This window comes from Cryptocyanus atlanticus LEGE 06306, assembly GCF_056633155.1.
Map to the genome: position 1 here is coordinate 1 of NZ_JBSJOZ010000011.1, position 55,639 is coordinate 55,639.

Sequence of the window (55,639 nt, forward strand, 5' to 3'; positions counted from 1 at the left end):
AGCACTGCAGGAGCAGCCATCTGGGCGATTAGAATTGCTTCATAGGAGAAGCAACTTAGTTAGATAACGGTATATCGGGGCGTTCACGTCTTGGTGGATTGGTGGATGCCGCTGTGTCGATCTGACCCCCTGGATTACGCCACGATCCGAGCGTCTGCCCATCTGGTGAAATGCTCCGATCATTGCCTGTGTCATGGATGGGGGGGCATCGGTTGGATCGCCACCTGGATGAGACCAGGACAGGTCCGAACCGATGCCCCCTGTCCGCCCCCCTGGCTCTGTTCCTCCCCGATCGGCGCGCCCTGCAGAAGGCCGCAGCCGGATGATCGGTAAGACGGATGGGCGGACGGGGGCGGGGGAAGTACGCAAGTGAGCTCCACTGACGTCATGGGTGTCCGACCTGTCCGGAGGGGGGTCGGACAGGGCGGACACCTCAATCACCTCAGTCAGGTCCGTTCCCTTCCGAGGGGGCGGCGGGGTCGGACACCTCGGACACCTCGGAAGGATCGGCAAGATCGTCTGAATCCGCCGCCTCGCTGACGTCAGTGATCGGTGGTGGGCCTGCTGCTGGCTGGGGTGTTACCCCAAGCCCGTTGGTGTCAGGCTCGTCCACCACTCCCAGGTTGGTGGGCTCGCCCGCATCGATCAGCCGTTGAACGGCCTTCGATCCGTATCGGTTTTCTTGCCCTGTGGAGGTGGTGACCAACTGAACGTCGATCAGGCCCTTATCGGCAAGCTGTTCAAAGACTCGATGGTATAAGCGAGGATTCGAAGTGTCGAAGTTCGTCGGAAGGTAGGGCCTGATCTTGGCCGCGGACTGCATCTGCCGGGTGGCGCGATGCCGTTCCTCTAGCACGTGGTAAAGCGCATCCTGGCGAGGTTTCAGCTCCCGAATGGTGTTGAGGTCTCGCTCTTCCTCCTGAATGTCCTCGAAGTTGCCGTGGAACGTCCAGCCGGTGGCCCCGCCACGCTCGATCACCAGATCGATGGGGGCGTCGCCGCGACCCTTGCTCGCCAGCACGACGCGGGGGTCTGGGGAAGCTCCTCGTCGAGTTGGATACGGAAACAGACCAACCAGTTGGGAAGCGATCGCCGGCAGGGCGGAGGTGCCGCGGCTCGCCTGGGTAGGGTCCAGCCCTTTGAAGGTCTTCGAGGTGTGGTGGATGAGGACGACGGTGGCCCCATGGGGGGCGACCGCCTTCATCAGGGCCTCGAACGGCTGGGCGAACGTGGGGGAGTTCTCTGACAGGCGAAGCTTCCGGGTCAACGAGGCCGCTGAATCGAGAATGACCAGTCCGCCCTGATGACGGGAACACCACGCCTCAATGGATGAAATCCCAGTCTGATTCAGGCTGAAGGCATGGCCCGAGTGGTAAAACTCGGAGATCGTTCCATCGAGCACCACCGTGCTATCCGGCCGCTCCTGCATAAGGCCGAAACCCCGCAGCATCTGGGACCAGTCACTGAGGGGCTGGTCCGTGCCCACCAGCAGAACCGGCGTGCGCGGACCTGTGATTGATTGGCCCAGATAGGACGAGTCACCCCGAATCAGCGCCCCCAGTAATCCGATGATCCAGGCGGTCTTCCCGACCTTGGCAGCGCCGACTACCAAGTTGAGGCCCCCCTGGATCAGCACTCCTTCCAACAGCCAGTTGGTCTGGGTGACCGACAGCGCCTCGCCGCCCCTGTGCGGCCGAAGCTGGTGTTCAGCTGCCCTTTCCACTGCGTTGCAATGGATCTGGTACAGGAACTTTTCACTGGAAGGGAGGCCGAGCTGCTTGGCCTTGTTGCGAAGATGAACTAAGGGATGGAGGTCGTCGTCCGTCACGAGCTCATCGGCGTATTCGCCAAGCTGGGCCAACAGCCCGTTCGTAGTCACGGTCAACGGGTTCCTGGTGGAACTCGCTGAATCGGCCATGGCCACTGATGCCGCTGGAGGGGGTGCGCCCGCGGAGGCAGACGGGCTGCCCTCGACTGGAGCGCTCCCCGCACCGTTCAGGTTCGAGACGGTGGGTCTGTCGACATTCACGCTGTCGCAGCCCATCTCTGGGCCGTCGGGACCGGGCGGGGGTGATGGTTCGTCGACCTCGCAGCTGGCAAAGGACTCCGCCTTCCCCGAACCGCATCCGACCCCCTGTTCAGCTTGCGGCAGAGCGGCGGCGGGGCCGTTCTCAGCAGCGACACCCATGAGTCGAGCAGGAGAGTTAGCCAACGGTCCCCCCTTTCTGCTCTCTGGACCATGGTCATCGAGAATGTGGTAGTCGGCCTTGATGACCTCCCCCTCCTCGGAGAAATCCCGGGCAGCTAGCAGTCGGTGCTCCGGGTAGAGCCTGCCGGCCTGGGTCGGGGCCCGAAGGCCCCCTTCAATAGAATCCGAGGCGCGGACCAAGGCGGAGCATGAAGCGGAGGAGCCTGTGACAGGCCCGCTTTCTAGGTTGTCAGGGACGAGCCCGTTTTCATCGAAGGTCATGCCACACCTCCGGTTGCCTTGCCAGTGGCGTTGGTGTGGGCCAGAAGGGTTCTTTGACGTGTTATGGCGTGCTGGGCCATAACACGGTCCAGGGACCCAAGGTCATACTGGATCGGAGAATTCGAGCAGGTGCCGACCGACCGCCAGTCCTTGGCTGGCTTGAGAATTCCTCGCTGCCGCCAAGCCAGCAGTGTGTCGCGGGAAAGACCTGTGTAGCAACATGCGGCCTTAGTAGAGGCCCATTTTTTCGTGGTCATAAAAATTAAGAGGTGGAATATTAAAAAAGTCGTCACTTCCGAATATTTCGGGGGCAACTATGCGGACTTGTGTCCGCGCCCGTCGCGACGCTCGTGGTCGAACTGCAGCAGGTGGGGAGCAAAAACGTGTATTACTGACCTTGCCGCCATTTTTATTGAGGATTTGCTTAAATCCCGCCTTCGCCGCCTCCTGATCGGCGCGCACGCTGATCAGGAGGAAAGGGAGGCCCTAGCGCGTGAAATTTTTCTCCGTCCGGTGTCTGTCCTCCATGCCTACACCTACAACCTATCCGCTCTTCGGAGCGCCGTGCGCGGCCTCACTCCACTGGCTATCTCATTGACGGTTTTGCAGCCAGCGGAGCCGTGACGGGGGTGGCTTCGTCATGGGCTTTCTGGCGTGCCATCCCCCGCTCTCGCTGGACCGCGGTCAGTTCCGCGAGGTAGCGCCTGGCGTGAATCGATTCGCTGTGGCCCATGCTGGCCGCCTTCAGGGTCGTCGACCAGGTGGTGGTCTCGCGGGCTCGGATCGCCCAGGCATGGCGGAGGTCGTAGCACCTGCAGCGGCCCCTGAGCGCTCTGGGCTGGGGCTGCCCGGGTATGTGTCGGGGCTGGTGGTACCCAAACAGCCTGATGGGCAGCTCCCTGTCTTCTCGTCCGCTATTACGGAGCCAGTGGACGACTACACGACCGAGCTCGGTGTTGTTCCAGAACTGGAGGCCCCCGTCAGCGGAAATGGCCGTCTTGATCGGGTAGCGCCGCCGGATCTCCGCCAACATGGCCTTCGAATGGGGCAGGTCCCTCAACCGGTAACGATCCAGCCACTCCTCCGGCAAGGGCAAGGCGAAACGATGGCCGGTCTTGGTGGAGGAGCCACCCGATTCCTCGAAAACACTGATCTCGATGAAGGTGGGGTTTTCAGCACCCTGGCCTGGCAGGCGCTCAATGTGCCAGACCTCGTGGGGGCGAAGTCCATAGGTGGCGATCATCGCCATCACCCATCCCCGGAGGGGGTCCACCGGCTGCAATTGGTCCAGCCAGGACTGGACGTCACAGGTGCTAGGGATAAAGCGTGGTGCAGGGGCTTTCGTACGGCCTGCTGCAGACTTCAGGCCCTCGAGCTTGCGGCACAAGTCTGGGGTGGCAATGGCCACTCCCTTCTTGGCCAGGTACCTGACCATCTGGATGACACCGTAGAAACCGCTGGTGTTGTAGTTCCTAAGCATCAGGGGGGCCTTGGGGTCCGCCCGGTTGGCCTGGATCGAGGCAGGTGTATTCAGGCAGAACAGCTCGAGATGCTCGGTCCGCGCGATCTGTTCATCAGGGAAGGTACTGCCGAAAAATCCCTTGTTCGTGAAGCAGACGAAAGGGTTCCGATCCCTTGCTTTGGGTCCGCCAGGGGCGATGTCCGCCAGGATCAGCCGGCGGATTTCCCCCCAGGACTGTCCGGAGGTCGCCGAGGGCGTGCCAGATGAGCCTGAGAGCCGCTTCCAGTCAAGGCCACCTCCTCCGGCGCTCAGGCTTGTCTGGGCATTGAGAAGAAGCTGCGTCAGTGCTAACACCGACTCGTCATCGTCCGCGGTAAATCCCTTCGCCGTTCGGGTCTTCCCCCCGCGCTGGGTCTCATAAACAGTTAGGTGAGGGCTTTCGCTGCGCACCCGGAACCGGTAGGGGCACCCAGCGAGACGCAGCCGCTCTAGGGATTGGACCAGGACGCTGCGCGCTCGCATCGGGGTGGATAGATGACCGAACTGGGCCCCCTTCATTCTGCATGGTCCGGGCTGTCAGCGTTTGTCAGTACTGACAGAAAAGTTCGTCAACGAGCCCCCACGACCTGCAATGGGCCTCAACTTCCGTGAGCTTGGCCCTTTCTCAAACTCCTTGCTGTGCAAGGGATCTAAGCCGAAAAGCAGGGTGTAAGCTGGATGGGTCGCCTGAGATTCGAACTCAGGACCAATCGGTTAAAAGCCGAGTGCTCTACCGCTGAGCTAGCGACCCGCCCTCTCGGGCAGCCCTCACGGGCGCCCATGGAACGTATCACCCAGGGGTGACATCGTCCAAGGACGTCCACCCACCGCCGGCCACCATGACTGCCACTCCCTGGCCCGAGCCCACGATCGATCCCGAAGCCTGGGTGGCGCCGGGAGCCGTGGTGATCGGGGACGTGCGGCTGGCGGCCGGAGCCAGTCTCTGGCCCACCGCCGTCGCCCGGGGGGACGTCTGCTCCATTGCGGTGGGCGAGAACAGCAATGTCCAGGATGGGGCGGTGCTGCACGGTGATCCGGGTCAGCCAGTGTGGATCGGTGCCGAGGTGACCATCGGCCACCGGGCCGTGGTCCACGGGGCGACGCTGGAGGCCGGCTGTCTGATCGGCATCGGCGCCGTGGTGCTCAACGGCGTCACGGTCGGGGAGGGTGCGTTGGTGGCGGCCGGGGCCGTGGTCACCCGGGACGTGCCGGCACGCACCCTGGTGGCGGGCATTCCGGCCAAGGCCAGGCGCCAGCTCAGCGATGCGGAAGCGGCGGCCCAGCGCCTCCATGCCCGTCGCTACCGCGCCCTGGCGGAGGCCCATGCCGGCCGCTCGGGCGGTGCCGGCTGATTGCTGCGAAGTGGATCAACCCTCACCCTGGAGTATCCGCGCAGGGGGGGGAGTCCGTAGAGTCATGGGAAGACTGACCTGCCCCTGATGGACGCTCGGCTGCTGCTCGTTACCGCTCCGATCCTGCTGGCCGTGGCCTGGGCCGTGTTCAATATCGGCCGGGCCGCCGTCGGTCAGCTGCAACTGATGCTCAAGCGCTCCCGCGCCTGATGATTCGGGTCATCGGCGCCGGCCTCGCCGGCACCGAGGCCGCCTGGCAGATCGCCTCGGCGGGCCTACCGGTGCGTCTGGTGGAGATGCGGCCCCTGCGGCGCTCGCCGGCCCACCACAGCGCTGAATTCGCGGAGCTGGTGTGCAGCAACAGCTTCGGTGCCCTCTCCAGTGACCGGGCCGCCGGCCTGCTCCAGGAGGAGCTGCGACGGCTCGGATCCATCGTGATCGGCACCGCCGATCGCCATGCGGTGCCGGCCGGCGGTGCCCTTGCCGTGGACCGGGGCCGCTTCAGCGCCGCCCTCACCGCCGCCCTGGAGCGCCACCCGCTGATCACCGTGGAGCGGAGCGAGCAGTGCTGCCTCCCCGGCCCCGAGGAGATCGGCGTACTGGCCACCGGGCCGCTCACCAGCGATGCCCTGGCCGACGACCTGCGCGCCTTCACCGGCCGGGCCGACTGCCACTTCTTCGATGCCGCCAGCCCGATCGTGGAGGGGGAGGGCCTGGATCTCTCGGTGGCCTTCCGCGGCTCGCGCTACGACAAGGGCGACGCCGATTACATCAACTGCCCGATGGGCGAGGCGCAGTATCGGGTCTTCCGCCAGGCCCTGCTGGAGGCCGAGCAGGCCGAGCTCAAGGACTTCGAGACCCAGAGCGCCAGCTTCTTCGAGGGCTGCCTGCCGATCGAGGAGCTGGCCCGCCGCGGCGAAGACACGATGCGCTACGGGCCGCTCAAGCCGATCGGGCTCTGGGATCCCCGCTGGGGCGACCTGCACGACCGGGAGGTGCGCCGCACCCGGCGGGCCCATGCGGTGGTGCAGCTGCGCCAGGAGGACCGCGACGGCCGGCTCTGGAACCTGGTGGGCTTCCAGACCAACCTGAAATGGGGTGAGCAGAAGCGGGTGTTCCAGCTGATCCCAGGCCTGGAGAACGCGAGCTTCGTGCGCTTCGGCGTGATGCACCGCAACACCTTTCTGGAGGCCCCCCAGCTGCTGGAGAGCACCCTGCAGTTCCGGCAGCGCCCCACCCTGCTCGCCGCCGGCCAGATCACCGGCACCGAGGGCTACGCGGCGGCTGTGGCCGGTGGCTGGCTGGCCGGCACCAACGCGGCCCGGCTGGCCCGGGGCCTGGAGCCCCTGCGGCTGCCGCCCACCACCATGGCCGGGGCGCTGCTCCACTTCATCGCCACGGCGCCCAGCGGCAAGTTCCAGCCGATGCCGCCCAACTTCGCCCTGATGCCGGACTTGCCCGAGCGCATCCGCGACAAGCGCCGCCGCTATGGCGCCTACCGCGATCGCTCCCTGGCGGATCTGGAGCCCTTCTGCGGCATCTCAGCCGGATCGCCCGGCAGCTGCCGCGAGCGCCTGATTGAGCCTGTCTATGCCGAATCCCGGACCTAGCCTGCCGCAACAGCTGGTCTTCCATCCCCAGCAGTCCCCTCGACCCTGTCGCGCCTCGGCCTCGGCCTCGGCCTGACCGCCGCCAGCACCGCTGTACTGGTCCTGACCACGGCCCCCCTGACCCTGGCCTGCACGGGGGGAGCCCTCACCGCCACCGATGGGGGTGTGGCGGTGGGGCGCACGCTGGAATTCGGCAAACCGCTCGATTCACAGATCGCCGTGTGGCCGGCGGGCAGCAGCTTCACTGGCTCCAGTAACCGGGGCAAGGGCCTCAGCTATCGCTCCCGCTACGGATTCGTGGGGGCCACCGCGGCCCAGTACACCCCCGAAGCCCGGGCACGGCAGGCCCGCACCCTGATTCCAACCCAGCTGGGCACCTGGCTGCTGGCCAACTTCGCCACCGTGGAGGAGGTGAAGGCCGGCCTGGGCGGCGTGGATCTGACGGCCCAGGTGATCAGCCTGCTGGGGGCGGTGCCCGATGTGCATTTCAAGGTGCAGGATGCCAGCGGCAGAAGCATCGTGATCGAGCCGCGGGAGGGCCGCCTGCTGGTGCACGACAACCCCGCCCGGGTGCTCACCAACGCGCCCACCTTCCCCTGGCACCTCACTAACCTCACCAACTACCTCACCGTCAGCAGCGCCTACGCGCCCGCTTCCACGATCGGGGCCCCCGGTGCGGGCCAGCTCAAGCTCACCCCCTTCGGCATGGGTGCCGGCAGCATGGGCCTGCCAGGAGATTTCAGCCCGCCCTCGCGCTTCGTGCGGATGGTGTTCTTCACCCAGAACGCCTCGAAGAGCCCCACCACCATGGCGGCAGTGGGCCAGCTCTTCCACATCCTCAAGACCTTCGACATCCCGCTTGGCGTGGCCAGGCCGCCGGCCGGCAGGGCCGAGGTGACCCCCGACTACACCACCTGGACCAGCGTCTCCAACCTCCGGGATCTCACCTTCAACTGGAAGACCTTCGGCGATCAGCGGGTGCGGACCCTCGGTCTGCGCCAGGCCCTCAGCGCCGCAGGCGGCCAGTTGAAGCTGCTGCCGATGGGGCCCCAGCAGCCCGATGCGGTGAGCCCCACCCTGGAGGTGCGGCTCAACTGAGCACTCCCGCGACCAAACGCCACGGCTGGTCACGGTCCTAGGGTCGCCCCCTGTTGCGAGCGAGACCACGGTGGAGGACCGGCCAGAGTGGGACGCGATTGTGATCGGCTCCGGCATCGGCGGGCTGGTCACCGCCACCCAGCTGGCCGCCAAGGGCGCCCAGGTGCTGGTGCTGGAGCGCTACCTGATCCCCGGCGGCAGCGGCGGCAGCTTCAGGCGCAAGGGCTACACCTTCGATGTGGGCGCCTCGATGATCTTCGGCTTCGGCGAGACGGGCCACACCAACCTGCTCACCCGGGCCCTGGCGGCGGTTGGTGAGCGTCAGGAGACGATCCCCGATCCCGCCCAGCTCCAGTACCACCTCCCGGGTGGTCTCAACATCGCCGTCGACCGCGATTACGAGACGTTCCTGGCTGGTCTCACGGCCCTGTTTCCCCATGAGGCCAGGGGGATCCGGCGCTTCTACGACACCTGCTGGAGCGTGTTCCGCTGTCTCGATGCCATGCCACTCCTCTCCCTGGAGGATCCGGCCTACCTCGCCAAGGTGTTCGTCAAGGCACCCCTGGCCTGCCTGGGCCTGGCGCGCTGGCTGCCGGTGAACGTGGGTGATGTGGCCCGCCGCCACATCCGGGACCCCCGCCTGCTCGCCTTCATTGACATGGAGTGCTTCTGCTGGTCGGTGATGCCGGCGGATCGCACCCCGATGATCAATGCGGGCATGGTGTTCTCGGATCGCCATGCCGGCGGAATCAATTACCCCAGAGGCGGTGTGGGCACCATTGCCGAGCATCTGGTCCAGGGACTGGAGCGCCACGGGGGCTCCATCCGCTACAGGGCCCGGGTCACCCGGGTGAGCGTCGAGGGGGGCCGGGCGGTGGGGGTGGAGCTGGCGGGCGGGGAGCGGATCACCGCCCGCCGGGTGATCTCCAACGCGACCCGCTGGGACACCTTCGGCCAGCTGGTGGAGGAGGACCACACTCCGGCCACTGAACGCACCTGGCGCCGGCGCTACAAGCCCTCACCATCGTTTCTCTCCCTGCACCTGGGGGTGAGGGCTGATGTCATCCCCTCCGCAACCCACTGCCACCATCTGCTGCTGGAGCACTGGGAGGCGATGGAGACCGAGCAGGGTACGGCATTCGTCTCCATCCCCACCCTGCTCGATCCTTCCCTGGCACCGGCTGGGCACCACATCGTGCATGCCTTCACCCCCTCGTCCATGGAGGCCTGGACCGGACTGGCGCCCACGGCCTATGCGGAGGCGAAACGGAGCGCCGCCGAACGGCTGATCGGCCGACTGGAGGGGATCCTGCCGGGTCTGGCCAAGGCCGTCAGCCATCAGGAGATCGGGACTCCCCGCAGCCACCGGCGCTTTCTCGGCCGCCACCAGGGCAGCTATGGCCCCATCCCGGCCCGGCGGTTACCCGGTCTGCTGACGATGCCCTTCAATCGCAGTGGGGTGCCCGGGCTCTACTGCGTCGGCGATTCCTGCTTTCCCGGCCAAGGGCTCAATGCGGTGGCCTTCAGCGGATTTGCCTGCGCCCATCGGATCGGTGCCGACCTGGGCCTGAACCCCTGGGCCCTGCCGGAGTAGGCGGGGCGCTCACGCCGGAAGCCCTCCGCCCATAACGTTGAGTGCAGACCTTAAAACCGCCATGGGCAGCGCTCCGACCCCCCGTCATGACGAGCTGGCCCGCTATCTGGAGCAGAGCGGAGCCTTGAGCAAGCCCTGGCTGATGCTGCAGCTGCGGCTGAGCCGGCTGCGGGAGGAGAAGGACAGCCTCGGAGCCGAGGACTACCTGCGCCGTGTCCAGGATGCCCATGGGGACTTGATGCGCCTCGGTGCCTTCTGGCGGGGCCGCGAAGTTGAAACGTTCGGCAACTCCTGATCGATGGCCGCCGCCGCCGCTGCCCAGACCGACGGGGACGTTCAGATTCATCCGGTGGCGCCGCTGATCCGCCTCACCCTGCTGACGCTCTATCTGGCCCTGGTGATGCCGTTACCGCTGCTCGCTCCGGTGGACCAGAGGACGTGGCTTCTCCTGGCGCTGCCCCTGGGTGGTCTGCTGGTGCACGCCCTGCTCAGTGAGCGGGTCAGCCTCGATGCGCAGGGTATCTGCGTGGGCCATCCCCGCTGGTGCGCCTGGCTGCTGCGCCGGGGCTGGCGCCTGGATTGGAAAGAGGTCACTGGTCTGATGGCCGTTCGCACCAGCCAGGGGGGAACCGTTGTGTATCTCCGGGCGGCGGATGGGCGCCATCTCCTGCTCCCCCAGCGGGTGGAGCGATTGCCGGAGTTCCTCGGGCTGGTCCAGCGCTCCAGCGGCCTTGACCTGTCGGGAATCGGCCGCCTGACACCCCCCTGGACCTACTGGACCCTGGCCATCCTCTCCGGCCTGATCCTGCTGGGCGAACTGATCACAACCGTGGCCGTGGCCGCTCAGCCGGCGCCTGCGGCCTGACGCAGGCCGGAGCCACTGCCCACCAAAGACTCGGCCGCCTCGGGCAACGTTTCCAGGCTGAAGCGATAGCCCTGCTGACGGACCGTCTCGATCCCGCCCCCCTCACCGAGGCCAGCAAGTTCCAGCTTGCGGCGCAGGGTGAGCACCTGGGTGTCCACGGAGCGGGGCCCACCGCTGAACGGTGGCCAGGCCATCCGCAGCAGTTCCTGGCGGCTTCGCACCATGCCGGGGGGCATCAGCAGGGCACAGAGCAGGGCGAATTCCCGTGGACTCAACTCCACCGGTTGATCGCGCAGGGTGACCTGGCGCAGCAGCAGATGGACCTCCAGGGGACCGACGCAGACCCGTTCCTGCAGGCCGCTGCCGCTGCGACGCAGCAGGCTGCGGCAGCGAGCCGCCAGTTCCTCCAGGCCGAAGGGTTTGCGCAGCACATCGTCGGCGCCGGCGTCGAGGAGGGCCACCACCGGATCGGCGCCGCTGCGGGCGGTGAGCACCAGCACCGGGCAACGCAGGTGGGCGGCCAGGCGCAGGGCGGAGCTCTCCTCCAGCAGTTCGGCACTGACCAGCAGATCCGGCATCTGATCCTCACAGAGGGCGAGGGCTTCGGCGGCCGTGGCCACGGCCGCCGCCAAGTAGCCGTCCTGGCGGAGGCGCTGGGCCAGCACCGTGCGCAGGGTGGGATGGGGATCCACCACCAGAACGCGCTTCAAGGACGCCAAACTGACCTGACGGGTCTCCATCGCCATGCCGCTGACAGTCCGGTCGCTCGCGGAACCGGGACTCTTCGGGCTGGGAAAATCAGCATTCGGTTCTGGAGGAAGCTCCACACACGGTCCCTGCGGCCCAACTAGGCTAGCTGCCGTTGCAGAGGGAATCCGGTAGTCATCGATGCCGCCTCCGCTCTGACCGACTGTCACACCATGACTGCGCTGCAGAATCCCGAAGCCATCCGTCACTTCCAGTCCCTCTGTGACGCCTGCCAGGACCTGGCCAGCCGATATCACAGCCCTTCGGAACTGCGCCTGTACGCTGACGGCTATCTGCACGCCCTGCGACGGACCGCCGTGCTCGATCCTCTCTCCCAGCGGCGGCTGGAGGAGCTGATCGATCGCTGGATCCTGGACCCGTCCAGCTTCATCGGTCCGGACGGCAACCTGGCCACCCTGTTCGAATCGTCCCGCAACTGAGGGGATTCAGGGTTCAGGTCCAGCTCAGGAGGCGAGGGCCACGGTGATCGTTTCGCGCAGTTCGCCAGTGTTGTACATCTCGATGAGAATGTCGGAGCCCCCGATGAAGTCTCCGTTGACGTACACCTGAGGAATGGTGGGCCACTCGGAGAATTCCTTGATCCCCTGACGGATCTCGGGATCGGAGAGCACGTCAAAGGTCTCGAAGGGAATACCCAGGGAGTTCAGGATCTGAACCACATTGTTCGAGAAGCCGCACTGGGGCATCAGCTTGGATCCCTTCATGAACACCACCACGGGGCTGGTCTTCAGCAGGGAGCGGATGCGTTGCTCAACGGCACTGTCCATGGATCGGGTCAGGGGGGACGTGGAAGGGGTGAACAGGGAGGGGGGAGGCTGGCCGCGGATCAGGCCGGTGCGGACGTCTGCAGGGCGAGGGCATGAATGGCCTCGCTGGCCAGCTCAGTGCGTAGGGCTCCGTAGACCAACTGGTGCTGCCGGACCCGGGAGAGGCCGGCAAAGGCCTGGGAGACCACGGTGACCTGGAGATGGACACCGCCACCGGTCAGATCCTCGACTTCCACCCGGGCATCGGGAAGACGGCCGCAGATGGCAGCTCTGACCTGATCCGGTTGCACCATCGCGGCCGATCCCCTGATCCGGCGAATCTAGAAGCTTCCCGCCTCACCTGGGTGCGGCCGGGTCGGGGCCTCCGGCCGTGTAGGGAATCGTGGCGAAGCCGAGTTCCACCAGAGTCTGGTAGGCCCGGCGTCCCTCCTCCCGGGCCGGAGTCATCACCTTGACGACCTCCACCAGCAGAGGAACGGCCACTTCCGGCTCGTTCTGGCGTCGCAACAGGGCAGCGAGGCGGAGATTGGCCTGGGCGAACAGCTCGAGCGCTTCGCGACCGTTCTGGTCCATGTCCCTGGGGATGCGGGCGTCGAGGCCACGGAAGGAGCCGCTCAGATCGCGGTAGAACCCGAGCAGGCGGCGGCTGGCATCCCTGGCCAGGTCGTAATCCTTGCGGGCCGCGGCGAGATCACCCCGGGCCACGGCGGCGTCGCCCCGGGTGAGCAGACCCTTGACGGCCGTGAGGTTGAACGCCCCTTCGGGTCCCTCCAGCACTTTGCGCGGTTCGTCCTGGGCCCGCAGCGGCAGGGCGGGGCTGAGGGGAAGCAGGGTTGCCGCCAGGGCAAGCCCGAGGGCGACGTGGGGCCGGCGCACGGCAGAAACACGGATGGGCCGCTGAACTTTAGGGGGAGGTGAACGGACGCCCCACGGCCTGGCGGGCCGCTTCCTCAGCTGATTGCATCGCCGCCCCCAGCCGTTCATTGAGTCCCTTGACGGCTGCGCGGCCCTGCCCCTCCACCTGCAGCGGTGGGGCGAAGGCAAGCGCCGACCGGTCGCGGCAGCGGGGGATGGCATGGCCGTACCCGATTCCCACCGGCACCACCTGGACGGAAACCCCGTGGCCGGCCGCCAGCACCGCCAGCCTGGCGAGCCCCTGATGGAGCCGGATCGGGCCATCGTCCCGCCGGATGTGCCCCTCGGGAAAGACCACCAGTTGCTGCCCCGCGGCCAGCAGATCCACGGCGTAGCGCAGGGTGGTGGTACCCGGACGGCTCTGATCAACCGGAAAGCAACCGAGGCGGTGCAGGAACCAGCCCTGGATCCCCTTCATTTCGGTGACGGTCACCATGAAGCGGCAGTCCCGACCGCTCACCCGTCGGCCGGCGGCACCGGTGAGCAGCAGGGCATCCCAGCGGGCGCGGTGGGTGGGGGCCAGCAGAACGGCTCCCCGGTGGGGCAGATGGTCGGCCCCGAGCACGTCAAACCCCCGGAAGAACGCCGGCATGGCCAGATCCTGGGTGGCGGTCATGGCGATCGGTGCCAGCACCGGGCTGATTCCGTTGCACAGTCGCCGCTCACGCCTCAACGGTGCGGAAGCCGGCGGCGCGGAGGGGTCCGCTGCTGCCGTCACCAGAGGACCACCTGTCTCCGCCGACACCGGACGCCGCAAGGAATGCTGCAGGCAAGCTAGGAGTCGGCACCCGTTTTCGTTTTCTGGGGCGGGCAGTTGACTCTGCGGCCAATTCGGGGGCTCCATAGGATCGCGGCAGTGCGGAGCGGTCGCGGCGATGGCCAGCCTTGGCGTGAACATTGATCACATCGCCCAGGTGCGGCAGGCGCGCCGGGCGCAGGAACCCGTTCCGGTGAGCCTGGCGGTGCTGGCGGAACTGGGCGGTGCGGACGGGATCACCGTCCACCTTCGCGAAGACCGCCGACACATCCAGGATCGCGATGTGGAACTGCTGCGCGGCACGCTCCGCAGCCGGCTCAACCTCGAGATGGCCGCCACTGCCGAGATGGAGGCCATCGCCCGGCGGATCGGCCCGGACATGGTGACCCTGGTGCCGGAGAACCGTCAGGAAGTGACCACCGAGGGGGGGCTGAACGTGGTCGGCCAGCTCGACGGCCTGCGGGGGCTGGTGGGGCGGCTGCAGGAGGCCGGCATCCCGGTGAGCCTCTTCGTCGATCCGGATCAACCCCAGCTGGAGGCCTGCCGCGGCAGCGGTGCCCGCTGGGTGGAACTGCATACGGGGGCCTACGCCGAGGCCCACTGGAGCGACCAGCCCGCTCAGCTGGCCAGGCTGATCGAGGGCACGGCCACGGCCCGGGCCCTCGGGCTCCGGGTCAATGCCGGCCATGGCCTCACCTATCAGAACGTGGAGGCGGTGGCGGGGATCGACGGCATGGAGGAGCTCAACATCGGCCACACGATCGTGGCGCGGGCCCTGGCGGTGGGACTGGAAGCGGCGGTCCGGCAGATGAAGGCGCTGATTCAGAATCCCCGCCGGGACCCCTTGTTCGGCAGCACCAGCCCATGAGCGCCTCAGATCCTCTTGCGTATCACTTCATCGCCGCCAGTGAGAGGTTCCTCACCGTGGAGGAACCTCTTGAGGAAGTGCTCAGGGAGCGGGTGCGCCACTACGGCGAAACGGGGAAGACGATCGACTTCTGGCTGCTGCGTCGTCCGGCCTTCCTCGAGGCTGCCGAACTGTCGGACCTGGCCGCCACGGTGCCCCGTCCGGCCGCCGCTGTGATCTCCACGGATGCGGCCTTCATCGATTTCCTCAAACTGAGACTCGAATTCGTGGCCCAGGGATCCTTTCTGGCCCCCAGCACCACCATCGCCGATCCCCTCGCCTCGGCGCTCTGACGGCCAGGGGCCGTCCAGGGAGACCGATCAGACCGGAATCTCCTGCCTGCGGCAGACCCAGCCATCGATCACCTCCTGCTGGATGTGATCGAGTGCGGCGTCGGCGAGCAGTCGGTCCCTCAGACGGGCGAGGTCGTCGGGATGGAGCTCACCGTTCTCCTGCCAGTGGAGATCGGTGGTGATCAAGGTGTGGATGTGCTGATGTGTCGGTCTCGCCATGGTGTCAGGAAACCCTGCCCAGGTCGCCGGCTCCCGGGCCGGATCTCCTGCAGACATTCGGAAGATCAGAACAGGCCAAAGAAGCGGCGCCGGCCGGCATCCGTTTCCGCCGCAGGGGTCTCGGCTCCGGGAGTCCTTCCGGGATCGGCCCCGGCAGCCCGGGACTGGCGACCGTCCTGCTGGTAGCGGGGCACGTTGTCCCCGATGGTGAGCAGCGCTTCCTTGTTCTTCCACCAGATCCAGTCGCGGATCGGGGGAGTGGCGAGCAGATCGGCACGGGTGAGGCCCAGACCAAGCTTCCGCGACGCATCCAGCAGCACGACGATCATGGCCTCGCCGTCTCTGCTGCGGGCCAGGGCCTCATTGGTGCGCTTGGCCCCGTTCAAGGCTGAGACGAGGACCCTCACCCTCTGGGAGACCGACAGGGTAGCTGGTTCCATGGTACGCATCCGTACTAGGCGGACCGTACCAGTCCCTCCGGGGTGGGGCTGACAATCTGGCCCTGCAAAGGTCAGACTTGCCGCAGTGCGTGCCTCCCATGGCCTCCCCATCACAGCCCCCCCGGCACTGGGTGATCGGGGATGTCCACGGCTGTGCCAGCTCCCTGCTCCGATTGGTCAACGATCTGCCTGCGGCCGATCGGATCATCTTCTGTGGGGATGTGATCAACCGGGGTCCCCAGATCGAGTCCGCCATGGACCTGGCCTGGAGCCTGGTGAGCTCCTCCCGGGCCGTCTGGTTGCGGGGCAACCACGAGCAGCGCCTGCTGGAAGGCCTGGCCGGGGTCCAGCGGCTCGATGCGGTCTCGCCCAACCGATGCGACACTTACCGCCAGCTGGGCGACCGGCGGTCCCGTCTCTGGATGGGGCGCCTGGCCAGCCTTCCGGTCACCTACTGGGGTGAGGGCTGGGTGGCGACCCACGCGGGCTTCGATCCGACCCGATGGTTGGCGGACCTCTCGATCCGCCGTCCCTTCTGGGAGGGCTATGACGGTCGGTTCGGAGAGGTGGTGATCGGCCATACGCCGGTGCCCCAGCTGCGCCGGCATCCGAACGGGATCGTCATGGTCGACACCGGTGCCTGCTACGGCGGCCGTCTCACCGCCTACTGCCCCGAAACCGGTGCCCAGCGCAGCGTGCCGGGGGTCCCGATCGAGCTGTGCCGCCTGTCCGATCGCCCCAAGAGGCTCCACACACTCGTCGGCGCCGACTCGAGCGTGTCGCCTTGCTGACGGTCTTTCGCAGCAACCGGGCCGAACTGCTGGCCCAGGTGCTGGCCGAGCAGTTGCGCCTCCACCCTCCCGATCCCTTCGAGACCGTGGCGGTGATGGTCAACACCTGGCCCACCAGCCGCTGGTTGAGTGAACAGCTGGCCCTGGGGCTGGGGGGAATCGTCGCCAATCTGCGCTTCCCCTTTCCAGGCGCGCAGCTGCGCCGAATCGTGGACCCCTTGGTCGGAGACGCGCCGGCCGGCGAGGATCCCTGGCGGGCCTCCGACCTGGTCTGGCCCGTTCTGGAGCTGCTTCCCGATCTGGTGCGGGAGCCCGAGGGGGAGCCTCTGGAACGCTGGCTGGTGGGGCGTGGCCACGGTTGGAGCCTGGATCTGCCGCTCTGGCAACTGGCGCGGGCCATCGCCGATTGCCTGGACGATCTGAGCCTGTACCGCACCGCCATGGCGGCACGGTGGTGGGACGGGCATCGCGAGGATGGTCGGGGGCAACCGCTCCCGGAGACCCTGCTCTGGCAGCCCCTGTTGTTCAACCGGCTGCGGCAGCGGCTCGGCGTCCGACCCTTCGGCCTGCGGATGCTGGAGGCGATCAAGCAACTGCAGCAGGGGGAGGCGGTGGCTCCGGAAGGGGTCTCCGGTCTGCGCCTGTTCGGCCTCAGCAGTGCTCCGCCGATCCAGGTGCAACTGTTGCAGGCTCTGTCAGCGGCGGTTCCGGTGGATCTCTATCTGCTGACCCCCTGCGCCGAGCTCTGGCAACGCTGCGGAGATCGCCGAAGGCAGCTCAGTGATGCCATCGCCCTGGAGCAGCCCTTCGGGCTGGACTGGCTCCTGGAGACCCCTCCCCTCGAAGCCCGCTTCGGTCGGCTCGGCGGGGAGTTCCAGCAACTGCTGGAAGGAACCGGGGTGTGCCAGCTCGGGGGCAGCGCGGAGCGAGACCTGTTCCTGTTGCCGGCGACCGCCGCGAGCCTGGCAGGTCGACCCCCGTCGCTGCTGGAGCAGGTGCAGCAGCGTCTGGCGGACCCCTCCACCCCGTCACCATGGATCCGACGGCCCAGGGATTCCTCGCTGGAGTTCCATGCCGCGCCAGGTCGGCTGCGCCAGGTGGAGATCGTGCGCGACCGGCTGCTGCAGCTGCTGGCCGCCGATCCGAGCCTGGAACCCCGTCACATCCTGGTGATGACTCCGGAGGTGGAGCGCTATGCCCCCCTGCTGGCCTCCGTCTTCGGTGACCGGGCCGCCACCGGGGTGGAGCTGCCCTGGCGTCTGACCGACCGCAGCCAGCACGGTGGCTCAGGAATCGTCAGCCTGATGCTGCAACTGCTGAGGCTCGGGGGAGAGCGGCTCACGGCCTCCGCCCTCGACCGCCTGCTGGCCTGCCCTCCCCTGCAGGCCCACTTCCAGCTCGAGCCCGACGAACCAGCTGCCCTCACCGCCGCCCTCCAGTCCTGCGGTTTCCGCTGGGGGCTGGGGGCCCAGGAGCGGGGGGGACGCGACTGCCATGGCCTGGACTGGGCCCTCGATCGCCTGCTGCTCGGCCTGGTGCTGCCCGATCGGCCGGGTCTGGCCATCTCCGGCCGTGCCCCCTATCCCCTCCCGGGCACGATCGAGCGGCAGGGACGCTGGATCCGGGTGCTCACGACCCTGCGCCGGACCCTGGAGGAGCTGGGGCAGGCCCATCCGGCTGCCCACTGGAGTCGGAGGCTGCCCGGCCTGCTGGACCAGTTGGTGGGCGAGGGGGGTGACCTGGCCTGGGAGGTGCAGGCGATCCGCGCGGCGATTCACGAGTGGCAGACGAGCGCGGCGGCCTGTCCGCTTCCCCTGGGCGCTCCCGTGGTGGCGGCCGTTCTGGAGGAACGGCTTTCGGCGGAGAGCGGCCGTTTCGGACACCGCAGCGGCGCCCTCACCATCAGTGCCCTGGAGCCGATGCGGGCCATCCCCCACCGGGTGATCGTGCTGATGGGGCTCGATGCCGGCCGGTTCCCCCGCCATCGCCACCGCCCCGGCTTCCACCCGATGGAGAGCAATCGTCAGCTGGGGGATCCCGATCCCGCCGACCAGGACCGCTACGCCCTGCTCGAGGCGATTCTTTCGGCCCGCGAGCACCTGCTGATCTGCTGGACCAGCCGGGATGGGCGCCGCGGCGATCCGCTGCCGGAGGCCACTCCGGTGCGCCAGTGGCTGGATCTGCTCCGTGGGGAGCTCGGAGAGGCGGGGTTCGCCGGCCTGCGTCGCGACCACGCGGTGAATCCATTGGATCGGCAGAACTTCCTGCCCGAGGGCGACCGACCACCTGCCAGCTGTGACCGGCGTCTGCTGGACGCCCGCCGCCGTCTCGAAGTCAGCGCCAGCCAGGGGGCCGCGGGCGCCGGAGCCCCCAGACCTCTGGCCTGCCAGCCCCGGCCCGCTCCAACGGACCCGGCCCCACCGCCCCCGGATCCTTACGTCGATCTGCGCGGCTGGTTGGTCGCCCCCCAGGGGGAGTGGCTGCGCTCCCTGGAGCTGCGGCCGAAGGAATGGAACGAGGCCATCGAGGATCTCGAGGCGCTCGTGCTCGATGAACGCCGCCGTGCCGCCCTGCTGCGCCGGGAGCTGCGCCACGGGGGTGACGACGATCCAGACGCCAGGGCACCCGACTGGCCGGCGATCACCCGCGGCCAGGGACTGCTGCCCGCCCAGGCGGCGGGAGAGCTCGAGACCCGGGAGCTGCAGAGCCGCTGGAGCTCCCTCCAGCGGGCGCTCACCGAGCTGGGTCCAGCCCGGCGCGAGCGACACGGCTGGCGACCGGCGGGTCGGAGCACGGCTCTGGAGGCCGATCTCCACTGGCGGGCCGATCGGCTGGTGCTGATCCAGACCGCCAAGGCCCGGTCCTGCCACCGCCTCGAGCTCTGGCTGGATCTGCTGCTGGCCCGGAGCAGCGGAGCGGAGCCTACAGAGGCTGTGCTGATTGCCCGCCAGAAGGAGACCTTCCAGATCCAGGAGCGGCTCCAGCCGCCACCGGTGGACGAGGCCATCGAGCACCTGGAGCAGCTGCTGGCCTGGAGAGAGGCCCACCGCCGTTCCTGCTGGCCGGTCCCGCCCTCGACCGGCTGGGCCTATGCCAGGGCCGAACACAGGACGCCCGGCAGCGGCGTCAACCGGGCTTCAGAGCGCTGGCAGGGCCAGCCATCCCGGCCAGGGGAGAGGACCGAGCCCGATCTGGCCCTCTGTTTCGGGGCCGATACCGGCTTCGAGGATCTCCTGGCGGGGCGCTTCGGCCCCTTCCAGGAGCTGGCGATATCCCTGGCTCGTCCGCTGCTGGAGCACGGAGCGAAGGGATGAGCCGGTCACCGACCGAGGCCACCGGCGACCGGCCCTTCGCGGCCAACGACCTGCCGCTGGGGGCCGGCATCCATCTGCTGGAGGCCAGTGCCGGGACCGGTAAGACCTTCGCCCTGGCGCACCTGGTTCTGCGCCTGGTCTCGGAGCGGGAGATCTCCCTGCGGCGGCTGCTGGTGGTCACCTTCACCGAGGCGGCGGCAGCCGAACTGAAGGACCGCATCGCCCAGCGGCTTCAGCAGGCGCTGGCGGCCCTCAACGCCCCTGGAGATCCATCGGTGGATGCCGATCTGGGGGAGTGGCTGGAGCGCTGGGACACCGGAGCGAGGCCGCTGCTGCAGGCCCGCCTGCTGCTGGCCCTCGAGGAGCTTGATGCGTCCGACATCACCACCATCCACGGATTCAGCCGCCGCACGCTGATGCGGCAGGCCCTGGAAGCGGGTCTGGCCCCCGAACTGAAGCCGGAACGGGAGGACGGAACCCTGCTCAGCCAGATCGTTCACGACTATTGGCAGGAGCACCTGCTGCCCTTGCCGCTTCACCTGTTCGAAGGGCTGCGGAGCCAGCGCCTCACGCCGCAACTGCTGCAGGATCTGCTCGGAGTGCTGCCGGGGGATCCGTCGTTGCGTCCCCCCCCTCTGATCGAGGGCGTCAGCGCCGATCGCGCCCTGCCACCCCAGCTGGAGCGCTTCTGGGAAGGGTGCTGGCAGCGATTCCGCGAGCACTGGGAGGAACGGGGCGCCGCCCTGGCCCAGGCCCTCAAGGACGCGCCGAGCCACTGGAAGGCCCTGGGAGCGCCCGCCGCCTCCACCTATCCGGCCAGGCCCCGCACGGACCGGGCGGTCGCCCTGCAGCACTGGCTGCAGGGGCAGCCGAGCCCAGGCTCCTATGGCGCCGTGCTGAAGGAGAAGAGCAGCTGGCTACCCGACTACTTCCACCCCGGGCCATTCAGCCGAGCGGCGAGGAGGGCGGGGGAGGAGGGCTCTTCCCTGCCCGAGCGGCCCTTGATGGAGGCCGTGGCGGCCCTGGTGGATGGTCCCTGGGAGCTGACCCTGGCCCATTTCTCCCACTGGGGGCTGGCGGAACTGGAACGGCGGCGCCGGCGGATGGGACGGATGGGCTTCGGTGATCTGCTGCGGGCCCTCGATCCCGGTCCTTCCGGGCAGGAGCGCACCACGATGCTCAGCGCGGTGGGCCGGCGCTACGACGTGGCCCTGATCGATGAGTTCCAGGACACCGATCCGATCCAGTGGCGCATCCTGCGCCGCTGTTTCGGCGGCGGAGAGCATCTGCTTGTGATGGTGGGGGATCCCAAGCAGGCGATCTACCGTTTCCGGGGTGGTGACCTGGGCACCTACCTGGGCGCCAGGGAGAGCGCCGACAGCCGCCAGTGGCTGGACCGCAATTTCCGTTCCGCCGCCCCCCTGCTCGATGGACTCAACCGACTGATGCGGAGGGGCCTGTCCCGCTCGAGCCTGGCCGTCCCGCCGCTGCAGGCCTGGGCGGGACAGGACCGGGGCGACCTGCTCGGGCCGGGGCCGGTGCCGCCGCTCCAGCTGCTCTGGCTGGGGGGGAATCGTCCCGCCGGGGAGGCACCCCCCAGCCGAACCCAGCTCGAGCGGACCGTGCCGGCGACGGTCGGCTCCCTGGTGCTGCAGCTGCTGGGCCAGGGCCTACAGCTGAGGCGGCACGGTCGCGACCGACCGCTGGAGCCCGCGGATCTGTGTCTCCTGGTTAGCCGCCATGACCAGGCGGAGAGCCTGCGCGGCGAGCTGGAACGCCATGGCATCGCCAGCAGGCTGATCAGCCGGGCCGATGTGTTCGCCAGTGAGGGGGCGACCCTCCTGCAGCGCCTGCTCGATGCCCTGGCGGAGCCGGGCAGCGATCGTCGCCTGCGGTTGCTGGCCTCATCGCCCCTGCTGGGCTGGAGTCCCAGGCAGCTGGCTGAGCCGGGTGACGCCGGTTGGGAGGCTCTGGCGGAGCGGGCGTCCCGCCTCGCCAGCCGTCTGCGGGCCGACGGGGTGCTCGCCGCCCTGGCCGAACTGCTCGGCAGTGAAGAGCTGGCTTACCTCTCCCTCAGTGGGCGGCTGTTGGCTGATCTGCAGCAGTGCGCCGAGCTGGTGCAGGAACACCTGCACCAGGAGCAGCTTTCCCCGGCGGCCTCCGCCGCATGGTTGCGGCGCCGACGGCTGGATCCGCCCGCCACCATTCCGGACGAGCATCAGTCCCACAGCGGTGTCGCGGACTCGGCGGTGGGGGTGGTGACAGTGCACTCGAGCAAAGGTCTGGAGTTTCCGGTGGTGATCTGTCCCTATCTGTGGCAGGCCTCCGGCCGCGACCCGTTCGGCGGCAGCCCGACCCGGCCCTGGCGGCGCTGGACACCTCCGGGGGCGACGGAGCCGGTCCTCGATCTGCATCGCGACCTCGGCTGGGGAGAGGGCCTGGATGCGGCCCGGCAGGAATGTGACGCCCTCGACGCCGAAGCGGAGCGGCTGGCCTACGTGGCCCTTACCCGTGCCCAGCATCTGCTGGTGCTGGGCTTCGGCCCCGCCGCCGGACAGGCCCGCAATCCCCTCGTTCCCTGGCTGTTCCCGGATCTGCCCCTGCCCGGAGTGGGCGCTGGGGGCGAGGAGGTCTATGGCCCGTGCAGCGATGCCGACTGGCTGCGACGGCTCGACCTGGAGATCGAGCGCCGCTCCCTGCCGATGGGCGTGATCACCGCAGACCGGCTGGCCCCGGTGGTCACCGGCTGGCAGCCTTCCCCCCCGTCAGGAAGCCTGGGGCGGGGACCGGTCCCCGCCTGGCCGCTGGCCACCGGCTGGGGGCGCAGCAGCTACTCCAGCTGGACCCACGCAACGGGACCGGGCGGGCTCGATCCCATCGCCCTGGAGGAGGGTCGCGAAACGGACGCGCTGGCGGAACCCGAGACGGCGCTGTCCCAACCCGGCCCCGACGCCCCTGGAGCCTGGGCGGAGCAGGGACCGCTGGCCCGCTTCCCGCGCGGCGCTGCTGCGGGGGACTGCCTGCATCGCATCCTGGAGCGGGTGGATCACCGCCAGCCCGGTGACTGCCCGGCCCACCGGGTGCTGGTGGGCCTGGAACTGCAGCGTGCCGGCTTGCCGGCCGACCAGATCCAGCCCGTTCTCACCTTCCTCGAGCAGCTGCGCTCCACCCCGCTGGGGGGGGAGCTGGGTGGATTCCAGTTCAGCCAACTCGCCCCCCAGCACAGCCTGCGTGAGATGTCCTTCGATCTTCCCCTGGCGGGCCAGGACCGCCCGAACCTGGTGCGGGCCACCGGCCTGGCCCGCGCCTTCCGTGAGCATCCAGGTGGCCGCTTCGGAGGCGACTATGCCGAGCGGCTGTCGGGCCTGCCGGTCGCCAGCCGCGGTTTTCTGACCGGGTCAATCGACCTGGTCTTCACGGCTCCGGACCCCGGCGGCCATCCGCGCTGGTGGGTCGCGGACTGGAAGAGCAACTGGCTGGGGTTGCGCGGTGACGAGAGCCAACCCCTGGCCTGCGGACCGCTCCACTACGACGAGGAGGCCATGACCCGACTGATGGTCAGCCACCATTACCCCCTTCAGTCCTACCTCTATCTGGTGGCTCTCCATCGCTACCTGGGCTGGAGGCTGCCGGGCTATCGGCCGGACCGGGATCTGGGTGGATTCGTCGAAGTGTTCCTTCGCGGCGTGCCAGGCCCCCTACCAGAGGCGATGTGTGCAAGCGTGCCCGCGATGGCGGTGCCGGGGATGCTCGTCGAAGCGGTCCAACCGGGGCGGCTCCATGCCCTCGACACGCTGCTCCGGGAGGGCCAGCCATGAGCGAGACTCCTCCCGTTGCAACGGCTGATGTCCCGGCCAGTGCCCTGGCCGAGGCCCTGGTTGAGGCCCTGCCGCGGCTGTATGGCCTGGCCCCTGATCCCCACCTGGATGATGTGCTGCGGGCCCTTACCGACGCCCTGGAGCGGGGCATACTCGAGCTGTCCTGGGGGGGGGCTCCCCCGCCGACGCTCCGCTGCGATGGCTGGCCCCGGAGGCATCTCCAGGCGGTGGAGAGCTCGGGTCTGGCCCGGGAGGAGGGCCCGGGTGGACAGCCGGGACCCCTGCGGCTGAGCCGGGCCACCGTGGGCTGGCGCCGCTGGCTCGATCAACGGGATGGAGTTCTCGACGACCTGCTGCAGCGGGGCCAGGCCCCGCTGACGGCGCCGATCGCCGCCGCCCCCCTGGCGGCGGCGGTGGCGACGGCCACCCGCCGCGGAGGACTTGATCGAGCCCAGAGCGAAGCCGTGGCCGCCCTGCTGCGCCACCGGCTGGTGCTGCTGGGCGGCGGACCCGGCACCGGCAAGACCAGCACCGTGGTGCAGATGCTGGCGGCCCGGCTGGAGCTCTGTCCCGCCCTGCGCCTCCATCTGGCCGCCCCCACGGGCAAGGCGGCCAGCCGCCTCCGCCAGGCCATCGCGGAGCGTGGGGCCACCCTGCCCGGCCACCTCGCCGGCCCGCTGGCCCAGGTCCCCTGCACGACCCTGCACCGGCTGCTGGAGAGCCGAGGCGACGGGTTCGCCCGGGATCGGGACCACCCACTGGCGCTCGACCTGCTGGTGGTCGATGAGGTCTCGATGCTGGATCTGCCGTTGACGGCAGCCCTGCTGGACGCGCTGCCCGGCGACGCCCAGCTCCTGCTGGTGGGGGACCCGGGTCAGTTGCCCCCCGTGGGGCCCGGGTCGGTGCTGAGCGCCCTGCAGGTCCCGGACCGCCTGGATCGGCTCGGTGCAGCCGCCATCCAGCTGAGCACCACCTACCGCAACGACGGCGCCATTGCCCGGGCGGCCGCGTGCCTGCGTGCCGATGATCCCGCCGGTCTGCGGGAGGTGCTGGCTGGACTGGAGGAACCGGACAACCTGCGCTGGCACCGTTGCCGAGGCTCCCAGATCCCCGCCGCGGTGTTGGGGCGCCTGAGGGAGCAGCAACGCTGCCTGAGCGAACTGGCCCTCCGCTGGACGCCCCTGGATCCGGCCTCCGGTCTGGCGCTGCTGCGTCAGCTGGACAGCCTGGCGGTCCTCGCCCCGACCCGTCTGGGTCCCTGGGGGGTGGAGACTCTGCACCGCCAGTTGCTCGGGGATGGCCTAGCCCGCGGGCCCGCGGGCTGGCCCGCGGGCACACCGGTGCTGTGTCAGCGCAATCGGAGCGAGCACGGTCTGGCCAACGGGGATGTGGGTGTGGTGGTGGAGGGGCCAGCCGGACGCCGGCTGCTGTTCGCCGGTGCACCGGATGCTGACGGGGGCCCGCTCCGGTGGCTCCACCCCAGCCGCCTGGCGGGGGTGGAGCCCGCCTGGGCCCTCACCATCCATAAGGCCCAGGGCAGCCAGTACGAGGAGGTGCTGGTGCTGATGCCCCAGCGCCGTCGAGGGGGGGCCGGAGAGAGCCGCGAACGGGACCCCCTTGACACCCGTCTGCTGTACACGGCCCTCACGCGGGCCCGCCGGAATGCCGTGCTGATCACACCGGATCGGTGGGACGGGCTCTCGAACCCGGACCCGCCGATCCGGACGGCCCCGCTCAACGGATGAACAGCATCTCCTGGTAGGTGGGCAGTGGCCAGCAGGTTTCGTCCACCAGCTCTTCCAACCCGTCCACCGCCAGGCGGATCTTGTGCATCAGTGGCAGCAGGGAGTCGGCGCAGTGGCGCATGTGGGCGGTTTCGCCATGGGGCGGACTGGCCAGGGCAGCCTCCAGGGCGGTGCAGTTGGCCAGCAGCTCCTGGTTGAGTGTGGCGATGCGACCGGCCATGCCCCGATCCGGGGGCAGGCCCAGATCCTCCTGGTAACGGAGGGAATTGGCCAGGTTGCCCAGGTAGGTCATCACGGCCGGATAGACCTGGGTGCGGGCGATCTGGAGGGCCAGCTTGGCCTCCACTTCCACCGCCAGGACGTACTGCTCGGCATAGACCTCAAAGCGGCTGTGCAACTCCACCGGAGTGAGCACCCCGGTGCGTGCGAACAGATCCTTCACGTTCTCCCGCTCCAGCACCAGCAGCGCATCGGCCGTGGTGGGGAGGTTCTCCAGACCCCGCTCGGACACGGCCATCTCGTGCCACTGGCTGGAGTAGCCATCACCGCCGAACACCACGTTGCCATGCGCTTCCATGATCACCTTGAGCACCTGGGCGGCGGCGGCCTCAAGTGACATCCCCTCGGCCATCTTCTGCTCCAGCTGGTCGGAGACGTACTGGAGAGAATCCGCCAGGATCGTGTTCATCGCCACCAGGGGGCCGGCCACCGATTGGTTGGAGCCCACGGCACGGAATTCAAAGCGGTTTCCGGTGAAGGCGAAGGGGGAGGTGCGGTTGCGATCACCCGGATCCTTGGGAAATTCGGGGAGAGTGTCAACACCGAGCTGCATCATGCCGCCATGGTCGGTGCCCTTGAGCTCCCCGTTCTTGATCATGGTGTAGACCTCTTCGAGCTGGCTGCCGAGGTACACCGAGATGATCGCCGGAGGGGCTTCGTTAGCACCAAGACGGTGATCATTGCCAGCGGTGGCCACGACAGCCCGCAGCAGAGGGCCGTAGAGATGGACGCCACGAATCACCGCTCCGCAGAACAGCAGGAACTGCATGTTCTCCTCCGGGCTGCTGCCGGGATCGAGCAGATTGCCCTGGGTGGCGTTGCCCACCGACCAGTTGACGTGCTTACCGGAGCCGTTGATGCCCTCGAAGGGCTTTTCATGCAGCAGGCAGTTCATGCCGTGGCGGCGGGCCGTGTTCTTCAGCAGGGTCATCGTGAGCTGCTGGTGGTCGGTGGCGACATTGGCCGCCTCGAAAAAGGGAGCGATCTCGAACTGGCCGGGGGCCACTTCGTTGTGGCGGGTCTTGGCCGGAATACCCAGTTTGTACATCTGGGTTTCCACGTCCTGCATGAACACCTGGACCCGCTGGGGAATGGCGCCGAAGTAGTGATCATCGAACTGCTGGCCCTTGGCGGAGGGATGGCCGAACAGGGTGCGGCCTGAAAGCAGCAGATCGGGACGCAGAGTGACGAAGGCGCTGTCCACCAGGAAGTACTCCTGCTCGGCACCGCAGCTGGAATTGACTGGTGCGACTTCGCTGTTGCCCAGCAGTTTGAGCAGACGCTGAGCCTGCTTATTCATGGCGGCGTTGGAGCGCAGCAGCGGGGTTTTCTTGTCGAGTGCCTCCCCGGTCCAGGAGACGAAAACCGTGGGAATGCAGAGGGTGATGCCGTTGGGGGTGGACATCAGGAAGGCGGGACTGGTGATGTCCCAGGCGGTGTAGCCGCGGGCCTCAAAGGTGGATCGGATGCCACCGTTGGGGAAGGATGATCCATCGGGCTCGCCCTGCACCAGCACCTTGCCGGTGAACTCGCAGATCGCCGAACCGTCGCCCTGGGTGGAAATGAAGCCGTCGTGTTTTTCGGCTGTGGAATTGGTGAGTGGGTAGAAGACATGGGCGTAATACAGAGCCCCACGGCTGACTGCCCAGTCCTTCATCGCCTGGGCCACCACATTGGCCACGGAAACGTCGAGTTTCCCTCCTTCCTTAATGGTTTTCTGAACCGATTTGAAGATCTCTTTGGGCAAGGACGACTTCATCTTGGCCAGGTCGAACACATCGCTGGCCCAGAGTTCAGCGAGGGGCGCAATGGGCAGCGTGGCGGGAGCCGGCCGATCCTGAATGGTCTGGAAGGCGGCGAGGCGCTGTGAGCTGGGCATGTGGTGCCGGGAATGTCTCGGCCTATCCAACGCGGCGGCTGGCCCGACGAGATGAAGCCGTTGTTACAACCTGCGAACCCATGCTCCGGCCGCACGGGCTCGACCGATCCCACGTTGTCCCCGGCCTCCGGGGGACATCCCCCTCCAGGCTCCACAGGCCTGGAGCCCGGGATGCCGGCCCGCGCCCCCTGGCTCGGTAGCCGTGATGGGACAGACTGAACGGGCCCATGCCAGGCGTCGATGATCCGCTATTACCTGCTCCTGCCGGATCCGAAGGGGGGGGAGGCCACGCTCGGCAGGATGATGGATGACCGCAGTGAAGCCTGCTTCGACACCAGCGTCACTCCACCCACCTGGCAGGGCTGCAGCAATCAGATCCAGCGCCGGCTCCACGCCCACGACAAGATCGCCGAGATCAGCCAGGCCCGTGCCGAGGCCTGGCTCCCGGCGGCGTTTGTCTGAACCGGTGGAACGGTGCGGTGAGCCAATGGCGGTCGGCAACCGATCCGGGGACAGGATGGAGCCGAGCCGGCGGATTCGGCGTCCCTGGGGTTGGTACGAATGTGTGGCAGAGGGAGAGGGATATCGGGTCAAACGGATTTACCTGGATCCTCGATCGAGAATCAGCCTCCAGAGCCACCGGCATCGCTGCGAACACTGGGTCGTGGTCCGTGGCTCCGGGTTGCTCGAGTGCGACGGCGAGCAGGTCGATGCCGATGTGGGCGCCACATTGTTCATCCCCCGGGGAGCCAGGCACCGGGCGTCGGCAGCCGATGCCGGCCTGCTGTTCATTGAGATCCAGAGGGGCCCCTGCCTGCTGGAGGGCGACATCCAACGCCATGCCGATGACTACGGCAGGGCTGAGGGCCCCTGAGTGGACTGGGTGGTATGGTTTTGTTTCCCCCTTTGATTAAGGGCAAGGCAGTCTTGCTTCGGGCCGAATGGCCGCGAGATTCGGGTTGCTGCCGGCCTGCGTTGAAGGAATTCCCAGGCCCAGTTCCCCAATCACCATCGTGTCCCAGCCTTCAGCGTGCGAGAGCTTCGCGTGCTCCGTCGAGATCAGCGCGTCCGCCGATCTGCCCTTCCCCCATCCCCTTACGAGCAACCCCATCACCACCACCCCCTCCGTCGAGCCGAGCGCTTCCAGCCCTGCCGGTGTCGATCTCGGCCGGCTCGACTCCGCTCCCCTGGAGCGTTCCCCGTCCCCAGCCTCCGGCCCCTCCCACCTGGAGGCACCGGTCTCGGCCGTCGCCCGGACCGCGACTGCTGCCTCCCTGGCCCCTGGCAACGATCCGGCCGAGCCAGCCCCCGATGGCTTCGCCGGTTTCGGATTTCCCTCTGAGCTTGTCGAGACCGTCGCCTCCTGTGGCTACAGCGATCCGTCGCCGATTCAGACAGCGGCCATCCCTGAACTGATGCTTGGCCGGGACCTGGTGGGCCAGGCCCGCACGGGAACCGGAAAAACGGCGGCCTTCGCGCTGCCCCTGCTGGCTCGCCTGGATCCCTCCCAGCGCACGCCCCAGGTTCTGGTGCTCACCCCCACCCGCGAACTCGCGTTGCAGGTGGCCGAATCGTTCAACACCTACGCCGCGCGTCTGAGCCAGGTTCGGGTGCTGCCGATCTATGGCGGCGCCGATTTCCGCGATCAGATCGTACGGCTCCGTCGAGGGGTCCAGATCGTGGTCGGTACCCCCGGACGGGTGATGGACCACATGCGCCAGGGCACGCTCGATCTCTCCGGCCTGCGCACCCTCGTGCTGGACGAAGCCGATGAAATGCTCAGGATGGGCTTCATTGACGACGTGGAATGGGTGCTGGAGCAACTGCCCCAGCAGCGCCAGGTGGTTCTCTTCTCCGCCACGATGCCTTCGGAAATCCGCAGGCTCTCCCGTAAATATCTGCAGGATCCTGCTGAAATCACCATTCGGCAGAAGGGAGCGGAATCCAGCACAATCCGCCAGCGCCACCTGATCGTCCACGGGGGACAGAAACTGGAAGCCCTCACCCGGGTTCTGGAGGCCGAATGCAGCGAAGGGGTGATCATCTTCGCCCGCACCAAGGCCATCACTCTGGCGGTGTCCGAGGCCCTCGAGCAGCACGGGTATGACGTGGCGGTGCTCAACGGTGATGTCCCCCAGTCCCAGCGGGAGCGCACCGTCGAGCGGCTTCGCAGCGGTCAGGTGAACGTGCTTGTGGCCACCGATGTGGCTGCCCGTGGTCTGGATGTGGAACGGATCACCCTGGTGATCAACTACGACATTCCCTTTGACAGCGAAGCCTATGTGCACCGAATCGGCCGCACGGGCCGAGCCGGACGCCAGGGTGACGCCATCCTCTTCCTCACGCCTCGGGAGCGCCGCTTCCTGTCGGGCCTTGAGCGGACCGTCGGTCTGCCGATCACCCCGATGGAGGTGCCCAGCAACGCCGACATCAATCAGAGTCGCCTGGATCGTCTGCGTCAGCGCCTCACCGCCGCCGTGACCGGCGCTGGCCCGGCCCCCGGCGCCGATGAGCACGAACAGGCCCTGCTCTCGGAAATTCTCCAGCGCGTGGGTCGTGAGATCGAGGCCAGCCCCGAACAGCTGGCTCTGGCGGCCCTGCGCCTGGCGGTGGGCGAGCGTCCGCTGCTGGTCCAGGGCACCGAACAGTGGCAGAGCAGTGCAACGGCGAAGGATCGCCAGCGTGACGACGAGGATCGCCGCGGCGGCCGCCGTCGCCTGGAGCGGGACGGCCGGTTGCCGGCTGGCGGCCGCGGAGCGATGGCGACCTCCCCGCCGGAGGCCGGCATGGAACGGTTCCGAATCGAGCTGGGTTGGCAGGACCGGGTGAAACCCGGGAACATTGTCGGCGCGATCGCCAATGAGGCCGGTCTCAACGGCCGCAGCATCGGCAGGATCCAGATCTTCGACACGCACAGCATGGTGGATCTCCCCAGCGGCATGCCCGAGGATGTGTTCGACGCGCTCCGGCGCCTTCGGGTGATGAACAAAGAGCTCCAGATCACCCGTCTGCCGGCCTGAGCGACCCGACACCCAGGCGAAGACCCGTTTCGATGAACCCGTTCCCCACCGTGATCCGGCGCCTGCTCTGCGTGGCCGGCGCCTCCTCGCTCATCCTGGCCGGCGGAGCCGAGGCCAGGGCCAATGGCACGCTGCAGTCGTCGCCACGGGGCTCGGATCAGGACAGCCGGGTCACGAAGTTCTGCCTGGCCGCGGTCCATGCCGCCTTCGAGGCCGCCCGCAAAGTTCCCCCGCCGGGCATCGGAGCCTATGCCTGCTCCTGCTTCCTTGACGAGATGAACCAGGGAACCGGTCTCGGGGCCGCCCAGTCGATCTGCCGTCAGCGGGCCCTGGCCCGCTACAGCCTCTGAAGGGTGACATCCTCGCTGCAGAGCAGGCTCATCTGCCGAGCCGTGAGGGATTCGATCGCGGCGATCAGGGTGGGTTGCACCTCCTCGGTTTCCGAGACCACCAGGGATTGGAGCAGATCAAAGCGATCCTGCGGCGCGAGTTCACCGTCATCGCACCAGGTCAGGCTCCAGGGAACAGGGGCAGCCATTGTCGGAACGGGATCACAAGGTGTTGATTTGACCACATTGGGGGCAAGGCGGCTCCAGATCTCTGATCTGCTGAATGATTTCCGCTCCGCTTCACTGTTCTCCATCTCCTCAACCCCGGGCAGCGGTGTCCTGCTCCAGCGGTGCCCGGGCCCACCAGGAGCGCTGCGGGGAAGGGCAGGGGGTGCCACGGCCCTCTACAGCGCTGTAGCCTCAGCGGCGCTGTAGAATGCAGAGGATTCACCGGCTACAGGGTTCCCATTGGATCTGATCCTGAGGATCCGCTCCAGGCGAGCACAGTCCTTGGGGAACCCGCCCTTGGGGAACCGGGATCATCCGCGAATCAGTTCCAGGTTCCCTTCCAGGAATGACCATCTACGTCGGCAATCTGTCCTTCCAGGCTGAACGGGAGGATCTGGTCGATCTCTTCGGCCAGTACGGTGAAGTTCGTCAGTGCAGCCTCCCCCTTGATCGGGAAACCGGCCGCAAGCGCGGTTTCGCCTTCGTTGAGCTCGCCGACGATGCCTCGGAACAGAAGGCCATTGACGATCTCCAGGATGTGGAGTGGATGGGCCGGATGATCCGGGTCAACAAGGCCAGCCCCCGCGAACGGGGGGGTGGGAGCAACCGTGGCGGCGGTGGCGGCTACGGCGGTGCTGGAAACGCCGGCGGCAACCGTTGGTGAGCCGCTTCGGGGACGCTCCCCCGCGTCCGTCGCCCCGGCCCCGGATCCCCAACCCGTCAACGTCCCGATCCACCCTGTCCCGGCTGCTCACCTCCCTGGGCCCCCATCGGCGGCAGGTGGTGCTGGCCTCGGTCTGTTCCGTCCTGAACAAGCTGTTCGACCTGGCACCGCCCGTGCTGATCGGCCTGGCGGTGGATGTGGTGGTGCGCCAGCAGGATTCATGGCTCACCGTGCTCGGGGTCAGCTCCGTGCCCGGCCAGCTCACCCTGCTGGCGGTGCTCTCGTTCCTGATCTGGAGCTCTGAATCCCTGTTTGAGTACCTGTACGGCGTGCTCTGGCGCAACCTGGCCCAGACCGTGCAGCACGAGTTGCGGCTTGAGGCCTACGACCATCTCCAGCACCTGGAGATGGCGTTCTTTGAGGCGGGCAGCAGCGGCCGCCTGATGGCCATCCTCAACGACGACATCAATCAGCTCGAGCGATTTCTCGACCATGGGGCGAATGAGCTGATGCAGCTGGTCACCACGGTGCTGGCGGTTGGTGCGGCCATGGCGGTCCTCTCCCCCAGCGTGGCCGGTGTGGCGATCCTGCCGATCCCGGTGATTCTGGTGGGGTCCCTGATGTTCCAGAAACGTCTGGCCCCCCGCTACCGGGAGGTGCGGGAGCGCGCCGGAGATCTCAACAGCAGCCTGGCCAACAATCTGGGCGGCATGCTCACGATCAAGAGCTATGCGGCCGAGGCCTGGGAGCTGGAACGGTTGCGGGGGGAAAGCGACGCCTACCGATCCAGCAATCGTCGGGCCATCCGCCTCTCGGCCGCCTTCATTCCCCTGATCCGCTTTGCCATTTTGTTCGCCTTCCTGGCGATCCTGGTGATCGGGGGTCTGCAGGCCTGGCAAGGGGTGATCGCCGTGGGGGCCTACAGCTTTCTGGTGTTCATCACCCAGCGGCTGCTCTGGCCCCTCACCACCCTGGGCCGCACCTTCGACGACTACCAGCGGGCGATGGCCTCCACCAACCGGGTGCTGGATCTGCTCGAAACTCCGGTGGCGATCCCCAGTGGGTCACGCCCCCTGCCCTTGGCTGGCGTCCGGGGCGCCCTGGACTTCCGCGGGGTCAGCTTCGGCTACCAGGGCCGTGAGCTGTTGCTGCACGACTTCAATCTCACGATCCCCGCCGGCCACACGATCGGGATCGTGGGGGCCACGGGTTCGGGCAAGAGCACGATCGTGAAACTGCTCCTGCGCCTCTACGAGGTGTCGGCCGGCGAGATCCTGCTCGATGGAATCCCCTTACCGGATCTGCAACTCGTCGACCTGCGCCGGGCCATCGCCCTGGTCAGCCAGGAAGTCTTCCTGTTTCACGGCAGCGTGGCCGAGAACATCGCCTACGGCAGCTTCGGAGCCAGCCAGGTGGCGATCACCCGGGCGGCCGAACTGGCTGAAGCCTCCGGATTCATCGATGCTCTCCCCCAGGGCTACGACACGGTGGTGGGAGAGCGGGGCCAACGGCTGTCCGGCGGCCAGCGTCAGCGGATCGCCCTGGCTCGGGCCATCCTGAAGAATCCCCCCGTGCTCGTGCTTGACGAAGCCACGGCAGCGGTGGACAACGAAACGGAAGCCGCCATTCAGCGATCGCTGGATCTGATCACCGCCGCGCGGACCACCCTGGTGATCGCGCACCGGCTGAGCACCGTCCGCCACGCCGACCGCATCGTGGTGATGGATCAGGGGCGGATCGTGGAGAGTGGCCGGCACGAGGACCTGCTGGCCCGGTCCGGCCCCTACGCCGGCCTGTGGCGGGTCCAGGCCGGCCTGCGCGCCGGAGAAGCGCTCACCCCCTGAATGTTCCAGCATGGGGGTGGCGTGATCTGCGGCACCAGGAGCCGGCAGTCACCCCGCGATGGTCCTGATGTCCGGTCCTACCCAGCTGCTTCCGAACCACCGAGGAGATCTGCTCGAGCTGCCCGTGCTGCAGTTGCAGCCGACCCAGTTGTGCGTGGGGCTGGCGGAAGTGCGGGCCCGCTCCGGGGATTTCAGACGGGAGTCCGTGGCCGAACGCCGCCGTTACCTGCGCACCCGCCCGGTCCCCGTGGCGGTCAGCAGCGCGGGGGAGCACTGGATGATCGACCGCCATCACCGACTTCGCTCCCTGCTGGAGGTGGACCCGAACGCCACGGCCTTCTGTTCCGTGGTGCTCGAGCTGAAGGGCGCCAGCCGTGGCCACTGCCTGGAGGAACTCAACCGGCGGGGTTGGTTGTACCTGCTCGATGCCCAAGGCCAGGGCCCCCACCCCCCGGAGCGACTGCCCAGCCGGTTGGATTCGCTGGAGGACGACCCGTACCGCAGCCTCGTCTGGAAGCTGAAGCAGGAGGGCCTGATCCGCTCCCAGCCCCAGGTGCCCTTCCTGGAGTTTCGCTGGGGGGCCTGGCTGCGGCTCCAGCCGTTGCCACCCTTCAGCTCGGAGACGCTCGGCCCGGCCCTGCCCAGGGCCAGGGAGCTGGTCCGGAGCCAGGGACATACCAGCGGGCTGCTGCGGGCCTCCTGAGCGGTCCGCCCCGTTCCTGGTGCCCACCGTCCAGCACCACAACTGGATCCCAGGGGTGGGGCTGGGGTGAAGCAGCGGCAGCAGAATGAAATAAGGTTTCACGATTAGAACCCGGGTTCCCGTTCCAAGACCTCGCCCCGGTCGTCCAGCGTCCATCCCCCCAGCCCACGCTTCAACAGCCTTCCATGGCGAAATCCCCCCGTCCCCGCTTCGGCACCATCCTTCTGGCCATGCTGGCCGGGCTGGGGGGCGGTCTGCTCCTGTCGGCTCCCCTGTCGGGTCTGCTCCATGGGGATCTGATCGCCGAAACCCGCAAACTCACCAATCCGTTCGCCGCCTGGGGCGGCAATGGGGAGGATCTGCTCGTACTGGGCACCGATGTTGGAGGGGGCAACACCGACGTGATGTTCGCCCTTCGGGTGGAGAACGGCACCACCCGCATCATTCAGGTCCCTCGCGACACCTACATCGACTCCGCGCGGTTCGGCGGGGTCAAGGCGAACGCCCTGTATGCCTACGGCGGGGCGGACGCCGTCAAGGAGGAGTTCTCCCAGCGGCTGGGGAGGCCCATCCATAACCATCTGATCGTGAACCTGGGGGCCATCCGTCGCATGGGGGATGTGCTGGGCGGGGTTGAGGTCAACGTGCCCAAGCGGATGTATTACGTCGACAACAGCCAGGGGCTGTACATCGATCTGCAACCCGGCCTGCAGACCCTCAAGGGTCGCGATCTGGAGGGATTCCTCCGCTGGCGTCACGACGAAGCGGGCGATCTCGGCCGGATTGATCGCCAGAAGCTGGTGCTCAGCGCCCTGTTCCGCAAGCTCACCCGGCCCGAGAACCTGGTCAGGCTGCCCAGCCTGCTGGCCGCCGGCGGTCAGGATCTGGAAACCAACCTGGGCCCGATGCAGATCGGGGGTCTGATCACGGCCATGGCGGCCACCACCCTCGATACCGAACGGCTTGATGGCCGCCCCTTCGACCAGAACGGCATCAGCTACTGGGAAGCCGACTGGCCTTCGGCGACGGTGGAAGCCAGCACCACCTCCGCGGGTGAGTCCGACCGCTACCGATTCCTGTTCTGAGCCGCCACCAGGTCAGCCGCCAGGGCCCCAGCCATCGGCAGGGCCGTGCCATAGGGCGCGCTGAATCCCGTGAAAGTCCATAGACCCTCCGCGCCCACCACGGCTCCCACGAGGGGCCTGTGGTCAGTGCAGAACGCCACGGGTCCCTGCTGGTAGGCCCCTTCGAGCCGGCCCAGGCGAGGATCGAGCTGCTCCAGGCCCTGCCGCAGTCGGTGCTCCATCAGTGTCGGATCGGGCGGCGGAGCCTCGATCGGATCACTGGGCACCAGGGTGATCTGGCCGGCCAGGGCTCCCTCTCCCCAGGGGGCCAGCCCGGGGTCGACGATCCAGCCGTGGTGATCGCGATCGACTGCTCCGGCTTCGAGGGCGGGGCGAGACCAGTTGCGGGGCAGCACGATCCGGCCGCGCCGCACCTGCTCGAGCCACGGCAGGCCGCCGGGGAGCCGCTCCAGCCGCAGTACGCCCGCCCAGCTGTGGCGGAGGCGCGAGGGCAGGCCGGGCCAGAGGGTACGGCAGAACGCCCCTGCCGCCAGCACCACCTGGCCGGCCGCCAGCTCCCCCCCGTCCCCGCGAGGGGGCATCGGGCCAAGGCTGAGCGTCCAGCCCCCACCCCGGCGAGGCTGAAGGTTCGTCACCTGCACCTCCAGACGCCTCACGCCGCCAGCCTGCAGGGCCCTGGGCACGGCCTCAAGGAAGCCGCCGCCATCGACGCGTCCCGCCGGCCGGATGGCCGTGAGCCAGGCGAGCGCGGCCGGGTGGAGCCGAGGCCAGGTCGTTGTCAGGGAGCCGGGCCGGGCGGAGCCCCAACCGTGAAGCACCACCTGGCTCGGGTGAAATCCAAGGGGGCCATGGCGGCGTTCGAGTTCCCGCCAGGCGCGACAGGCGGAGCGACCCTGCATGCCGCCGTAGCTCAGCCCGGTGGCCGACGGGAGGCTGGCTGAGGCCGGTCCCACCAGGGTCGGGGCCTGGCCCCGATCGACCAGCGCCAGAGCCAGCAGCGATCCGGCCAGACCGGCTCCGACCACCACCACCGGGAAATCAGAGCCGGAGGCGTCCTCCGCCATCGCTCAGATCTGGAGGGTGAACGAGGTGATGACGCGATGGAACAGCTCCTTCACCTTCGGCCAGCGCACTTCGTTGGTGCTGGCGGCCAGGGTGTATAGACGGCCCCGATCCACCACCACCGTGGCCAGCTCATGGCGATCCCGGTCCGCCAGGTGGACGGCGTACTCCAGGTCATAGAAGGTCTGGCCACCGGCATGACGTTCCACCGCCTCCACCAGATCGGCTCCCCGGCCGCTGCCCTCCGGCGCGATCACAATGCGCCGAAGCTTCTCCCCCACGGCCACGGCGCCGCCCAGGGATTCGAGTTCATTGGTGGGCGTCACATCGGAGATCACCAGGCTGAGCGTCTCGTCGCTGTTGATCAGGTCGTGGAAGACCACCTGTGGACCACCACTCACCGCCACCCGGGTCCATCCGGTGGGATAGAGGAAGGCGTAGCGCCCATCCGGGCTCTGGAACGAATTCAGCCCGCCTGCCACGGCGCTGCAGCCCGTGACACCCCCCAGCATCAGGGCGACGGCGATCAGCAGGGCCAGCAGGCTCCGCGGCGCCGGACGACGGGGGGACGGAAACGGACGCTGCGCCATGGACTGCCGAGCAAGCGGATGGGGCGCCGAGGCACCGGCGTCATTCTTGCCTGCCAGCTCCAAAGGCCTTCCCGTCCGTTCATCGCCAAGCGGGAGGGGCTCCTAGATTCCGCCCAGTTGCGGGGACCCCCTGAGCGGCTTCACCAGGCCCCTGGCCCGGCTGATCGATCAGTTTGAGCGTCTGCCGGGCATCGGACCCCGCACCGCCCAGCGGCTGGCCCTGCATCTGCTGCGTCAGCCCGAGGAGCAGATCCGCGCCTTCGCCGACGCCCTGCTGGCCGCCCGCACCCAGGTGGGCCAGTGCCGATCCTGCTTTCACCTTTCGGCGGAACCGCTCTGTGAGTTCTGTCGCAACGAGGACCGCTCCAATGGTCAGCTCTGCGTGGTGGCCGATTCCCGGGATCTGCTGGCCCTGGAGCGCACCCGGGAATACAGGGGCCGCTATCACGTGCTCGGTGGGTTGATCTCCCCGATGGATGGGGTCGGTCCGGAACTGCTCCAGATTCCACCGTTGGTGGCCCGGGTCGACCGGGAGGGAACCCGGGAAGTGATCCTGGCCCTGACCCCGAGCGTGGAGGGGGACACCACCAGCCTCTATCTGGCCCGGCTGTTGCGGCCGTTCACGCTGGTGAGCCGGATCGCCTACGGCCTGCCGGTGGGGGGCGAACTGGAGTACGCCGATGAAGTCACCCTGGCCCGTGCCCTGGAGGGCCGGCGCACCATGGAGTGAGCAAGCCCAAGCCCATGACCCGTCTCCCCAGCCAGCGGTCCGCCCACCCACTGCCGCAGGAGCGTCTGCCGGACTGGCTGCGCCGACCCATCGGCCAGGTGTCCCAGCTGGAGCGCGTGCAGGGGGTGGTCAAGGGACAGCGCCTGCACACGATCTGTGAGGAGGGTCGCTGCCCCAACCGTGCTGAGTGCTATGCCTCCGGCACGGCCACCTTTCTGCTAGGTGGACCGATCTGCACCCGCAGCTGTGCCTTCTGCCAGGTGGACAAGGGTCAGGCCCCCGTTCCAGTCGATGCCGGAGAAGCGGAGCGGGTGGCCGAAGCCGTGGAGCAGCTGGGCCTGCGCTATGTGGTGCTGACCGCAGTGGCCCGTGATGACCTGGCTGACCAGGGCGCCAGCCTGTTCACCACCACCATGGCCGCCATGCGCCGCAGGCAGCCCCAGATCGCCATCGAGGTGCTCACTCCGGATTTCTGGGGCGGACACCGGGGCGAGGCCGACGGGCTGGTGGCCCAGCGGCACCGGTTGGAGACCGTGCTCGCCGCCCAGCCAGTGTGTTTCAACCACAACCTCGAAACGGTGCGGCGGCTCCAGGGGGTCGTGCGCCGAGGGGCCACCTACCACCGTTCGCTGGGGCTGCTGGCCACCGCCAGGGAGCTGGCCCCCGCGATTCCGACCAAATCGGGACTGATGCTGGGCCTGGGCGAAGACCAGGAGGAGGTGGTGGAGGCGCTCCAGGACCTCCGGACCGCCGGCTGTCAGCGCCTCACCCTGGGTCAGTATCTGCGCCCCTCCCTGGCCCATCTGCCGGTGGCGCGCTACTGGGAGCCCGATGCCTTCGAACGGCTCGGCACGATCGCCCGGACGATGGGCTTCGAGCAGGTTCGCAGCGGACCGCTGGTGCGCAGCAGTTACCACGCCGGCACCGGGAGCCCATGAACCCCTGGTCGGCGATCTCGATCGCTCGACCGTGGGGAGGCGCGGCCCTGGCTGCGGCGGCCCTGGTGTTCACGGCCGGGATCGCCAGGGGAGAGAGCGAAGAGCTCACCGTCCAGGTGCTCTCGATCGGGGATGGAGACACGATCACGGTGCGCCGCAGCCAGCAGCGGTTCACGGTGCGGCTGGCCTGCATCGACGCCCCGGAGATGGCCCAGAGTCCCCATGGCGCCGCCGCCCGCCAGGCCCTGCAGGCCAGGGTGCGCCTCGGCCAGACGGTGCGGATCCGGCCCCAGACCACCGACCGCTTCGGCCGCACCGTGGCGGAGGTGATCGCCGGGGTGAACGTGAACCTGGCCCTGGTGGAGTCCGGCATGGTCTTCGTCTACCGCCAGTATCTGGGCGGTTGTGATGCCCAGGCCTATCTCGGGGCCGAGACGCGGGCCAGCAGGCAACGCCTGGGGGTGTGGCACAGCGCGGCTGGCATCACCAGACCCTGGGACTTTCGCCGGAACCGCTCCACGGCCAGGCCCGCTGCCCCAGGTGGAGGAGCACCCGCCCGGCGGCGCTATCGCTGCAAGGAACTCTCCTTCCAGCAGGCCCAGCTGTTGCTGCGCCAGGGCCATCGCTATCTCGACCGCAACGGCGATGGGCAGGCCTGTGACAGCCGGGGCTGAGGGCACCCCATGCGACCAGCGGCCAGCCCTCCCACCCGTTGGAGGCGTCCGCCCAGCCTCGGCTGCTGCAGGGATCACCGGGCTGCCGATCTAGTGGAGAACTCCGAGAGGACTGGCGAGGAAGGACATTGGAGAAACTGCCTCCAGCCAGGGAGAACTGCACGCCACTCCGGGTGAGTTGAGCCCCGCCATCGGAGAGCTGAATCAGATTGTCGCCCCGGAGGGTGCGTTCCCGGGGATGGATGGACTCCCCTGCTGGGAACAGATCGAGAATGGGGGTTCCACTGCGACTTCCACGATTCATCCAGAGGGAGTCCCAACCATCCGCATCGGGGACGGTGTCCGAGAGCATGATCTCCCGGCGATGACAGGGTCGCCCTGGTGGTCCTCCGGGATGCCCCTGGGACTCCAGTTCCAGAGCACGGTTCTGTCCGAGGTGTCATCGCGCGAGCGCGGATCATCGCGCGTGGAACCTGCCTGGCCTTGAAGCACAGGATCTTGAATCCTGGAACCAGCGGTGCCCACGGGATCAGCCGAACCGACCCGCCACACGGCCAGGCCGGCACGCTCCTGGGGCACGCCGCCATGCCGACTCCCGGCAACAGGGCTCGCCTGGATCACGGATCATTCTTCAGATCCCAGCCATCTCCCCTTCCACCCGGGCCGGCCGCGGCGCCAGGAGGGCGGGGCCCCGATCTGGGATCAGGGCGGAAGGGTCCGCTGCGCAGTGCCGATCGCCCGGGGCCCCAGCGCGGTCCGGGATCGACCGGAACGGCGAGGGGACTCCTACCTTGAAGCTCCCTCCTCCCGCTGCCGATGCCGGCCCTGGCCCTGCCTCCCGAGGCCTATCTGTGGTTCAAGACCCTGCACATCGTCGGCGTGGTGGTCTGGTTCGCCGGGTTGTTCTATCTGGTGCGGCTGTTCATCTACCACGTGGAGGCCGATGTCCTCGAGGAACCATTCCGGGGCGCCTTCCGGGCCCAGTACGCCGTGATGGAACGGCGCCTGGCCAACATCATCACCACCCCCGGCATGGTGGTGGCCGTGCTGATGGCGGTGGGTCTGCTGATCGCCGAACCGCTCTGGCTGAAACAGGGCTGGATGCACGCCAAGCTGGCCGTGGTGCTGGCCCTGCTCACCTATCACGGGTTCTGCTACCGGCTGATGGGTCAGCTGCGGGAGGGGACCTGCCGCTGGAGCGGTCGCCAGCTGCGCGCGCTCAACGAACTTCCCACTCTGATGCTGGTGCTGGTGGTGATGCTGGTGGTGTTCAAGGGCCAGTTCCCCACCGGGGCCGCCACCTGGTTCCTCGTGGCGCTGGTGGTGGCGATGGCCGCTTCGATTCAGTTCTATGCCCGCTGGCGGCGCCTGCGTGGTGAACGGGAGGCCCTGGCCGGTGGCACCTGATCACCCCCTGGTTCCCGTGCTGCGGGAGGTGCATCCCTCCAGCTGCCCCGAGCGGCTGAACTTCCACTGCCATACCACCTGCAGTGATGGCAGCCTCCGGCCCGAACTCCTGGCCGAGCAGGCGATCAGCCTGGGCCTGGAGCATTTCGCCGTCACCGACCACCACAGCACCGAGGCCCACTCCGCCCTCCAGGCCAGGCTGGATCTGGAGAAGACCCGCGGCGCCAGCATCCCGACCCTCTGGAGCGGCGTGGAGATCAGTTGCCTGCTGGACGGTTGCCTGGTGCATGTGCTCGCCCTCGGATTCCAGCCCGGCCACCCGTCCCTGTCGCCCTATCTCACCGGATCCGCGGCAGTGGGCCCGGCCCTGCGGGCAGGGGCCGTGAGGGAGGCCATCCATACCGCCGGCGGTCTGGCGCTGCTGGCCCATCCCGCCCGCTACCGGCGTCCCTCCCGGGAGCTGATCGCCTCGGCTGCCGCGCTCGGCTTTGATGGCGCCGAGGCCTTCTACGACTACGGGCAGGGTCAGCGCTGGCAGCCGACACCCCTGGTCTGCGACGCGATCGCCAGCCAGCTCCAGGAGCTTGGATTGCTGCTCAGTTGCGGCACCGATACTCATGGCCTCGGCCTGGGTGGCCGCTAGGCTGGATTACAGGTTTCCGTTTCCTGACCATGGGTCTGCTCGATCGTCTGCTCGGCAACCGCTCCGAGGGGTCCTTCTCCTCCAAGCCCGCCAAGGACAAGGCATCGCCGGCCAAGAAGGAGGACACCATCTACCTCGACCCCGATACGTCGAGCAGCCTGGGCGACACGACATTCATGCGTCGGTCCAACACCATCCGCCACACCTTCCCCGGCAACCTCGATAACCCCGGTGACAAGGAGATGGTCCAGGAGGTCGCCTCCATGAACGCCAGGCTCGAGAGAGCCACCGCCGGCCTGCCCTCTGTGGCGGCTCCGGAGGCCACCCCCAGCCTCACCGGTGGCGTGCCCAAACCCGTCAAGAAGACCTTCGTCGAGAAGATGAGTGCCGCCGAACTGGGCCAGCGGCTTCGGGGCGCCGCCGTGAGCGGCGTCAATGCGCCGGGCAGCCCCGCCGGCTCCCGCACCGCCCCCAGCGGGGCGGAGGGTCAGCCCAAGCTGGGCCAGCAACCCGCCAAACCGGGCGCGATCGATGCCTTCAAGGACATGGCCCGGGATCTCAACACCTGAGCCGGGCCCCAGGCCGGAGCGGATCGGCCCTCCGGCTCCGGATCTGGCCCGTCCAGCTCATCCCTCCACGAGGGAGTCGCTGCTGAGCACCAGATCGCCCAGATGCCTCAGCTGCTCGGGTCTGGCTCCCTGCCAGAGCCCGCGGTGATGGGCCTCGAGCAGGCGCTCGGCCATGTCCCGCAGCGCCCAGGGGTTCGCCTCCCGCAGGAACGCCAGGGTGGGCTGGCATCCCAGCCAGCTGTCGCAGATGGCTCCGTAGCTCCAGTCGGGCACCCGGCCGGTGCTGGCGTCATAGGCGAACAGGTAATCGAGGCTGGCGGCCAGCTCGAAACCGCCCTTGTAGCCATGGGCCCGCATCCCCTCGATCCAGCGTGGATTGAGTACGCGGGAGCGCAGCACCTTGTCGAACTCCTTCTCCAGGCGGTGGAGCCTCGGGCGCTGGTGGCGCGAGTGGTCGCCGAACCAGAGGGCCGGCGCGGAGCCCCGCACCCGCTCGGCCGCCGCGCTGAGCCCCCCTTGAAACTGGTAATAGTCGTCGGAATCGAGCAGGTCGTGCTCCCGGTTGTCCTGGTTGTGCAGCACCACCTGCACCTGGCTCAGCCGTTGCTCCAGCCCGCTCCGGTCGGCCCTCGCCTCACCGGACGCCTCGTAGCGCCAGCCGCTCCACTGGAGAAACGCCTCCCCCAGATCAGCCCGCTCCTCCCAGTGGCCGCTGTCGATCAGCCCCTGCAGGCCTGCCCCGTAGGCCCCGGGCGCTGAACCGTAGACGCGGGCGCAGTGGCCCTCGGTTCGGGCCGCCGCCGCCAGGGGATTGTCCCGCTCGCTCTCGGGCAGGCCCGCCACCAGCGCCGTGGCCCGGTTGATCCAACCGACCAGCTGGGGAAAGGCATCGCGGAACAGGCCGGAAATGCGCAGGGTCACGTCCACCCGCGGCCGCCCCAGCAGGCTCAACGGGATCACCTCCAGATCCACCATCCGACGCGTCGGACCATCCCAGATCGGCCGGACCCCCATCAGGGCCAGAACCTGGGCAATGTCCTCACCGCCGTTGCGCATCGTGGCGGTGCCCCAGACCGAGACGGCCAGATGGCGCAGGTCCTCCCCCTCATCGAGGCCATAGAGCTCCAGCAGCAGTTCGGCGCTGCGTCGCCCCAGGTCCCAGGCGGCTTCGGTGGGAAGGCCACGCAGATCGACGCTGTAAAAGTTGCGACCGGTGGGCAGCAGATCGGGACGGCCCCGGGTGGGGGCACCGGAGGGCCCGGCGGCGATCCTCTCCCCCCCCACCCCCGCCAGAAACGACTGGCGTTCGGCCTCACCACAGGCCAGCAGCCGCGGCAGGAGCTCCCGGCGAATGCGCTCGATCACGGCCGTGCCCACCGCTCCCAGCCCCGGGACCACTCCCGCCGCTTCCTCCACCAGCAGGGGGGGCAGCAGCGCCAACGCCTGCTCCTCCAGGAGCGCCACCCCGTCTCCGATCCGGCGCAGGCCACCCTGGGCCCTGGGGAAGGCGCGCTGCAGGATCGCTTGATCGGCCGGGTCGAGGGCCGCCTCCTCGGGATCGGACCAGGGATCGAGCCGAAGGCCCAGATCCTGGGCCAGGGCCTGGGTCAGGCCGGGACCGTCGGGCAGGGGGGGGCGCGCCAGGCAGAGCAGCAGTTCCAGCAGGGCATCGCCGGTGGGCAGGGAGCCGAAGCTGTGCAGGCCGGTGCGGATCTGGGCCTCCTTGAGTTCGCAGAGGTAGCCGTCGGCGGCCTCGAGGCGGCTGTCGAGATCCGCTCCCGCCCCCCCTGTCTCCCCCGGCAGCTCCATGGCCGAGAGCCGTTCGGCCAGCCGTTCGCGCAGGGGGGCCACCCGCTGGCTGCCCAGCTGGCGGGCCTCCCAGTACTCGTCGAGCAGGGCTTCCAGTTCCTGCTGGGCTCCATGCAGGCCGGCGCGCCCCAGGGGAGGGGTGAGGTGATCGAGGATCACGGCCTGGGAGCGGCGTTTCGCCTGGGAGCCTTCCCCCGGATCGTTGACGATGAACGGATAGAGGTGAGGCATCGGCCCGAGCGCCCACTCGGGAAAGCACTGCTCCGAGAGCCCCAGCCCCTTGCCGGGCAGCCATTCCAGATTGCCGTGCTTGCCGACATGAACCACCAGCTGACTCGCCGCCTCCGTGCGCAGCCAGAGGTACTGGGCCAGATAGGCATGGGTGGGGGGAAGGTCGGGACTGTGGTAGGTGAGGCTGGGATCACGGTCATAGCCACGTTCCGGCTGGATCAGCACCAGCACCGCGCCGAAACGCAGGCCCCGGATCGGGAACGCCGGACCGGCTGGGGTGGTCTCCAGCCCGGCATCGCCGGCCGGTGGACCCCAGCGGGCCTCCAGGAGTGCTCGACCGGCCTCGGGCAGGGCCTCATACCACACCTGATAGGCCTCCAGGGGCAGATGGGCCAGGGGGGGGCGATGGCCGCTCTCGGGATCGTTGCTGCGGCCCTCCAGCAGATGCCGGATGAGCGCCTGACCGTCCCGGGGGCGCTCCTGGGGGAGGTCGTAGCCAGCCTCGGCCAGCCAGTTGAGCATCGCGGCGGTGCTGGCCGGGGTGTCGAGGCCCACGCCGTTGGCCACCCGACTGTTGCGGGTGGGGTAGTTGGCGAGGATCAGGGCGATCCGTCGCCGCTGGGGCGGTGTCTGGCGCAGCTCCACCCAGGCCCGCGTCAGGCGGGCGATCCAGGCCAGCCGTTCGGGATCGGGCCGGTGGTGGTGGAGCGCGGTGGCGAGGCGCTCATCCGCCCCCTGCATCTCTTTGAAGGCCCCCACCCGGGTGGTGATCCGACCGTCCAGCTCGGGAAGAGCCACCTGCAGGCTGAGGTCGAGCGGTCCCAGACCGATGCTGCTGGTCTGCCAGCGGTCGCGGCTGGAGCCGCTGCAGAGCAGCTGCAGCACGGGCACGTTCAGGGCCTGCCAGAGGGGAGCCCCCAGGCCGGCCTCCTCGAACTGCACCGAGGCGAAGGAGGTGGTGCAGAGCACCGCAGCCACGCCCTCACGGCCCAGCAGATCGGCCACCCCCCGCTGCACCCCCTGCTCCCGCAGGCCACTCACCCAGAGTGCCCTCGGGCAGAGACCCTGCTGCCGCAGGGCGCGGAGGGTGGCGGTAGCGAGCTCGGTGTCACCGGCCTGCAACAGAGCCCGGTACAGCACCACCCCCACCCGTGGGCCGGGCTCGGTCCGCCAGTCGTGGGGGGCCGGATCGGGCAGGGGTTCCGCCCGGGGGAGCCCGGGGCTGCGGCCCTCCAGCAGCTCCTTCAGCACCAGCAGCACCTGCCGCAGGTTGCTCTGGCCCCCCTCCCGCAGACAGCGGGCGATCGCCACCGCCAGGGCCGGTTGCACCGAGCTCAGCTCGGCCAGCGCCCACTCCTCCCCGGCGGTGCCGGCCGCCACGATCAGCTGCCGCCCACTCCCTTGGGCCCAGCGCTCCAGCTGCTCAAAGCCATAGCTCCAGTGCCCACGCCCCCCCAGAAGCCGCACCAGCACCAGCCTGGCCCGGCTGACGCTGTGGGCCAGGTAGTGATCGAGCACGGCCGGATGCTCGAGGGCGGACAGGTTCAGCCCACGGGCCGGTACGCCCAGCAGATCGGGCTCGGCGGCCAGCAGGGCCGAGAGGGTCGCCAGGTCGGTGTCGGCCGAGCTGAGCACGAGGACGGGAGCCTCCTCCTGCTCCACGTAGCAGGGATCCCCCCGATCCCCGCCGGCGCCCGGAACTGCCGCAAGCCGATGCATCGGCCCATCCTGGACCCCGACGGTGAGAAGATCGGGGCCAGCGCAACTCCCGGCGCCGCCAGCACCGCCCTCTCCCGACGCCGTTGAGCATGCAGAAGTTTCTCCCGTACGCCTGGTTCGGAGGCCGCTGCGTGCCCTTCGCGGAGGCCACTCTCTCGGTGGCCACCCACGCGTTGCACTACGGCACCGGGGCGTTCGGGGGGATGCGGGCCCTGCCGAACCCCGCCGATCCCGGGGAGATGCTCCTGTTCCGGGCGGATCGTCACGCCAGGCGGCTCAGCCAGAGCGCCCGGTTGCTGCTGGCCGAGTTGCCGGAGGCCACCATCCTCAGCGCCATCCGGGCCTTCCTGAAGGCGAACCGGCCCACCACCCCGATCTACCTGCGTCCGTTCGTCTACACCAGTGATCTGGGCATCGCTCCCCGTCTGCACGACATCGAGACGGATTTCCTGATTTATGGGATCGAGCTGGGCGATTACCTCTCCCCCGATGGAGTCAGCTGCCGCATCAGCAGCTGGTGCCGCCAGGAGGACCGCTCCCTGCCGCTGCGGGGCAAGATCAGCGGTGCCTACATCACCAGTTCCCTGGCCAAGACCGAAGCCGTCAAGAGCGGTTTCGATGAGGCCCTTCTGCTGAACAGCCGCGGCAAGGTCAGCGAAGCCAGCGGCATGAACCTGTTCCTCGTGCGGGATGGGGTGCTGATCACCCCCGGTGTCGATCAGGACATCCTGGAAGGGATCACCCGGGCCAGCCTGATGGAGCTGGCCCGGGATCTGGACATCCCGGTGCTGGAGCGGGCCGTGGACAAGACCGAGCTGTTCGTGGCCGATGAGGTCTTCCTCAGCGGCACGGCGGCCCGGGTCACTCCGGTGCGGCGGGTGGAAACCACCGATCTGCCCAGCGAGCGGCCCGTGATGGAGCGGTTGCGGGATCGTCTCACGGCGATCACCGAAGGGCGCGACGACAGCCACGCCCACTGGATCAGCCGCATTCGCCTCGACGATTGAGCCGACCGGGCCGACTCCGTCTGGGCCCGGACGGAGCCCCCGAAGGGCGATTTCTAGACTGATCCCCATTCAGGAGGTGCGATGAGAGCAGCTGTGGAAGGGGGCGTGGCGAGGGACGACGCCGCGGAGGCGACGGCAGCCGACGCTCGGGTGGGGTTCCTCGAGCGGCTCCATTCCCCCGAGCGGCCGGTGCTGGTCTTCGATGGCGCCACCGGAACCTCTCTGCAGCAGATGGATCTCAGCGCCGAGGATTTCGGCGGTGCGGCCCTGGAGGGCTGCAACGAGAACCTGGTGATCACCCGGCCGGATGCGGTTGAGGCCGTGCACCGTCAGTTCCTCGAGGCCGGCTGCGATGTGATCGAGACCGACACCTTCGGTGCCGCTTCGATCGTGCTGGCCGAATACGGACTGGAAGCCCAGGCCTTCAGCCTGAACCAACGGGCGGCCCAGCTGGCCCGGGCCCTGGCGGATCACTACAGCACCCCGGAGCATCCCCGGTTCGTGGCCGGTTCCATGGGACCCACCACCAAGCTCCCGACCCTCGGCCACATCGACTTCGACACGATGAAGGCCTCCTTCCGCGAGCAGGCGGCCGGGCTGCTGGCCGGCGACGTGGATCTGTTCATCGTTGAGACCTGCCAGGACGTGCTGCAGATCAAGGCAGCGCTGCAGGGGCTTGAGGAGGCCTTCGAGGCCGCCGGAGAGCGACGGCCCCTGATGGTCTCGGTCACGATGGAAACCACCGGGACGATGCTGGTCGGCTCCGACATCGCCGCGGTGGTCTCGATCCTGGAGCCCTTCCCGATCGATGTGCTCGGCCTCAACTGCGCCACCGGCCCGGAGCAGATGAAGGAGCACATCCGGTATCTGAGTGCCCACAGCCCCTTTGTGGTGAGCTGCATCCCCAACGCCGGCCTGCCCGAGAACGTGGGCGGGGTGGCCCACTACCGGCTCACGCCCCTGGAGCTGCGCATGCAGCTGCTGCATTTCGTCGAGGATCTGGGGGTGCAGGTGATTGGCGGCTGCTGTGGCACCACTCCCGAGCACATCGGCGCCCTGGCTGATCTGGCCAGGGATCTGCGGCCGAGCCCGCGGCCCGTGCGACGGCCGGAGCAGGGGCTGAGTCGGCCCGAACTGCAGTGCGAGCCGGCGGCCGCCTCGATCTACGGGATCACCCCCTACCACCAGGACAACTCCTTTCTGATCATCGGGGAACGGCTGAATGCCAGCGGTTCGAAGAAGGTGCGGGATCTTCTCAACGCCGAGGACTGGGACGGGCTGGTGGCCGTGGCCCGCTCCCAGCTGAAGGAGAACGCCCACGTGCTTGACGTCAACGTGGATTACGTGGGTCGCGACGGCGAGCGTGACATGCACGATCTGGTCAGCCGGCTGGTGACCAACGTGAACCTGCCGCTGATGCTCGATTCAACCGAGTGGCAGAAGATGGAAGCGGGCCTCAAGGTGGCCGGGGGCAAGTGCATCCTCAACTCCACTAATTACGAAGACGGAGATGAGCGCTTCTTCAAGGTGCTCGACCTGGCCCGTCGCTACGGCGCCGGGGTGGTGATCGGCACGATCGACGAGGAGGGCATGGCGCGGACAGCGGAACGGAAGTTCGCCATCGCCCAGAGAGCCTATCGCGACGCGATCGAGTTCGGCATTCCGGCCCGCGAACTCTTCTATGACCCGCTCGCCCTGCCCATCTCGACCGGCATCGAAGAGGATCGCAGAAACGCGGCCGCCACGATCGAGGCGATCGCCAGGATCCGTGGAGATCTCCCTGGTGTGCATGTGCTGCTGGGAGTGAGCAACGTCAGCTTCGGGTTGTCGCCGGCGGCTCGGATCGTGCTCAATTCCGTCTTCCTGCATGAATGTTGCAGCGCCGGCATGGATGCCGCCATCGTCTCTCCGGCCAAGATTCTGCCCCTGGTGAAGATCAGTGCCGAGCATCAGCAGATCTGCCACGACCTGATCCAGGACAACCGTCGTTTTGCCTCTGGGGAGCAGGGCGCAATCTGCACCTATGACCCCCTCACAGTGCTCACCACCCTGTTCGAGGGAGTCAGTGCCAGGGAGGCCCGCGAATCTGGACCCAGCCTTGCCGATCTGCCGGTGGAGGAAAGGCTGAAGCAGCACATCATCGATGGAGAACGCATCGGACTGGAGCCCGCACTGCAGCAGGCGATGGAAGCCTATCCACCCCTGCAGATCATCAACACGTTTCTTCTCGATGGCATGAAGGTGGTGGGTGAGCTATTCGGCTCCGGCCAGATGCAGCTTCCCTTTGTGCTGCAGAGCGCAGAAACGATGAAAGCTGCTGTGGCCTTCCTTGAGCCGCATATGGAGAAAGTGGAAGGGGAGAGCAGCGCCAAGGCCACCTTTCTGATCGCCACGGTGAAAGGTGACGTCCACGATATCGGAAAGAATCTGGTGGACATCATCCTCACCAACAATGGCTATCGAGTCATCAATCTGGGCATTAAACAAGGCGTTGATGCGATCATCGAAGCCCAGCGGAAGCATCAAGCGCACTGCATCGCCATGAGTGGTCTGCTGGTCAAGTCCACCGCCTTCATGAAGGACAATCTGCAGGCCTTCAATGAGGCGGGAATCAGCGTGCCGGTGATCCTCGGCGGCGCCGCCCTCACCCCCCGATTCGTCCAGTCGGATTGTCGGGCCGTCTACCGGGGTCAAGTGATCTATGGCCGGGATGCCTTTGCTGATCTCCGCTTCATGGATGCCCTGGTGGAGGCCCGCAGGGCCGGGGAATGGGACGACGCACAGGGGTTTCTCGGGGCCGTTCCGGCGGGCCTGGGCCTCGAGCCGATCCCCCCCGCCGCCAACGAACGCGTCACCGCCGCCGCCCCAGCCCGCCTGGAGCTGGCCGGCCCCGGGGACGGGGACCACCGCTCCGACGCCGTGCCCGAGGAACCGGCCCTCGCGGCGCCCTTCCTCGGCTCCCGGGTGCTGCTGGAGAGCGAGATCCCGCTCGATGCGGTGTTCGCCTACCTCGATCGCCAGGCCCTCTTCGCCGGCCAGTGGCAACTGCGCAAGGGGCAGCGGCAGAGCCGGGAGGAGTATGCGGCCCTGCTGGCCAGCAAGGCCGAGCCGGTGCTGGGCCACTGGATCGAGCGCTGCCGCCAGGAGTGTCTGCTCACCCCCCGGGTGGCCTATGGCTACTTCCCCTGCGGCCGCATGGGGAACACCCTGGTGGTGTTCGATCCGGATCAGGGGGAGCGGGAGCTGGGCCGCTTCGCCCTGCCGCGCCAGCGGAGCGGTAACCGCTACTGCATCGCCGACTTCTACCGCGACTGTGTCAACGGAGGGCCCAGCGACGTGCTGCCCATGCAGGCGGTGACCATGGGGGAGACCGCCACCGCCTTCGCCCGGGAGCTGTTCGCGGCCGATCGCTACACCGATTATCTCTACTTCCACGGCCTCGGCGTGCAGATGGCCGAGGCCCTGGCGGAATGGACCCATGCCCGCATCCGCCGGGAGCTGGGGTTCGGTGACCAGGAACCCACCACGCTGCGGGAGGTGCTGGCCCAGCGCTACCGCGGCAGCCGCTATTCCTTCGGCTACCCGGCCTGTCCCAACGTGGGGGATTCCCGTCAACAGCTCGACTGGCTCGGCGCCGGGCGCATCGGCCTGACGATGGACGAGAGCGATCAGCTCGAACCCGAGCAGAGCACCACCGCCCTGGTGGCGCTCCACAGCCAGGCCCGTTACTTCAGCGCCTGAGCCCGGCCGGCCGCCGCCCTCGATGCCAGGCTGGGGCGATCCTCCGCTCTCCCCCCATGGTCATCGCCGGTCCCGAGGGTGTCGATGCGGCAATCGCCGCGGGGATTGATCTCGACGGAAGCCCCATCCCCCCCGAAATGCTCAGCCTCTACAGGGAGGTGATGGCACTGGAGGCCCAGCGGGCCCGCAGCGGTGTCACCAAGTCGATGCGCAACCGGATCGTCAAGACCGGCGCCAAGCATTTCGATCAGGACAGCCTTGACGCCCGCCTGCGCTCAGCGGGCTGGGAGGGTCTCAAGCCGAAGGAGATCGCCTTTTTCTACGGCTGAGGCCGGGCTCAGAGCTCTTCCATCGTGTCGATCACCCGCTGCTGGAAGGCCTCCAGATCGGTGGAATCGCTCAGGTCGATCCCCTCACCGGCGGCATTCTGACTGAGTTCCTGGAAATGGAAGGCCCCTTCGCCATGGGCGAGGAATTCCATGGCGGAGCTTTCACCGCTTTCCCTGAAGGCATCCAACAGGGCCATGAAGGCAGCATCTTCGGTGAAATCCCAGCGCATGTAAGGGTGTCGGAAGGTCGGAAGGGCTGCGGGCGGTGGGCCTGGGGCACCACCGCACAATGACCTTTAACGCCTGCCCCCCCGAATCCGTCAACCTTCTGGGTGCCTTTCGTGCCCCTCACTGGGCAGACTCACCAGGGAAATGAGCGAACGACCCGTGGAAGAGCTCCGGACCCCGGCCAGCGGAACGGCTCGTAATGTGCTGGGGGAACCGCTCGTGGTCTGCGGTTGCGATCCGATGACCGGCTGGTACCGCGATGGGAGCTGCGGCACCGACCCCAGCGATCTGGGTCGACACACCGTGTGCTGCGTGATCACGGAGCTGTTCCTGAGCTACTCCCGCTCCCAGGGCAACGATCTCTCCACACCGATGCCCGTCTACGGCTTCCCGGGGCTCAAACCGGGCGACCACTGGTGCGTCTGTGCCGCCCGCTGGCTCGAGGCCTACGAAGACGGCGTGGCACCGCCTGTGCGCCTGGAGGCCACCGAGGCCTCCAGCCTCGATCTGATCCCCCTCGAGATTCTCCGCGCGGCCGCCGCCTGAGCCGCCAGGCCGGACTCACCAGGGAATCTCGGAGCCATCCCAGGCCAGGAAGCGGCCACTTTGCTCAGGCCCCCGGTGCTCCAGCACATCCAGGAGCTGCTCGGCGGCCTGTTCGGGGGAGAACAGGCGCTCGGGGGGCACGGAGGCGCGAAACGGAGCCGAAAGCGCGGTGGCGGTGGTGCCGGGATGGAGCAGGGTGACGCAGGCCAGCGGCAAGCGACGGCGCCACTCCAGGGCCAGGCAACGGAGCAACTGGTTCTGGGCGGCCTTGGCGGCTCGGTACCCGTACCAGCCCCCCAGGGCGTTGTCTCCAATGCTTCCCACCCGGGCCGAGAGGCTGGCGAACTGAACGGGACGATCGCGCACGAACAGGGGTTCCATCCCCTGGGCCAGCAGCACGGGGCCATGGGCATTGACGCTGAACAGCCGCTCCAGGGCGGCCCGCCGGACCTGGCTGAGCCGTTTCTCCGGCTGGAGCTCGCCAGCATGCAGCAGGCCGGCGCAATTGATCACCAGCCTCAGGGCGACGCCCTCGCGGCGGAGCCGCTCCCGGGCAGCATCCAGGCTGGCGTCGTCCTCGAGATCCAGGGTCAGGTGCCTCCGGGGATCGAGGGGCGGGGGGGTGGGGCCGGACCGGTTGCTGCCCCAGAGGCGGAGACCCGGGGCACGCCGCGCCAGAGCGGCGACCAGGGACCGGCCGAGGCCGCCGCAGCCCACCACCAGCGCATCCCCCTGCCAGCGGGAGAGGCCCGGAGGCCGGTCGGGAGGGGCCGGATGGCGCATGATGGCCGCATGGCACGGCGGATCGGGATCCTGGGTCAGGGAGCGTGGGGCCGCACCCTCGCCAGTCTGTTCCGATCGAGCGGCCATCGGATTTCCACCTGGTCGCGGCGGCAGGGCGCTCCCGCCGAAACCCTCCTGCCCGGGCAGGATCTGATCGTCTGCGCGGTGGCGATGTCCGGCGTCCCGGAACTCTCCCGGACCCTGAGCCCCCACTGGCCCGCCGGACTGCCGCTGCTGAGTGCCACCAAGGGCATCGATCCGGAGCAGCTCTTCACGGCCTCCCAGCTCTGGCAGAACGCCATCGAGGGCCTGGCCACGGTGGTCCTGAGCGGTCCCAACCTGGCCACCGAACTGGAGCAGGGTCTGCCGGCCGCCAGCGTGCTGGGGTCGGTGCACACCGAACTGGCCGAGCGGCTGCAGCAGGACCTCAGCGGAGACACCTTCCGCCTCTACACCAACCAGGATCCGCTCGGCACCGAGATCGCCGGTGCCCTCAAGAATGTGATGGCCGTGGCGGCCGGGGTCTGTGACGGGCTGGGGCTCGGCACCAATGCCAGGGCGTCCCTGCTCACCCGAGGCCTGGCGGAGATGGGTCGCCTCGGCCATGACCTCGGCGGCGACCCCGACACCCTCTATGGTCTGGCCGGCCTGGGGGATCTGCTGGCCACCGCCAACAGCCACCTCAGCCGCAACTTCCGGTTCGGACTGCTGCTGGCCGAAGGACTGACAGCCCCCCAGGCGATCGCCCGCATCGGAGCCACGGTGGAGGGGGCCTCGACCGCGGCGGCGGCCCTGGCCCTGGCTCGCCGCAGCGGCTGGACCCCACCGATCTGCGAGCAGGTGGTGGCCATGATCGAAGGCGAGAGTTCCCCCCAGCTGGCCGTGAAGGTGTTGATGGAGCGAACCCTGCGATCGGAGGTGGGATGAGGCGGCCGGCGGCGCTGATCAGCGCCTTCACCGACTCACCCCTGCAGGGCAACGGTGCAGCGGTGGTGCTCCTGGATCAGCCCGCCGCACCCACCTGGATGCAGGGGGTCGCCTCCCAGCTCAGGCAGTCGGAAACCGCGTTCCTGCTGCCGATGGAGCGCCTCGACCCCACAGCCCCGGACGGGGGATGGGCCCTCCGCTGGTTCACGCCCACCTGCGAAGTCTCCCTCTGCGGCCATGCCACCATCGCCGCCACGCTGGCCCTGGGTCACTGGAGCCGGCTGGAGGCTGGAAGCACCACCCGCCTGCGGAGCCGCAGCGGACGGTTGCCGGTGAAGCTGGAGGGCCTCGAGCCGGATCGGGCCTCCATCGTGCTGCCCGGCTCGGACCTGCGTCCCCAGCCCCTGCCCCAGGACCTGGGGGCCCTGCTCGGAGCACGGCCCCTGGAGAGCTGGTCGTCGGGGCTGGGCTACTGGGTGGCCCGGCTGAGTGAGGACGACGACCTGGGGGGCCTCGATGGCCCCGGCCTGGCCCGGTCCCTGGAGGGAGATCTGCGCCAGGGGCTGGTGCTCATGCAGAGCGCCGGCCGGGCTGCCTGGCCCGCCGTGCAGGGGAAGCCGGCCGATTACGGCCTTCGCTTCTTCGCCCCCGGACTGGGCATCGAGGAGGATCCGGTGACGGGGTCCGCCCATGCCCTGGTGGCCCCCTGGTGGTGCACGCGGCTCGGCCGGGAGTCGGTGGTGGGCTGGCAGCCTTCAGCAAAGAGCGGTGGCATGCTGTGCGAACGGCTGCTTTCCGGCATGATCCGGCTGTCAGGTTCAGGGCAACTGCTGTGGGATGGCCACTTGAGTGCTGGGTCCGGCGATGGCAGCTCCGCGGAGTGGTGCCGCTGCCTGGCCGCCAGCGGCTGAACGCGCTCCTGATCGGGGCACCGCTCAGTGTGGTGGCGATCGGTCTGGGGTTCCTGGCCCAGCGGTCCCTCACTCCGGCGGCCTCCAGCCTCGATGCCCGGGTGCTGGATGCTCTGCTGCCCGCCACCCTGGCCGACGATCCCGATCAGCGGGCCGAGGCAGCGCGGCTGGCGTCCCTGCAGGCCCGACGCGCGGCGCCGGCGGCCCCCACCCTTCCGGGTGGGGGAGGAGAGGAACTCGCCCTGGCCGAGCCGGCGGCCGGCCGGCCGGTTCCCCTTGAGGCCAGGGTTGCGCTGCTGCGCCATGCCGGCACCCCGGAACTCTCCGCCACGGGTTCCTGGACGCTGCGCAGCGGTGATGGGCGGATCCTGCTGCAGGGGGCGGCCCGCACTCCGGTGAATCTGGGCCGCGTCGCCATGCCGGAGCTCTGGCTGGACACCGGGGCGGGTGAGGCCCTGATGGTGAACGGGGAGGCCTACCCCGGACGGTTGCGCCTGATCCGTGAGGGCACCAGTCTCACCGTGGTCAACCATCTGGATCTGGAGCGCTACATCGCCTCGGTGGTCGGTGCCGAGATGCCCAGTTCCTGGTCGCTGGAAGCGCTCAAGGCCCAGGCGGTGGCGGCCCGCTCCTACGCCCTGGCCCACCTGGCCCGCCCCGCCAGCCGCCACTGGCACCTGGGCGACACCACGCGCTGGCAGGCCTACCGGGGACTCGCCTCCGTGACCGAGCGCACCACGGCGGCCACGGCGCGCACGTCCGGTCTGATCCTCAGCTACCAGGGCGGCATCGTCGAGAGCCTCTACGCGGCCAACAGCCAGATCACCCTGGAAGCCCATGGCCACCTGGGAGCGAGCATGAGCCAGGAGGGGGCCCAGGAGATGGCCAGCCGCGGCCTTCGCTACAACCAGATCCTGGGCCACTACTATCCAGGCGCCTCCCTGGCGCGATTGCAGATTGGTGGTGCGGGCTGAACGGCTCTGGCGCCGAGGCCTGGAGCGCACGGTTGAGGCCCGCCGCCAGGGTGCCCTGATTCCCCTGAGGACTGAGCGGATCCCGCCCGCCGGCTGGGAACCGTTTGAACTGCGCCGGCTGCTCACCGCCACCCCGAAACATCTGAGAGCCGGAGGCCCGAGACCCAATCCATTTCTGCCCTGGGACCGGGAGCTGGAGGTGGAGCGGCTGGGGACAAGCCATCTGGTGCTGCTCAACAAGTATCCGGTCCAGAGGGGTCATCTGCTGCTGCTCACCCAGGGCTGGGCACCCCAGAACGGTTGGCTGGAGCCCGCCGACTGGCGGGCCGTGGAGCAGGTGAACGCCGATACCGGTGGCCTCTGGTTCTTCAACAGCTGCGCCGAAGCCGGCGCCAGCCAGCCCCATCGCCATCTCCAGCTCCTGCCCCGCCACACCGGTGAGCCCCCCTGTCCGCTGGCGAGCCGCCTGGCCGCCCAGTTGGAGGGCGCCACCCCGCGCTGGCCCTGGGCCTACCGGCTCAGTCGGCGCGACCCCGGCCTGGGCCCAGGCGAGCTGGACGCCCTCT

Annotated in this window: 52 protein-coding genes and 1 tRNA gene (1 of these 53 cut by a window edge); 36 read left to right on the forward strand and 17 right to left on the reverse strand. The window is 68.4% G+C overall.

Going from position 1 to position 55,639, the window contains the following annotated elements:
• Window positions 1-442 precede the first annotated feature (442 nt).
• The 3 genes from ACWJI7_RS11190 to ACWJI7_RS11200 form a co-directional block, all read right to left on the reverse strand.
• Window positions 443-1,879, reverse strand: coding sequence for an AAA family ATPase (locus ACWJI7_RS11190; protein ID WP_479938133.1), 1,437 nt, complete (start codon window positions 1,877-1,879; stop codon window positions 443-445).
• Between the two features lie 1,177 nt (window positions 1,880-3,056).
• Window positions 3,057-4,382, reverse strand: a complete 1,326-nt coding sequence (locus ACWJI7_RS11195; protein WP_479938008.1) for a site-specific integrase — start codon at window positions 4,380-4,382, stop codon at window positions 3,057-3,059.
• 268 nt (window positions 4,383-4,650) lie between these two features.
• A tRNA-Lys gene (locus ACWJI7_RS11200) sits at window positions 4,651-4,722 on the reverse strand.
• An 88-nt stretch (window positions 4,723-4,810) separates the two neighbouring features.
• Here ACWJI7_RS11200 and ACWJI7_RS11205 point away from each other — a divergent pair.
• The 7 genes from ACWJI7_RS11205 to ACWJI7_RS11235 all read left to right on the forward strand — a co-directional run bounded on the left by ACWJI7_RS11205 (window position 4,811) and on the right by ACWJI7_RS11235 (window position 10,490).
• Window positions 4,811-5,323, forward strand: a complete 513-nt coding sequence (locus ACWJI7_RS11205) for a gamma carbonic anhydrase family protein (RefSeq protein WP_479938010.1) — start codon at window positions 4,811-4,813, stop codon at window positions 5,321-5,323.
• Between the two features lie 87 nt (window positions 5,324-5,410).
• Window positions 5,411-5,533: a photosystem II protein Y gene (locus tag ACWJI7_RS11210; RefSeq protein ID WP_094555684.1), complete on the forward strand. Its 123-nt coding sequence runs from the start codon at window positions 5,411-5,413 to the stop codon at window positions 5,531-5,533.
• Window positions 5,533-6,933 (forward strand): FADH(2)-oxidizing methylenetetrahydrofolate--tRNA-(uracil(54)-C(5))-methyltransferase TrmFO, encoded by a 1,401-nt coding sequence (trmFO, locus tag ACWJI7_RS11215; RefSeq protein ID WP_479938012.1) that lies wholly within the window; start codon window positions 5,533-5,535, stop codon window positions 6,931-6,933. The genes ACWJI7_RS11210 and trmFO overlap by 1 nt, the downstream gene beginning before the upstream one ends.
• 171 nt (window positions 6,934-7,104) lie before the next feature.
• Complete coding sequence (locus tag ACWJI7_RS11220; RefSeq protein WP_479938013.1) at window positions 7,105-8,031, forward strand: linear amide C-N hydrolase; 927 nt, start codon at window positions 7,105-7,107, stop codon at window positions 8,029-8,031.
• Between the two features lie 70 nt (window positions 8,032-8,101).
• Window positions 8,102-9,625 (forward strand): carotenoid isomerase, encoded by a 1,524-nt coding sequence (crtH, locus tag ACWJI7_RS11225; RefSeq protein WP_479938015.1) that lies wholly within the window; start codon window positions 8,102-8,104, stop codon window positions 9,623-9,625.
• A gap of 61 nt (window positions 9,626-9,686) precedes the next feature.
• The gene (locus ACWJI7_RS11230; protein ID WP_479938017.1) at window positions 9,687-9,920 is read left to right on the forward strand and encodes a hypothetical protein; all 234 of its coding nucleotides are present in this window, start codon (window positions 9,687-9,689) and stop codon (window positions 9,918-9,920) included.
• 3 nt (window positions 9,921-9,923) lie between these two features.
• A complete protein-coding gene (locus tag ACWJI7_RS11235; protein ID WP_479938018.1) occupies window positions 9,924-10,490 on the forward strand; it encodes a hypothetical protein in 567 nt (188 codons plus the stop codon).
• Here ACWJI7_RS11235 and ACWJI7_RS11240 read toward each other — a convergent pair.
• Window positions 10,469-11,236 (reverse strand): response regulator transcription factor, encoded by a 768-nt coding sequence (locus ACWJI7_RS11240; protein WP_479938019.1) that lies wholly within the window; start codon window positions 11,234-11,236, stop codon window positions 10,469-10,471. The genes ACWJI7_RS11235 and ACWJI7_RS11240 overlap by 22 nt on opposite strands.
• A 174-nt stretch (window positions 11,237-11,410) precedes the next feature.
• Between ACWJI7_RS11240 and ACWJI7_RS11245 the strand changes: the two genes are divergently transcribed.
• On the forward strand, window positions 11,411-11,677 hold the full coding sequence (locus ACWJI7_RS11245) for a DUF6761 family protein (RefSeq protein ID WP_479938020.1): 267 nt from the start codon (window positions 11,411-11,413) through the stop codon (window positions 11,675-11,677).
• Between the two features lie 24 nt (window positions 11,678-11,701).
• Here the strand turns inward: ACWJI7_RS11245 and grxD are convergent, their stop codons facing one another.
• The 4 genes from grxD to ACWJI7_RS11265 are packed head-to-tail and all read right to left on the reverse strand — an operon-like array spanning window position 11,702 to window position 13,556.
• Window positions 11,702-12,025 (reverse strand): Grx4 family monothiol glutaredoxin, encoded by a 324-nt coding sequence (gene grxD / locus ACWJI7_RS11250; protein WP_479938021.1) that lies wholly within the window; start codon window positions 12,023-12,025, stop codon window positions 11,702-11,704.
• A 59-nt stretch (window positions 12,026-12,084) separates the two neighbouring features.
• Window positions 12,085-12,318 carry a BolA family protein gene (locus ACWJI7_RS11255; RefSeq protein ID WP_479938022.1) on the reverse strand — a complete coding sequence of 78 codons (234 nt, stop codon included), beginning with the start codon at window positions 12,316-12,318 and terminating at the stop codon, window positions 12,085-12,087.
• Window positions 12,319-12,361: 43 nt separating this feature from the next.
• Window positions 12,362-12,901, reverse strand: a complete 540-nt coding sequence (locus tag ACWJI7_RS11260; RefSeq protein WP_479938024.1) for a hypothetical protein — start codon at window positions 12,899-12,901, stop codon at window positions 12,362-12,364.
• A gap of 28 nt (window positions 12,902-12,929) precedes the next feature.
• On the reverse strand, window positions 12,930-13,556 hold the full coding sequence (locus ACWJI7_RS11265) for a lysophospholipid acyltransferase family protein (RefSeq protein ID WP_479938025.1): 627 nt from the start codon (window positions 13,554-13,556) through the stop codon (window positions 12,930-12,932).
• A 259-nt stretch (window positions 13,557-13,815) separates the two neighbouring features.
• On the opposite strand from ACWJI7_RS11265, the gene ACWJI7_RS11270 reads away from it, so the two are divergent.
• Window positions 13,816-14,565 (forward strand): pyridoxine 5'-phosphate synthase, encoded by a 750-nt coding sequence (locus tag ACWJI7_RS11270; RefSeq protein ID WP_479938027.1) that lies wholly within the window; start codon window positions 13,816-13,818, stop codon window positions 14,563-14,565.
• The gene (locus ACWJI7_RS11275) at window positions 14,562-14,897 is read left to right on the forward strand and encodes an MgPME-cyclase complex family protein (protein ID WP_479938028.1); all 336 of its coding nucleotides are present in this window, start codon (window positions 14,562-14,564) and stop codon (window positions 14,895-14,897) included. Before ACWJI7_RS11270 ends, ACWJI7_RS11275 begins: the two co-directional genes overlap by 4 nt.
• A 27-nt stretch (window positions 14,898-14,924) precedes the next feature.
• On the opposite strand, the gene ACWJI7_RS11280 is transcribed toward ACWJI7_RS11275, so the two are convergent.
• Both ACWJI7_RS11280 and ACWJI7_RS11285 read right to left on the reverse strand, forming a co-directional pair.
• On the reverse strand, window positions 14,925-15,116 hold the full coding sequence (locus ACWJI7_RS11280) for a hypothetical protein (RefSeq protein WP_479938030.1): 192 nt from the start codon (window positions 15,114-15,116) through the stop codon (window positions 14,925-14,927).
• Between the two features lie 65 nt (window positions 15,117-15,181).
• Entirely contained in the window at window positions 15,182-15,502 is a 321-nt protein-coding gene (locus ACWJI7_RS11285) for a hypothetical protein (protein WP_479938032.1), read from the reverse strand.
• A gap of 152 nt (window positions 15,503-15,654) precedes the next feature.
• Here ACWJI7_RS11285 and ACWJI7_RS11290 point away from each other — a divergent pair, with 152 nt between their 5' ends.
• Genes ACWJI7_RS11290 through ACWJI7_RS11305 form a run of 4 tightly spaced genes read left to right on the forward strand, consistent with a single transcriptional unit; the run spans window position 15,655 to window position 25,224 of the window.
• Entirely contained in the window at window positions 15,655-16,347 is a 693-nt protein-coding gene (locus ACWJI7_RS11290) for a metallophosphoesterase (protein WP_479938034.1), read from the forward strand.
• On the forward strand, window positions 16,341-19,661 hold the full coding sequence (locus tag ACWJI7_RS11295) for an exodeoxyribonuclease V subunit gamma (RefSeq protein ID WP_479938035.1): 3,321 nt from the start codon (window positions 16,341-16,343) through the stop codon (window positions 19,659-19,661). Before ACWJI7_RS11290 ends, ACWJI7_RS11295 begins: the two co-directional genes overlap by 7 nt.
• Window positions 19,658-23,479, forward strand: coding sequence for a UvrD-helicase domain-containing protein (locus ACWJI7_RS11300; RefSeq protein WP_479938037.1), 3,822 nt, complete (start codon window positions 19,658-19,660; stop codon window positions 23,477-23,479). The genes ACWJI7_RS11295 and ACWJI7_RS11300 overlap by 4 nt, the downstream gene beginning before the upstream one ends.
• Window positions 23,476-25,224 (forward strand): ATP-dependent DNA helicase, encoded by a 1,749-nt coding sequence (locus ACWJI7_RS11305; protein WP_479938038.1) that lies wholly within the window; start codon window positions 23,476-23,478, stop codon window positions 25,222-25,224. The genes ACWJI7_RS11300 and ACWJI7_RS11305 overlap by 4 nt, the downstream gene beginning before the upstream one ends.
• Here ACWJI7_RS11305 and ACWJI7_RS11310 read toward each other — a convergent pair.
• Window positions 25,214-27,382 (reverse strand): glutamine synthetase III family protein, encoded by a 2,169-nt coding sequence (locus ACWJI7_RS11310; protein ID WP_479938039.1) that lies wholly within the window; start codon window positions 27,380-27,382, stop codon window positions 25,214-25,216. The genes ACWJI7_RS11305 and ACWJI7_RS11310 overlap by 11 nt on opposite strands.
• A 240-nt stretch (window positions 27,383-27,622) precedes the next feature.
• Between ACWJI7_RS11310 and ACWJI7_RS11315 the strand changes: the two genes are divergently transcribed.
• The 4 genes from ACWJI7_RS11315 to ACWJI7_RS11330 all read left to right on the forward strand — a co-directional run bounded on the left by ACWJI7_RS11315 (window position 27,623) and on the right by ACWJI7_RS11330 (window position 30,752).
• On the forward strand, window positions 27,623-27,844 hold the full coding sequence (locus tag ACWJI7_RS11315; protein WP_479938041.1) for a hypothetical protein: 222 nt from the start codon (window positions 27,623-27,625) through the stop codon (window positions 27,842-27,844).
• Between the two features lie 55 nt (window positions 27,845-27,899).
• Entirely contained in the window at window positions 27,900-28,256 is a 357-nt protein-coding gene (locus ACWJI7_RS11320; RefSeq protein WP_479938042.1) for a phosphomannose isomerase type II C-terminal cupin domain, read from the forward strand.
• Window positions 28,257-28,395: 139 nt separating this feature from the next.
• Window positions 28,396-30,402, forward strand: a complete 2,007-nt coding sequence (locus tag ACWJI7_RS11325) for a DEAD/DEAH box helicase (RefSeq protein ID WP_479938044.1) — start codon at window positions 28,396-28,398, stop codon at window positions 30,400-30,402.
• Between the two features lie 32 nt (window positions 30,403-30,434).
• Window positions 30,435-30,752, forward strand: coding sequence for a hypothetical protein (locus ACWJI7_RS11330; RefSeq protein ID WP_479938046.1), 318 nt, complete (start codon window positions 30,435-30,437; stop codon window positions 30,750-30,752).
• Here the strand turns inward: ACWJI7_RS11330 and ACWJI7_RS11335 are convergent.
• The gene (locus ACWJI7_RS11335; protein ID WP_479938048.1) at window positions 30,740-30,940 is read right to left on the reverse strand and encodes a hypothetical protein; all 201 of its coding nucleotides are present in this window, start codon (window positions 30,938-30,940) and stop codon (window positions 30,740-30,742) included. The two genes, ACWJI7_RS11330 and ACWJI7_RS11335, sit on opposite strands and share 13 nt — an antisense overlap.
• A gap of 365 nt (window positions 30,941-31,305) precedes the next feature.
• Here ACWJI7_RS11335 and ACWJI7_RS11340 point away from each other — a divergent pair, with 365 nt between their 5' ends.
• The 4 genes from ACWJI7_RS11340 (at window position 31,306) to ACWJI7_RS11355 (ending at window position 35,255) form a co-directional block, all read left to right on the forward strand.
• Entirely contained in the window at window positions 31,306-31,623 is a 318-nt protein-coding gene (locus tag ACWJI7_RS11340; protein ID WP_479938049.1) for an RNA recognition motif domain-containing protein, read from the forward strand.
• A gap of 44 nt (window positions 31,624-31,667) precedes the next feature.
• Window positions 31,668-33,467, forward strand: coding sequence for an ABC transporter ATP-binding protein (locus ACWJI7_RS11345; RefSeq protein WP_479938134.1), 1,800 nt, complete (start codon window positions 31,668-31,670; stop codon window positions 33,465-33,467).
• A 67-nt stretch (window positions 33,468-33,534) separates the two neighbouring features.
• Entirely contained in the window at window positions 33,535-34,170 is a 636-nt protein-coding gene (locus ACWJI7_RS11350) for a ParB-like protein (protein ID WP_479938051.1), read from the forward strand.
• Between the two features lie 185 nt (window positions 34,171-34,355).
• On the forward strand, window positions 34,356-35,255 hold the full coding sequence (locus ACWJI7_RS11355) for an LCP family protein (RefSeq protein ID WP_479938053.1): 900 nt from the start codon (window positions 34,356-34,358) through the stop codon (window positions 35,253-35,255).
• Here ACWJI7_RS11355 and ACWJI7_RS11360 read toward each other — a convergent pair.
• Window positions 35,237-36,319 (reverse strand): FAD-dependent oxidoreductase, encoded by a 1,083-nt coding sequence (locus tag ACWJI7_RS11360; protein ID WP_479938055.1) that lies wholly within the window; start codon window positions 36,317-36,319, stop codon window positions 35,237-35,239. The genes ACWJI7_RS11355 and ACWJI7_RS11360 overlap by 19 nt on opposite strands.
• A 3-nt stretch (window positions 36,320-36,322) precedes the next feature.
• On the reverse strand, window positions 36,323-36,907 hold the full coding sequence (gene psbP, locus ACWJI7_RS11365) for a photosystem II reaction center PsbP (protein ID WP_479938057.1): 585 nt from the start codon (window positions 36,905-36,907) through the stop codon (window positions 36,323-36,325).
• 160 nt (window positions 36,908-37,067) lie between these two features.
• Here psbP and recR point away from each other — a divergent pair, with 160 nt between their 5' ends.
• From recR to ACWJI7_RS11395, 6 genes are all read left to right on the forward strand, one after another.
• Entirely contained in the window at window positions 37,068-37,637 is a 570-nt protein-coding gene (gene recR, locus ACWJI7_RS11370; protein WP_479938135.1) for a recombination mediator RecR, read from the forward strand.
• Window positions 37,638-37,651: 14 nt separating this feature from the next.
• Window positions 37,652-38,575 (forward strand): lipoyl synthase, encoded by a 924-nt coding sequence (gene lipA, locus ACWJI7_RS11375; RefSeq protein WP_479938059.1) that lies wholly within the window; start codon window positions 37,652-37,654, stop codon window positions 38,573-38,575.
• A complete protein-coding gene (locus ACWJI7_RS11380; protein WP_479938061.1) occupies window positions 38,572-39,249 on the forward strand; it encodes a thermonuclease family protein in 678 nt (225 codons plus the stop codon). Before lipA ends, ACWJI7_RS11380 begins: the two co-directional genes overlap by 4 nt.
• An 816-nt stretch (window positions 39,250-40,065) precedes the next feature.
• Window positions 40,066-40,656, forward strand: a complete 591-nt coding sequence (gene hemJ / locus ACWJI7_RS11385; RefSeq protein WP_479938063.1) for a protoporphyrinogen oxidase HemJ — start codon at window positions 40,066-40,068, stop codon at window positions 40,654-40,656.
• Window positions 40,601-41,299: a PHP domain-containing protein gene (locus tag ACWJI7_RS11390; RefSeq protein WP_479938065.1), complete on the forward strand. Its 699-nt coding sequence runs from the start codon at window positions 40,601-40,603 to the stop codon at window positions 41,297-41,299. Before hemJ ends, ACWJI7_RS11390 begins: the two co-directional genes overlap by 56 nt.
• 29 nt (window positions 41,300-41,328) lie before the next feature.
• Window positions 41,329-41,868 carry a hypothetical protein gene (locus ACWJI7_RS11395; protein ID WP_479938067.1) on the forward strand — a complete coding sequence of 180 codons (540 nt, stop codon included), beginning with the start codon at window positions 41,329-41,331 and terminating at the stop codon, window positions 41,866-41,868.
• 57 nt (window positions 41,869-41,925) lie between these two features.
• Here the strand turns inward: ACWJI7_RS11395 and cobN are convergent, their stop codons facing one another.
• On the reverse strand, window positions 41,926-45,627 hold the full coding sequence (gene cobN / locus ACWJI7_RS11400) for a cobaltochelatase subunit CobN (protein ID WP_479938069.1): 3,702 nt from the start codon (window positions 45,625-45,627) through the stop codon (window positions 41,926-41,928).
• Between the two features lie 89 nt (window positions 45,628-45,716).
• Between cobN and ACWJI7_RS11405 the strand changes: the two genes are divergently transcribed.
• The 3 genes from ACWJI7_RS11405 to ACWJI7_RS11415 all read left to right on the forward strand — a co-directional run bounded on the left by ACWJI7_RS11405 (window position 45,717) and on the right by ACWJI7_RS11415 (window position 50,704).
• Complete coding sequence (locus ACWJI7_RS11405; protein WP_479938071.1) at window positions 45,717-46,634, forward strand: branched-chain amino acid transaminase; 918 nt, start codon at window positions 45,717-45,719, stop codon at window positions 46,632-46,634.
• A gap of 81 nt (window positions 46,635-46,715) precedes the next feature.
• Window positions 46,716-50,375, forward strand: coding sequence for a methionine synthase (metH, locus tag ACWJI7_RS11410; RefSeq protein WP_479938073.1), 3,660 nt, complete (start codon window positions 46,716-46,718; stop codon window positions 50,373-50,375).
• 56 nt (window positions 50,376-50,431) lie between these two features.
• A complete protein-coding gene (locus ACWJI7_RS11415) occupies window positions 50,432-50,704 on the forward strand; it encodes a small RNA NsiR4-regulated ssr1528 family protein (RefSeq protein ID WP_479938075.1) in 273 nt (90 codons plus the stop codon).
• 8 nt (window positions 50,705-50,712) lie between these two features.
• Here the strand turns inward: ACWJI7_RS11415 and ACWJI7_RS11420 are convergent, their stop codons facing one another.
• Window positions 50,713-50,934, reverse strand: a complete 222-nt coding sequence (locus ACWJI7_RS11420; RefSeq protein ID WP_479938077.1) for a hypothetical protein — start codon at window positions 50,932-50,934, stop codon at window positions 50,713-50,715.
• A 142-nt stretch (window positions 50,935-51,076) separates the two neighbouring features.
• On the opposite strand from ACWJI7_RS11420, the gene ACWJI7_RS11425 reads away from it, so the two are divergent.
• Window positions 51,077-51,478 carry a DUF2237 family protein gene (locus ACWJI7_RS11425; protein WP_479938079.1) on the forward strand — a complete coding sequence of 134 codons (402 nt, stop codon included), beginning with the start codon at window positions 51,077-51,079 and terminating at the stop codon, window positions 51,476-51,478.
• 15 nt (window positions 51,479-51,493) lie between these two features.
• Here ACWJI7_RS11425 and ACWJI7_RS11430 read toward each other — a convergent pair whose 3' ends face one another.
• Complete coding sequence (locus ACWJI7_RS11430) at window positions 51,494-52,261, reverse strand: SDR family NAD(P)-dependent oxidoreductase (protein WP_479938081.1); 768 nt, start codon at window positions 52,259-52,261, stop codon at window positions 51,494-51,496.
• 9 nt (window positions 52,262-52,270) lie between these two features.
• On the opposite strand from ACWJI7_RS11430, the gene ACWJI7_RS11435 reads away from it, so the two are divergent.
• The 4 genes in view from ACWJI7_RS11435 to ACWJI7_RS11450 are tightly spaced (each overlapping or abutting the next) and all read left to right on the forward strand, a layout consistent with a single transcriptional unit that may run on beyond the window.
• Complete coding sequence (locus tag ACWJI7_RS11435; RefSeq protein ID WP_479938083.1) at window positions 52,271-53,188, forward strand: NAD(P)H-dependent glycerol-3-phosphate dehydrogenase; 918 nt, start codon at window positions 52,271-52,273, stop codon at window positions 53,186-53,188.
• The gene (locus ACWJI7_RS11440) at window positions 53,185-54,099 is read left to right on the forward strand and encodes a PhzF family phenazine biosynthesis protein (RefSeq protein ID WP_479938085.1); all 915 of its coding nucleotides are present in this window, start codon (window positions 53,185-53,187) and stop codon (window positions 54,097-54,099) included. The genes ACWJI7_RS11435 and ACWJI7_RS11440 overlap by 4 nt, the downstream gene beginning before the upstream one ends.
• On the forward strand, window positions 54,069-55,073 hold the full coding sequence (locus tag ACWJI7_RS11445) for a SpoIID/LytB domain-containing protein (RefSeq protein ID WP_479938087.1): 1,005 nt from the start codon (window positions 54,069-54,071) through the stop codon (window positions 55,071-55,073). The genes ACWJI7_RS11440 and ACWJI7_RS11445 overlap by 31 nt, the downstream gene beginning before the upstream one ends.
• Window positions 55,060-55,639: the 5' portion of an ATP adenylyltransferase family protein gene (locus ACWJI7_RS11450; RefSeq protein WP_479938136.1), read on the forward strand. 278 nt of this gene lie beyond the right edge of the window; only the first 580 of its 858 coding nucleotides appear in the window; its start codon is at window positions 55,060-55,062; its stop codon lies beyond the right edge, outside the window. Before ACWJI7_RS11445 ends, ACWJI7_RS11450 begins: the two co-directional genes overlap by 14 nt.

Coding starts and splice junctions, on each gene's coding strand:
- ACWJI7_RS11430 (WP_479938081.1), bottom strand. CDS start 52,261: ATGCGCCATCCGGCCCCTCCCGACCGGCCTCCGGGCCTCTCCCGCTGG.
- ACWJI7_RS11330 (WP_479938046.1), top strand. CDS start 30,435: ATGAACCCGTTCCCCACCGTGATCCGGCGCCTGCTCTGCGTGGCCGGC.
- ACWJI7_RS11405 (WP_479938071.1), top strand. CDS start 45,717: ATGCAGAAGTTTCTCCCGTACGCCTGGTTCGGAGGCCGCTGCGTGCCC.
- ACWJI7_RS11240 (WP_479938019.1), bottom strand. CDS start 11,236: ATGGCGATGGAGACCCGTCAGGTCAGTTTGGCGTCCTTGAAGCGCGTT.
- ACWJI7_RS11440 (WP_479938085.1), top strand. CDS start 53,185: ATGAGGCGGCCGGCGGCGCTGATCAGCGCCTTCACCGACTCACCCCTG.
- ACWJI7_RS11390 (WP_479938065.1), top strand. CDS start 40,601: ATGCCCGCTGGCGGCGCCTGCGTGGTGAACGGGAGGCCCTGGCCGGTG.
- ACWJI7_RS11395 (WP_479938067.1), top strand. CDS start 41,329: ATGGGTCTGCTCGATCGTCTGCTCGGCAACCGCTCCGAGGGGTCCTTC.
- psbP (WP_479938057.1), bottom strand. CDS start 36,907: ATGGCGCAGCGTCCGTTTCCGTCCCCCCGTCGTCCGGCGCCGCGGAGC.
- ACWJI7_RS11265 (WP_479938025.1), bottom strand. CDS start 13,556: ATGACCGCCACCCAGGATCTGGCCATGCCGGCGTTCTTCCGGGGGTTT.
- ACWJI7_RS11335 (WP_479938048.1), bottom strand. CDS start 30,940: ATGGCTGCCCCTGTTCCCTGGAGCCTGACCTGGTGCGATGACGGTGAA.
- ACWJI7_RS11280 (WP_479938030.1), bottom strand. CDS start 15,116: ATGGCGAGACCGACACATCAGCACATCCACACCTTGATCACCACCGAT.
- ACWJI7_RS11415 (WP_479938075.1), top strand. CDS start 50,432: ATGGTCATCGCCGGTCCCGAGGGTGTCGATGCGGCAATCGCCGCGGGG.
- trmFO (WP_479938012.1), top strand. CDS start 5,533: ATGATTCGGGTCATCGGCGCCGGCCTCGCCGGCACCGAGGCCGCCTGG.
- ACWJI7_RS11320 (WP_479938042.1), top strand. CDS start 27,900: ATGGAGCCGAGCCGGCGGATTCGGCGTCCCTGGGGTTGGTACGAATGT.
- ACWJI7_RS11230 (WP_479938017.1), top strand. CDS start 9,687: ATGGGCAGCGCTCCGACCCCCCGTCATGACGAGCTGGCCCGCTATCTG.
- grxD (WP_479938021.1), bottom strand. CDS start 12,025: ATGGACAGTGCCGTTGAGCAACGCATCCGCTCCCTGCTGAAGACCAGC.
- ACWJI7_RS11340 (WP_479938049.1), top strand. CDS start 31,306: ATGACCATCTACGTCGGCAATCTGTCCTTCCAGGCTGAACGGGAGGAT.
- ACWJI7_RS11305 (WP_479938038.1), top strand. CDS start 23,476: ATGAGCGAGACTCCTCCCGTTGCAACGGCTGATGTCCCGGCCAGTGCC.
- hemJ (WP_479938063.1), top strand. CDS start 40,066: ATGCCGGCCCTGGCCCTGCCTCCCGAGGCCTATCTGTGGTTCAAGACC.
- ACWJI7_RS11255 (WP_479938022.1), bottom strand. CDS start 12,318: ATGGTGCAACCGGATCAGGTCAGAGCTGCCATCTGCGGCCGTCTTCCC.
- ACWJI7_RS11350 (WP_479938051.1), top strand. CDS start 33,535: ATGTCCGGTCCTACCCAGCTGCTTCCGAACCACCGAGGAGATCTGCTC.
- ACWJI7_RS11205 (WP_479938010.1), top strand. CDS start 4,811: ATGACTGCCACTCCCTGGCCCGAGCCCACGATCGATCCCGAAGCCTGG.
- cobN (WP_479938069.1), bottom strand. CDS start 45,627: ATGCATCGGCTTGCGGCAGTTCCGGGCGCCGGCGGGGATCGGGGGGAT.
- ACWJI7_RS11275 (WP_479938028.1), top strand. CDS start 14,562: ATGAGCGCCTCAGATCCTCTTGCGTATCACTTCATCGCCGCCAGTGAG.
- ACWJI7_RS11435 (WP_479938083.1), top strand. CDS start 52,271: ATGGCACGGCGGATCGGGATCCTGGGTCAGGGAGCGTGGGGCCGCACC.
- ACWJI7_RS11245 (WP_479938020.1), top strand. CDS start 11,411: ATGACTGCGCTGCAGAATCCCGAAGCCATCCGTCACTTCCAGTCCCTC.
- ACWJI7_RS11355 (WP_479938053.1), top strand. CDS start 34,356: ATGGCGAAATCCCCCCGTCCCCGCTTCGGCACCATCCTTCTGGCCATG.
- ACWJI7_RS11425 (WP_479938079.1), top strand. CDS start 51,077: ATGAGCGAACGACCCGTGGAAGAGCTCCGGACCCCGGCCAGCGGAACG.
- ACWJI7_RS11420 (WP_479938077.1), bottom strand. CDS start 50,934: ATGCGCTGGGATTTCACCGAAGATGCTGCCTTCATGGCCCTGTTGGAT.
- ACWJI7_RS11290 (WP_479938034.1), top strand. CDS start 15,655: ATGGCCTCCCCATCACAGCCCCCCCGGCACTGGGTGATCGGGGATGTC.
- metH (WP_479938073.1), top strand. CDS start 46,716: ATGAGAGCAGCTGTGGAAGGGGGCGTGGCGAGGGACGACGCCGCGGAG.
- ACWJI7_RS11270 (WP_479938027.1), top strand. CDS start 13,816: ATGGCCAGCCTTGGCGTGAACATTGATCACATCGCCCAGGTGCGGCAG.
- ACWJI7_RS11210 (WP_094555684.1), top strand. CDS start 5,411: ATGGACGCTCGGCTGCTGCTCGTTACCGCTCCGATCCTGCTGGCCGTG.
- ACWJI7_RS11315 (WP_479938041.1), top strand. CDS start 27,623: ATGATCCGCTATTACCTGCTCCTGCCGGATCCGAAGGGGGGGGAGGCC.
- ACWJI7_RS11360 (WP_479938055.1), bottom strand. CDS start 36,319: ATGGCGGAGGACGCCTCCGGCTCTGATTTCCCGGTGGTGGTGGTCGGA.
- ACWJI7_RS11310 (WP_479938039.1), bottom strand. CDS start 27,382: ATGCCCAGCTCACAGCGCCTCGCCGCCTTCCAGACCATTCAGGATCGG.
- lipA (WP_479938059.1), top strand. CDS start 37,652: ATGACCCGTCTCCCCAGCCAGCGGTCCGCCCACCCACTGCCGCAGGAG.
- ACWJI7_RS11300 (WP_479938037.1), top strand. CDS start 19,658: ATGAGCCGGTCACCGACCGAGGCCACCGGCGACCGGCCCTTCGCGGCC.
- ACWJI7_RS11235 (WP_479938018.1), top strand. CDS start 9,924: ATGGCCGCCGCCGCCGCTGCCCAGACCGACGGGGACGTTCAGATTCAT.
- ACWJI7_RS11380 (WP_479938061.1), top strand. CDS start 38,572: ATGAACCCCTGGTCGGCGATCTCGATCGCTCGACCGTGGGGAGGCGCG.